The organism is Actinoplanes sp. CA-030573, from assembly GCF_050951115.1.
Lineage (GTDB): Bacteria > Actinomycetota > Actinomycetes > Mycobacteriales > Micromonosporaceae > Actinoplanes.
Genome location: NZ_CP192038.1, coordinates 2,351,434 through 2,406,481, shown reverse-complemented (window position 1 = coordinate 2,406,481; position 55,048 = coordinate 2,351,434). Strand labels below are relative to the sequence as shown.

Annotated in this window: 55 protein-coding genes (2 of these 55 running past the window's edge); 23 read left to right on the top strand and 32 right to left on the bottom strand. The window is 73.5% G+C overall.

The features are described 5' to 3' along the window. From ACQP2F_RS11250 to ACQP2F_RS11210, 9 genes are all read right to left on the bottom strand, one after another. Positions 1 to 843 carry the 5' portion of an aldo/keto reductase gene (locus ACQP2F_RS11250; protein WP_433303162.1) on the bottom strand. The gene continues 189 nt to the left of window position 1, outside the view, so 843 of the gene's 1,032 nt are visible here — the first part of the coding sequence; it begins with the start codon at positions 841 to 843; the stop codon falls past the left edge of the window. Then, positions 840 to 2,180 (bottom strand): LLM class flavin-dependent oxidoreductase, encoded by a 1,341-nt coding sequence (locus ACQP2F_RS11245; RefSeq protein WP_433303160.1) that lies wholly within the window; start codon positions 2,178 to 2,180, stop codon positions 840 to 842. The genes ACQP2F_RS11250 and ACQP2F_RS11245 overlap by 4 nt, the downstream gene beginning before the upstream one ends. Next, positions 2,177 to 3,478: an LLM class flavin-dependent oxidoreductase gene (locus tag ACQP2F_RS11240; protein WP_433303158.1), complete on the bottom strand. Its 1,302-nt coding sequence runs from the start codon at positions 3,476 to 3,478 to the stop codon at positions 2,177 to 2,179. Before ACQP2F_RS11240 ends, ACQP2F_RS11245 begins: the two co-directional genes overlap by 4 nt. Continuing rightward, a complete protein-coding gene (locus tag ACQP2F_RS11235) occupies positions 3,475 to 4,170 on the bottom strand; it encodes an ABC transporter ATP-binding protein (RefSeq protein WP_433303156.1) in 696 nt (231 codons plus the stop codon). Before ACQP2F_RS11235 ends, ACQP2F_RS11240 begins: the two co-directional genes overlap by 4 nt. Beyond that, positions 4,146 to 4,988 (bottom strand): ABC transporter permease, encoded by an 843-nt coding sequence (locus ACQP2F_RS11230; RefSeq protein WP_433303154.1) that lies wholly within the window; start codon positions 4,986 to 4,988, stop codon positions 4,146 to 4,148. The genes ACQP2F_RS11235 and ACQP2F_RS11230 overlap by 25 nt, the downstream gene beginning before the upstream one ends. Next, positions 4,985 to 6,037, bottom strand: a complete 1,053-nt coding sequence (locus ACQP2F_RS11225) for an ABC transporter substrate-binding protein (protein ID WP_433303152.1) — start codon at positions 6,035 to 6,037, stop codon at positions 4,985 to 4,987. Before ACQP2F_RS11225 ends, ACQP2F_RS11230 begins: the two co-directional genes overlap by 4 nt. A gap of 10 nt (positions 6,038 to 6,047) precedes the next feature. Then, on the bottom strand, positions 6,048 to 6,608 hold the full coding sequence (locus tag ACQP2F_RS11220) for a flavin reductase family protein (protein WP_433303151.1): 561 nt from the start codon (positions 6,606 to 6,608) through the stop codon (positions 6,048 to 6,050). A gap of 114 nt (positions 6,609 to 6,722) precedes the next feature. Then, complete coding sequence (locus ACQP2F_RS11215; protein ID WP_433303149.1) at positions 6,723 to 8,003, bottom strand: ROK family protein; 1,281 nt, start codon at positions 8,001 to 8,003, stop codon at positions 6,723 to 6,725. 74 nt (positions 8,004 to 8,077) lie between these two features. Beyond that, on the bottom strand, positions 8,078 to 9,064 hold the full coding sequence (locus tag ACQP2F_RS11210; RefSeq protein ID WP_433303147.1) for an aldo/keto reductase: 987 nt from the start codon (positions 9,062 to 9,064) through the stop codon (positions 8,078 to 8,080). 102 nt (positions 9,065 to 9,166) lie between these two features. Here ACQP2F_RS11210 and ACQP2F_RS11205 point away from each other — a divergent pair, with 102 nt between their 5' ends. Continuing rightward, positions 9,167 to 10,012 (top strand): helix-turn-helix transcriptional regulator, encoded by an 846-nt coding sequence (locus ACQP2F_RS11205; RefSeq protein ID WP_433303145.1) that lies wholly within the window; start codon positions 9,167 to 9,169, stop codon positions 10,010 to 10,012. Between the two features lie 35 nt (positions 10,013 to 10,047). Here ACQP2F_RS11205 and ACQP2F_RS11200 read toward each other — a convergent pair whose 3' ends face one another. Genes ACQP2F_RS11200 through ACQP2F_RS11190 form a run of 3 tightly spaced genes read right to left on the bottom strand, consistent with a single transcriptional unit; the run spans position 10,048 to position 13,584 of the window. Next, on the bottom strand, positions 10,048 to 10,917 hold the full coding sequence (locus ACQP2F_RS11200; protein WP_433303144.1) for a tetratricopeptide repeat protein: 870 nt from the start codon (positions 10,915 to 10,917) through the stop codon (positions 10,048 to 10,050). A gap of 58 nt (positions 10,918 to 10,975) precedes the next feature. After that, on the bottom strand, positions 10,976 to 11,407 hold the full coding sequence (locus ACQP2F_RS11195; RefSeq protein WP_433303142.1) for a hypothetical protein: 432 nt from the start codon (positions 11,405 to 11,407) through the stop codon (positions 10,976 to 10,978). Continuing rightward, complete coding sequence (locus ACQP2F_RS11190) at positions 11,407 to 13,584, bottom strand: ATP-binding protein (RefSeq protein WP_433303140.1); 2,178 nt, start codon at positions 13,582 to 13,584, stop codon at positions 11,407 to 11,409. Before ACQP2F_RS11190 ends, ACQP2F_RS11195 begins: the two co-directional genes overlap by 1 nt. Before the next feature lie 161 nt (positions 13,585 to 13,745). Here ACQP2F_RS11190 and ACQP2F_RS11185 point away from each other — a divergent pair, with 161 nt between their 5' ends. The 3 genes from ACQP2F_RS11185 to ACQP2F_RS11175 all read left to right on the top strand — a co-directional run bounded on the left by ACQP2F_RS11185 (position 13,746) and on the right by ACQP2F_RS11175 (position 16,149). Then, the gene (locus ACQP2F_RS11185) at positions 13,746 to 14,180 is read left to right on the top strand and encodes a carboxymuconolactone decarboxylase family protein (protein WP_433303138.1); all 435 of its coding nucleotides are present in this window, start codon (positions 13,746 to 13,748) and stop codon (positions 14,178 to 14,180) included. Between the two features lie 14 nt (positions 14,181 to 14,194). Then, positions 14,195 to 14,620, top strand: coding sequence for an iron chaperone (locus ACQP2F_RS11180; protein WP_433303136.1), 426 nt, complete (start codon positions 14,195 to 14,197; stop codon positions 14,618 to 14,620). A gap of 68 nt (positions 14,621 to 14,688) precedes the next feature. Then, positions 14,689 to 16,149, top strand: a complete 1,461-nt coding sequence (locus ACQP2F_RS11175) for a diguanylate cyclase domain-containing protein (RefSeq protein ID WP_433303134.1) — start codon at positions 14,689 to 14,691, stop codon at positions 16,147 to 16,149. Here the strand turns inward: ACQP2F_RS11175 and ACQP2F_RS11170 are convergent. Both ACQP2F_RS11170 and ACQP2F_RS11165 read right to left on the bottom strand, forming a co-directional pair. Then, entirely contained in the window at positions 16,146 to 16,988 is an 843-nt protein-coding gene (locus tag ACQP2F_RS11170; protein WP_433303132.1) for a sensor histidine kinase, read from the bottom strand. The genes ACQP2F_RS11175 and ACQP2F_RS11170 overlap by 4 nt on opposite strands. Before the next feature lie 15 nt (positions 16,989 to 17,003). Then, positions 17,004 to 17,378, bottom strand: a complete 375-nt coding sequence (locus ACQP2F_RS11165) for a response regulator (RefSeq protein ID WP_433303130.1) — start codon at positions 17,376 to 17,378, stop codon at positions 17,004 to 17,006. Positions 17,379 to 17,526: 148 nt separating this feature from the next. Here ACQP2F_RS11165 and ACQP2F_RS11160 point away from each other — a divergent pair, with 148 nt between their 5' ends. From ACQP2F_RS11160 to ACQP2F_RS11150, 3 genes are all read left to right on the top strand, one after another. Then, a complete protein-coding gene (locus tag ACQP2F_RS11160) occupies positions 17,527 to 17,808 on the top strand; it encodes a hypothetical protein (RefSeq protein ID WP_433303128.1) in 282 nt (93 codons plus the stop codon). Between the two features lie 163 nt (positions 17,809 to 17,971). Further along, on the top strand, positions 17,972 to 19,789 hold the full coding sequence (locus tag ACQP2F_RS11155) for an anthranilate synthase family protein (RefSeq protein ID WP_433303126.1): 1,818 nt from the start codon (positions 17,972 to 17,974) through the stop codon (positions 19,787 to 19,789). 92 nt (positions 19,790 to 19,881) lie between these two features. Next, positions 19,882 to 21,027: a MalY/PatB family protein gene (locus ACQP2F_RS11150; RefSeq protein WP_433303125.1), complete on the top strand. Its 1,146-nt coding sequence runs from the start codon at positions 19,882 to 19,884 to the stop codon at positions 21,025 to 21,027. Between the two features lie 5 nt (positions 21,028 to 21,032). On the opposite strand, the gene ACQP2F_RS11145 is transcribed toward ACQP2F_RS11150, so the two are convergent. Together ACQP2F_RS11145 and ACQP2F_RS11140 are read right to left on the bottom strand one after the other, a co-directional pair. Beyond that, positions 21,033 to 21,329: a hypothetical protein gene (locus ACQP2F_RS11145; protein WP_433303124.1), complete on the bottom strand. Its 297-nt coding sequence runs from the start codon at positions 21,327 to 21,329 to the stop codon at positions 21,033 to 21,035. Between the two features lie 188 nt (positions 21,330 to 21,517). Then, positions 21,518 to 22,543, bottom strand: coding sequence for a DMT family transporter (locus ACQP2F_RS11140; protein WP_433303122.1), 1,026 nt, complete (start codon positions 22,541 to 22,543; stop codon positions 21,518 to 21,520). Here ACQP2F_RS11140 and ACQP2F_RS11135 point away from each other — a divergent pair. Beyond that, positions 22,542 to 23,930 (top strand): PLP-dependent aminotransferase family protein, encoded by a 1,389-nt coding sequence (locus ACQP2F_RS11135; protein ID WP_433303120.1) that lies wholly within the window; start codon positions 22,542 to 22,544, stop codon positions 23,928 to 23,930. The two genes, ACQP2F_RS11140 and ACQP2F_RS11135, sit on opposite strands and share 2 nt — an antisense overlap. Before the next feature lie 223 nt (positions 23,931 to 24,153). On the opposite strand, the gene ACQP2F_RS11130 is transcribed toward ACQP2F_RS11135, so the two are convergent. After that, positions 24,154 to 24,444, bottom strand: a complete 291-nt coding sequence (locus ACQP2F_RS11130) for a hypothetical protein (protein WP_433303119.1) — start codon at positions 24,442 to 24,444, stop codon at positions 24,154 to 24,156. Next, a complete protein-coding gene (locus ACQP2F_RS11125; RefSeq protein WP_433303117.1) occupies positions 24,441 to 24,944 on the bottom strand; it encodes a GNAT family N-acetyltransferase in 504 nt (167 codons plus the stop codon). The genes ACQP2F_RS11130 and ACQP2F_RS11125 overlap by 4 nt, the downstream gene beginning before the upstream one ends. Positions 24,945 to 25,012: 68 nt before the next feature. On the opposite strand from ACQP2F_RS11125, the gene ACQP2F_RS11120 reads away from it, so the two are divergent. After that, complete coding sequence (locus ACQP2F_RS11120; RefSeq protein WP_433303115.1) at positions 25,013 to 25,324, top strand: hypothetical protein; 312 nt, start codon at positions 25,013 to 25,015, stop codon at positions 25,322 to 25,324. A 26-nt stretch (positions 25,325 to 25,350) separates the two neighbouring features. After that, complete coding sequence (locus ACQP2F_RS11115; protein WP_433303113.1) at positions 25,351 to 25,767, top strand: MarR family winged helix-turn-helix transcriptional regulator; 417 nt, start codon at positions 25,351 to 25,353, stop codon at positions 25,765 to 25,767. A 113-nt stretch (positions 25,768 to 25,880) separates the two neighbouring features. Here the strand turns inward: ACQP2F_RS11115 and ACQP2F_RS11110 are convergent, their stop codons facing one another. The 3 genes from ACQP2F_RS11110 to ACQP2F_RS11100 are packed head-to-tail and all read right to left on the bottom strand — an operon-like array spanning position 25,881 to position 28,453. After that, positions 25,881 to 26,492 (bottom strand): MBL fold metallo-hydrolase, encoded by a 612-nt coding sequence (locus ACQP2F_RS11110; RefSeq protein ID WP_433303111.1) that lies wholly within the window; start codon positions 26,490 to 26,492, stop codon positions 25,881 to 25,883. Between the two features lie 48 nt (positions 26,493 to 26,540). Beyond that, positions 26,541 to 27,347 (bottom strand): maleylpyruvate isomerase N-terminal domain-containing protein, encoded by an 807-nt coding sequence (locus tag ACQP2F_RS11105; protein WP_433303110.1) that lies wholly within the window; start codon positions 27,345 to 27,347, stop codon positions 26,541 to 26,543. Positions 27,348 to 27,364: 17 nt separating this feature from the next. Continuing rightward, positions 27,365 to 28,453: a glycoside hydrolase family 19 protein gene (locus tag ACQP2F_RS11100; protein WP_433303108.1), complete on the bottom strand. Its 1,089-nt coding sequence runs from the start codon at positions 28,451 to 28,453 to the stop codon at positions 27,365 to 27,367. A 130-nt stretch (positions 28,454 to 28,583) separates the two neighbouring features. Here ACQP2F_RS11100 and ACQP2F_RS11095 point away from each other — a divergent pair, with 130 nt between their 5' ends. From ACQP2F_RS11095 to ACQP2F_RS11080, 4 genes are all read left to right on the top strand, one after another. Then, positions 28,584 to 30,854: a putative bifunctional diguanylate cyclase/phosphodiesterase gene (locus tag ACQP2F_RS11095; RefSeq protein WP_433303106.1), complete on the top strand. Its 2,271-nt coding sequence runs from the start codon at positions 28,584 to 28,586 to the stop codon at positions 30,852 to 30,854. A 62-nt stretch (positions 30,855 to 30,916) separates the two neighbouring features. Continuing rightward, positions 30,917 to 31,441 (top strand): PadR family transcriptional regulator, encoded by a 525-nt coding sequence (locus tag ACQP2F_RS11090; RefSeq protein WP_433303104.1) that lies wholly within the window; start codon positions 30,917 to 30,919, stop codon positions 31,439 to 31,441. Continuing rightward, positions 31,434 to 32,120: an ABC transporter ATP-binding protein gene (locus ACQP2F_RS11085; RefSeq protein WP_433303102.1), complete on the top strand. Its 687-nt coding sequence runs from the start codon at positions 31,434 to 31,436 to the stop codon at positions 32,118 to 32,120. The genes ACQP2F_RS11090 and ACQP2F_RS11085 overlap by 8 nt, the downstream gene beginning before the upstream one ends. A 4-nt stretch (positions 32,121 to 32,124) precedes the next feature. Beyond that, positions 32,125 to 33,915, top strand: coding sequence for an FtsX-like permease family protein (locus ACQP2F_RS11080; RefSeq protein ID WP_433303101.1), 1,791 nt, complete (start codon positions 32,125 to 32,127; stop codon positions 33,913 to 33,915). Between the two features lie 141 nt (positions 33,916 to 34,056). Here the strand turns inward: ACQP2F_RS11080 and ACQP2F_RS11075 are convergent, their stop codons facing one another. Continuing rightward, a complete protein-coding gene (locus tag ACQP2F_RS11075) occupies positions 34,057 to 34,848 on the bottom strand; it encodes a thioesterase family protein (RefSeq protein ID WP_433303099.1) in 792 nt (263 codons plus the stop codon). A 161-nt stretch (positions 34,849 to 35,009) separates the two neighbouring features. Here ACQP2F_RS11075 and ACQP2F_RS11070 point away from each other — a divergent pair, with 161 nt between their 5' ends. The 7 genes from ACQP2F_RS11070 to ACQP2F_RS11040 all read left to right on the top strand — a co-directional run bounded on the left by ACQP2F_RS11070 (position 35,010) and on the right by ACQP2F_RS11040 (position 41,129). Beyond that, positions 35,010 to 36,080 carry a maleylpyruvate isomerase family mycothiol-dependent enzyme gene (locus ACQP2F_RS11070; RefSeq protein WP_433303097.1) on the top strand — a complete coding sequence of 357 codons (1,071 nt, stop codon included), beginning with the start codon at positions 35,010 to 35,012 and terminating at the stop codon, positions 36,078 to 36,080. Next, entirely contained in the window at positions 36,073 to 36,648 is a 576-nt protein-coding gene (locus tag ACQP2F_RS11065) for an RNA polymerase sigma factor (protein WP_433303095.1), read from the top strand. Before ACQP2F_RS11070 ends, ACQP2F_RS11065 begins: the two co-directional genes overlap by 8 nt. An 81-nt stretch (positions 36,649 to 36,729) precedes the next feature. Then, on the top strand, positions 36,730 to 37,770 hold the full coding sequence (locus tag ACQP2F_RS11060) for a hypothetical protein (protein WP_433303093.1): 1,041 nt from the start codon (positions 36,730 to 36,732) through the stop codon (positions 37,768 to 37,770). Further along, positions 37,767 to 38,303, top strand: coding sequence for a SigE family RNA polymerase sigma factor (locus ACQP2F_RS11055; RefSeq protein ID WP_433303091.1), 537 nt, complete (start codon positions 37,767 to 37,769; stop codon positions 38,301 to 38,303). The genes ACQP2F_RS11060 and ACQP2F_RS11055 overlap by 4 nt, the downstream gene beginning before the upstream one ends. Continuing rightward, positions 38,300 to 39,325, top strand: a complete 1,026-nt coding sequence (locus tag ACQP2F_RS11050) for an acyltransferase family protein (RefSeq protein WP_433303089.1) — start codon at positions 38,300 to 38,302, stop codon at positions 39,323 to 39,325. Before ACQP2F_RS11055 ends, ACQP2F_RS11050 begins: the two co-directional genes overlap by 4 nt. Positions 39,326 to 39,446: 121 nt before the next feature. After that, entirely contained in the window at positions 39,447 to 40,337 is an 891-nt protein-coding gene (locus ACQP2F_RS11045) for a hypothetical protein (protein ID WP_433303087.1), read from the top strand. 156 nt (positions 40,338 to 40,493) lie between these two features. Then, complete coding sequence (locus ACQP2F_RS11040; protein ID WP_433303085.1) at positions 40,494 to 41,129, top strand: O-methyltransferase; 636 nt, start codon at positions 40,494 to 40,496, stop codon at positions 41,127 to 41,129. A gap of 71 nt (positions 41,130 to 41,200) precedes the next feature. On the opposite strand, the gene ACQP2F_RS11035 is transcribed toward ACQP2F_RS11040, so the two are convergent. From ACQP2F_RS11035 to ACQP2F_RS11005, 7 genes are all read right to left on the bottom strand, one after another. Further along, positions 41,201 to 42,049 (bottom strand): inositol monophosphatase family protein, encoded by an 849-nt coding sequence (locus ACQP2F_RS11035; protein ID WP_433303083.1) that lies wholly within the window; start codon positions 42,047 to 42,049, stop codon positions 41,201 to 41,203. A 4-nt stretch (positions 42,050 to 42,053) separates the two neighbouring features. Beyond that, positions 42,054 to 42,440, bottom strand: coding sequence for a YybH family protein (locus ACQP2F_RS11030; protein WP_433303081.1), 387 nt, complete (start codon positions 42,438 to 42,440; stop codon positions 42,054 to 42,056). After that, positions 42,437 to 43,825, bottom strand: coding sequence for an MFS transporter (locus tag ACQP2F_RS11025; protein WP_433303079.1), 1,389 nt, complete (start codon positions 43,823 to 43,825; stop codon positions 42,437 to 42,439). The genes ACQP2F_RS11030 and ACQP2F_RS11025 overlap by 4 nt, the downstream gene beginning before the upstream one ends. After that, positions 43,819 to 45,078: an aminotransferase class I/II-fold pyridoxal phosphate-dependent enzyme gene (locus ACQP2F_RS11020; RefSeq protein WP_433303077.1), complete on the bottom strand. Its 1,260-nt coding sequence runs from the start codon at positions 45,076 to 45,078 to the stop codon at positions 43,819 to 43,821. The genes ACQP2F_RS11025 and ACQP2F_RS11020 overlap by 7 nt, the downstream gene beginning before the upstream one ends. Positions 45,079 to 45,110: 32 nt before the next feature. After that, on the bottom strand, positions 45,111 to 48,161 hold the full coding sequence (locus tag ACQP2F_RS11015) for a putative bifunctional diguanylate cyclase/phosphodiesterase (protein WP_433303075.1): 3,051 nt from the start codon (positions 48,159 to 48,161) through the stop codon (positions 45,111 to 45,113). Between the two features lie 201 nt (positions 48,162 to 48,362). Beyond that, a complete protein-coding gene (locus ACQP2F_RS11010) occupies positions 48,363 to 48,755 on the bottom strand; it encodes a TIGR03668 family PPOX class F420-dependent oxidoreductase (protein WP_433303073.1) in 393 nt (130 codons plus the stop codon). After that, on the bottom strand, positions 48,752 to 49,582 hold the full coding sequence (locus ACQP2F_RS11005) for an LLM class F420-dependent oxidoreductase (RefSeq protein ID WP_433303071.1): 831 nt from the start codon (positions 49,580 to 49,582) through the stop codon (positions 48,752 to 48,754). The genes ACQP2F_RS11010 and ACQP2F_RS11005 overlap by 4 nt, the downstream gene beginning before the upstream one ends. Before the next feature lie 35 nt (positions 49,583 to 49,617). Between ACQP2F_RS11005 and ACQP2F_RS11000 the strand changes: the two genes are divergently transcribed. Continuing rightward, positions 49,618 to 50,457, top strand: coding sequence for an alpha/beta fold hydrolase (locus tag ACQP2F_RS11000; RefSeq protein WP_433303069.1), 840 nt, complete (start codon positions 49,618 to 49,620; stop codon positions 50,455 to 50,457). An 18-nt stretch (positions 50,458 to 50,475) separates the two neighbouring features. Here the strand turns inward: ACQP2F_RS11000 and ACQP2F_RS10995 are convergent, their stop codons facing one another. Both ACQP2F_RS10995 and ACQP2F_RS10990 read right to left on the bottom strand, forming a co-directional pair. Beyond that, complete coding sequence (locus ACQP2F_RS10995) at positions 50,476 to 50,967, bottom strand: hypothetical protein (protein WP_433303067.1); 492 nt, start codon at positions 50,965 to 50,967, stop codon at positions 50,476 to 50,478. Between the two features lie 106 nt (positions 50,968 to 51,073). Then, positions 51,074 to 51,835, bottom strand: coding sequence for an STAS domain-containing protein (locus ACQP2F_RS10990; protein WP_433303066.1), 762 nt, complete (start codon positions 51,833 to 51,835; stop codon positions 51,074 to 51,076). 233 nt (positions 51,836 to 52,068) lie between these two features. Between ACQP2F_RS10990 and ACQP2F_RS10985 the strand changes: the two genes are divergently transcribed. Continuing rightward, complete coding sequence (locus ACQP2F_RS10985; protein ID WP_433303064.1) at positions 52,069 to 54,675, top strand: PAS domain S-box protein; 2,607 nt, start codon at positions 52,069 to 52,071, stop codon at positions 54,673 to 54,675. Here ACQP2F_RS10985 and ACQP2F_RS10980 read toward each other — a convergent pair. After that, positions 54,648 to 55,048, bottom strand: the end of a protein-coding gene (locus ACQP2F_RS10980; RefSeq protein WP_433303062.1) for a hypothetical protein. It continues 439 nt past the right edge of the window; only the last 401 of its 840 coding nucleotides appear in the window; its start codon lies off the right edge, out of view; it ends in the stop codon at positions 54,648 to 54,650. The two genes, ACQP2F_RS10985 and ACQP2F_RS10980, sit on opposite strands and share 28 nt — an antisense overlap.

Genomic DNA, 55,048 nt, shown 5'->3' with positions numbered 1-55,048 from the left:
GGTGACCGCCGGGTGCTCGAGCACGAAGGCCAGCGCCAGGTGGATCAGCGGCAGGCCAGCCTGCTCGGCCAGCTGGGCGAGCGCCTCGACGGCCTCGAGCTTGGCGGCGTTCTCCGGCGCGTCGATCTCGAAACGGCCGGGCTGGTTGCCGCCGCGGCTGGTCGGGGGCTGCCCGCGGCCCTTGCGGAACTTGCCGCTCAGCCAGCCGCCGGCGAGCGGGCTCCACGGGATGACGGCGAGGCCGTACCGCTCGGCGACCGGCAGCACCTCGCGCTCGATGCCGCGGGCCAGGATCGAGTACGGCGGCTGTTCACTCACCACCCGTTCCCGGCCGCGCCTCTCCGCGATCCACTGGCCCTCGACGATCGCCGACGGCTCGAACGTCGAGGTGCCGATGTAACGGATCTTCCCCTGGCGTACGAGATCGGAAAGCGCACCCAGCGTCTCGTCGAAGTCCGTGTCCTCCTCCGGCCGGTGCACCTGATAGAGGTCGATGTGATCGGTGCGCAACCGGCGCAGGCTGTTCTCGACCTCGCGCAGGATCCACCGCCGCGAGTTGCCGAAGTGGTTCGGATTGTCGCCGATCTGGCCGTGGAACTTGGTGGCCAGGAAGACGTCGTCGCGCCGGCCCTCGAGCGCCTTGCCGACGATCGTCTCGGACTCGCCCTGGCTGTAGACGTCGGCGGTGTCGACCAGGTTGATGCCCGCGTCGAGCGCCCGGCGGATGATGCGGATGCTGTCGTCGTGGTCGGGATTGCCGCGGGGGCCGAACATCATGGTGCCGAGCGCGAGGGCGCTGACCTTGACGCCGGTGCGGCCGAACGGGCGGAGGGGGAAGGTCATCGGGCGGCTCCCTCGAGTACGGAGTGGACGGTGGAGGCGGGCCGGGGCAGGCCGTAGTGCTCGCGCAGGGTGGCGCCCTCGTAGTCGGCACGGAACAGGCCGCGCTCCTGGAGGATCGGGACGACCCGCTCGGCGAACGCGTGCAGGCCCGAGGGCAGCACCGCCGGCATGATGTTGAAGCCGTCGGCGGCGCCGTGGGAGAAGTAGTGCTGGATCGTGTCGGCGACCTGCACCGGCGTGCCGGTGAAGGTGCGGTGGCCGCGGCCGCCCCCGAGCCGGCCGATCAGCTGCCGCACGGTCAGGTTGTCCCGGCGGGCCCAGTCCACGATGAGCGTGCGCCGGCTCTTGGCGCCCTCGATCTCCTCCTCGGGCGGCAGGTCGTCGGGCAGCGGCTCGTCGAGCGCGAGCCGCTCGGGGTCGACCCGCAGCGTGTGCGCCAGCGTGGCGACCGCGTACTGCGGGGCGATCAGGCGTTCCAGCTCGGCGTCGAGCTCCCGCGCCTCGGCCTCGGTGTCGCCGATGACCGGCACGATGCCGGGCAGGATGACCACGTGGTCGGGGTCGCGCCCGGCCGCCGCCGCCCGGCGCTTGAGATCGGCGTAGAAGGCCTGGCTCTCGGCCAGCGTCGGCTGGGCGGTGAAGACCGCCTCGGCCCACTTGGCGGCGAACTCCTTGCCGTCCTCCGACGAGCCGGCCTGCACCAGCAGCGGATGGGCCTGGGGCGAGCGCGGCAGGTTGAGCGGCCCGTCGACCCGGAAGAAGGCGCCGCGGTGGTCGATCGTGCGCACCCGGTCGCCCCGGGCGTGGATGCCCGACTCCTTGTCGGCGACGACGGCGTCGTCGGCCCAGCTGTCCCAGAGCTTCGTGGCCACCTCGAGGAACTCGTCGGCCCGCTCGTACCGGGTCCGGTGCAGCGGTTGGTCGTCCAGCCCGAAGTTGCGGGCCGCGTCGGCGCCGGCCGTGGTGACGATGTTCCAGCCGGCCCGGCCGCCGGAGAGATGGTCGAGCGACGCGAACCGGCGGGCCAGGTTGTAGGGCTCGTTGTACGAGGTCGAGGCGGTCGCGATCAGGCCGATCCGGCTGGTTCCGGCCGCCAGCGCCGCCAGCAGCAGCGTCGGCTCCAGCTTCCCGGACGGTCGCCGGCCCGGGTCGCTCCACAGCACCGGGCTGTCGGCCAGGAACACCGAGTCGAACTTGGCGTCCTCGGCCACCCGGGCCAGGTGCTGGTGGGCGGCGAGCGAGAGGTTGGCGTGCGGGTCCGACTCGGGCAGCCGCCAGGACGCCTCGTGGTGGCCGGTGTCGTGCAGGAACAGGTTGAGGTGCAGTTGCCGGCTCATCGGGCCACCCCCGGCCGCGGCAGGCCGTAGTGCTCGCGCAGGGTGGCGCCCTCGTACTCGGTGCGGAACAGGCCGCGCTCCTGCAGGATCGGCACCACCTTGCCGACGAACGCCTCCAGCCCCGAGGGCAGCACCGCCGGCATGATGTTGAAGCCGTCGGCGGCCCCGTTCTTGGACCAGTCCTCGATGGCGTCGGCGACCTGGACCGGAGTGCCGGCGAAGGTGCGGTGACCGCGGCCGCCGCCGAGCCGGCCGATCAGCTGCCGCACGGTCAGGTTCTCCCGGCGGGCCAGGTCGACGATCAGGGTGTACCGGCTCTTGGCGCCCTCGATCTCGTCCTCGCTCGGCAGGTTCGCCGGCAGCGGCTCGTCGAGCTCGAGCGTCAGCCCGAACCGCTCCTCGAGCTGCCGCTTGGCGTACTCCGGGCTGATCAGCCGGTCCAGCTCGGCGTCGAGCTCGCGGGCCTCGGCCTCGGTGTCGCCGATGACCGGCACGATGCCCGGCAGGATCTTGACGGCGGCCGGGTCGCGGCCGAGATCGGCGGCACGCTTCTTGAGGTCCTGGTAGAAGGCCTGGGCCTCGGCCAGCGTCTGCTGGGCGGTGAAGACGGCCTCGGCGTAGCGGGCGGCGAACTGCCGGCCGTCCTCCGACGAGCCGGCCTGCACCAGCAGCGGGTGGCCCTGCGGCGAGCGCGGCACGTTGAGCGGACCGTCGACCCGGAAGAACCGGCCGCGGTGGTCGATCGGCCGCACCTTGGCCGCGTCCGCGTGCACGCCGGCCTGTTTGTCGGCCCGGATCGCGTCGTCGGCCCAGCTGTCCCACAGCCGGATGGAGACCTCGACGAACTCGGCCGCCCGCTCGTAGCGCTCCCGGTGCAGGGGCACGTCGTCGAGGCCGAAGTTGCGGGCCGCGTCGGCGCCCGCGGTGGTGACGATGTTCCAGCCGGCCCGGCCGTGCGACACGTGGTCGAGCGAGGCGAACCGGCGGGCGAGGTTGTAGGGCTCGTTGTACGACGTCGACGCGGTCGCGATCAGTCCGATGTGCTCGGTGACGCCGGCCAGCGCGGTCAGCAGGATCGTCGGCTCGAGCTTGCCGCCCGGCCGGCGCCCGGGATCGCCCATCAGCACCGGGCTGTCGGCGAGGAAGACCGAGTCGAGCTTGCCGCGCTCGGCGATCCGGGCCAGGTTCTGGAAGTGCTCGACGTCCCAGCTCGCGTACGGGTCCGACTCCGGCAGCCGCCACGACGCCTCGTGGTGGCCGACGCCCATGAGGAACGCGTTGAGATGCAGCTTCGTCACTGGTGGACCCCCAGGCCGTCGAGGAGGAAGGCGCGCAGCTCGGCCGGGGACCGGTCGACGCGTACGTCCGCATGGATGACGCCGTGGTCGAGCAGGATCACGCGGTCGGCGAGCGCGATCGCCTCGTCGACGTCGTGGGTGACCAGCAGGACCGCCGGCTTGTGCGCCTCGCAGAGCTTGCGCAGCAGGGCGTGCATCTTGATCCGGGTCAGCGCGTCGAGCGCGCCGAACGGCTCGTCGGCCAGCAGCAGCTGCGGCTCGCGGACCAGCGACCGGGCCAGCGCCGCCCGCTGCTGCTCGCCGCCGGAGAGCTGGTAGGGCCAGGCCCGCTCGCGGCCGGCCAGCCCGACCTCGGCCAGCGCCTGCCGGCCGCGCTCGCCGGCGTCGCTGCCGCGCAGGCCGAACGTCACGTTGTCGAGCACCCGCTTCCAGGGCAGCAGACGGGAGTCCTGGAAGACCACCGACACCGCGTCCGGAACCTCGATCCGGCCGTAGCCGTCGACGTCCCGGTCGAGGCCGGCCAGCGCCCGCAGCAGGGTGCTCTTGCCGGTGCCGGAGCGGCCGATCAGCGCCACGAACTCGCCGGCCGGTATGTCGAGGTCGAGCCCGTTGAGGACGCCGCCGTTGCGGCTGAACGAGCGGTGCAGATCGCGGACGTGGACCGCGGTCAGCTCTCGAGTGTCCGTCGCCATGCCAGCGCCCTCCTCTCGGTGAGACGGACGGCGGCGTCGGCGAGGAAGCCGAACAGGCCGTAGATGACCAGGCCGACCACGATGACGTCGGTCTGCCCGTACTCGCCGGCCAGCGTCATCATGTGGCCGATCCCGGCGGTCGCGTTGTACTGCTCGACGACGACCAGGCCGAGCAGGGACGAGGTGACCGCGAAGCGCAGGCCGAGCAGGAAGCCGGGCAGCGCGCCCGGCAGCACCACGTGCCGGATGAACTCGCCGCGCGAGATGCCGATGGTCTCGGCCAGCTCGGCGTAGCGGCCGTCGATGCCGCGCAGGCCGTTGTGGGTGTTGATGTAGATCGGGATCAGCGTGATGAGGGCGATCGTCACGATCTTCATCTCCTGGCCGATGCCGAACCAGGCGATGAACAGCGGGATGAGCGCGAGCGTGGGGATCGACCGCTTGATCTGGATCGGCCCGTCCACCAGCGACTCACCGAACCGGGAGAGACCGGAGACCACGGCGAGCACGGTTCCGCCGAGTACGCCGAAGGCCAGCCCCAGAGCGGCGCGGTGCAGCGACGAGAGGATGTCGCCGAGCAGGTCGTGCTCGGTCCACTGGGTCTTGAACGCCGCGACCACGTCCCACGGCGCGGTCAGGATCGCCGGGCTGACGAGGCCGGTGGCGGAGCCGATCGCCCACACCGCGAGCAGGACGATCGGGCCGACCCAGAAGGCGAGCCGGATCCGGGGCCCCGGGCCGAGCCGGCGGCGGACGACCCGCCGGTCTTCGTGAGTCTCGGCGACCGCCGCGGCGGGCTCGCTCACCGTGGTGGTCATGCGGCATCACCGGTGACGACCCGGTCCCCGGCCGCGGCCGCCTCGACCTTCTCGAAGCGGCGGTCGACGAGCTTGCTCACGTCGAGCTTGTCGTGCTTCTGCTCGGTGGCCAGCAGATCGGCGGTCGCCTGCAGCCGGGCCTGGGCGTTGTCCCAGGTGGCCGGGATGCCCTTGTCGCCGCCGACGGCGAGGTAGGCCTTGGCGTCGGCGGCGCTGAGCCCCTGAACGGCCTGGAGGTAGGCCTTCGAGTACTCCTCGGGGTGGTCGTTCTGCCAGAGCAGCGCCTTGGCCCGCACGCCGACGTAGGCCTTGAGGGCGGCCGCCTTTCCGGCATCCTGCACCGACTTGGTGAGGCAGTAGAGCGTGGAGGCGTCGTCCCGGATGCCGGTCTTGATCGAGGTCGAGCCCGGGTACTTGCCCTTGTAGCGGGCCAGGACCGAGGTGCCGAGCGGGGCGACGTCGACGGCCTTGCTGCCCAGCGCGGTCGGATAGGAGTCGCCGTTGCTGGTCAGGTCGACCAGGGTCACGTCGGACTGCTTGAGCCCCGCCTTCTGCAGCACGCGCAGGACCAGCGCGCCCTGCGCCTGGCCGGCGCTGTAGGCGATCTTCTTCCCGCGGAGATCGGCCAGGGAGGTGACGCTCACGCCGGGTGCGATTCCCAGCTCGTACGTCGGGTGCTGCAACGGGTCGACCGTGACCGACTGGAATACGATCTTGGTCGAGGTGCCGGTCCAGGCGGCGAACAGCGACGGGATGTCGGCGACCGAGCTGCAGTCCAGCTTGTCGCCGCGGAAGGCCTGGATGCTCTGCGGGCCGCCGCTGATGTTCGCCCAGGCGACCTTGACGCCCGCGTCGGACAGCTCCTTGTCGAGGCCGGAGGCGGTGAGGCTGGCCTGGATCGCCGGATCGCCGATCCGGATCTCGGTGCCACTGGGTACCTTCTCCGGCAGCGCTGCCGTCAGTTCCAGGGTCGCGGCGGAGTCCTTGCCGCAGGCGTACAGGGTGGAGAGCGCGACTAGCACGGACAAGGCCGCGGCGGCTTTCTTCATGACCGTCCTTTCACAGAGCGTGGTAGCTGCCGTCGTGGTAGAGCAGCGGGGGGTGATGGTCGGAGAGCTCGGCCTCCTCGACACGGCCGATGATCAGGTGCGAGCCGCCGGCCGGGTGGCGGTGCTCGATCGCGATGCGCAACCAGGCCGCGGCGTCGGCGAGCAGCGGCTCACCGGTGGGCAGCCGGCGCCAGCGGGTGGGCGCCGCGAACCGGTCGATGCCGCTGGTGGCGAACGTGCGGGCGGTCGACGTGTGTGCGGCGCCGAGCAGGTGCACGACGGCGCTGCGGGCGTCCCGCAGGTGGGGCCAGATCGACGCGGCCGCGTTGATGCTGAAGGTCAGCAGCGCCGGCTCGGCCGAGAGGGAGGCGAGCGACGTGACGGTGACGCCGGCGGGGCCGCGGCCGGCGTCGGTGGTCACGACGGCGACCCCGGCCGCGTGGCGGCGGAAGACCTGCCGGAACAGCGCGGCGTCAACCGGCGCGCCGGTCGGCGCGCCGACCGGCGCATCGACCGGTGCGTCAACCGGCGCATCGACCGGCGAGGAAGTCCAAGAGGCGGTGGCGGTCATCTCTGCTCCGTTCGGAAGGCGAGATGGGAGGGCTCTTGGAATTCATACTAGGGCTATGGGATTAGTAGGCAACTTTGCGCCGGACTGAATTAATGCCCATCCATGTGACCCGGGTCACCGCGCGGCGAGCGGCTCCGCGTAGACCCGGTCGAGCGCCACCGCGCCGCCCGCCACCGCGAGCACGTCGGCGGGGAAACTGCTGCGCCGCACGACGCGGGCCACGTCGGCGCCGGCGGCCGACCGGTCGGCGATCTCGGCCCGCAGGACCGCGAGGCAGGGGTCGAGCCGGTTCACGCCGGCCTCGGCCACGACCAGCACCTCGGGGTCGAAGAGATCGAGCAGCAACGCGGCAGCGCGGCCCACGAGACGGGCGCGCTCCTCGAACAGCGCGAGCGCCGCGGCACGGGCACTCCCGGCGCGGCCTTCGCCCCCGGCGCGGCCTTCGCCCCCGGCCGGGCCCCCGCTCCCGGCGCGGCCTTCGCTTCCGGCCGGCCCTCTCCCCTGCGCGACGTCGATCAGCGCGCGGAGCTCGAGGCGGTCGATCAGGCCGGCGGCCCGGGCCCGGCGCACCAGGGTGCGCTCGGAGACGGCGGCCTGCAGGCAGCCGGTGCGGCCGCAGGCGCAGAGCTCGGCGCAGCCCTCGACCGGCAGGTGCGCGACGGCGCCGGCGGCGGAGCGGGGTCCCTGGTGGACGGCGCCGTCGGTGGCGAAGGCGACGTCGACCACGTTGCCGACGAAGAGGTGGACGGCGCTGCCGCGTACCTGCCGGGTGGCGCCGCCGAAGAGCTGCTCGGCCCGCATCAGGGCGCGCGAGTTGCTGTCCGCGTACACCGGCAGCCCGGTCGCCCGGCTCAGCACGGCGGCGACCGGCACGTGCTGCCAGCCGAGGATGTTGTGGTCGACGACCGTGCCGTTCGCGGCGTCCACCCAGCCGCCGGTGGCCAGGCCGAGACCGAGGATCGCGCGGCCGGCGGCGTGCTCTCGGCGGAGGTCGTCGACCCGGGCCGCGAGGGCGGTCAGCACGCTGCGCGGATCGCGGGCGCCGTGCGGGTCCTGGCGCTGGGCGAGGACCCGGCCGCGCAGGTCGAGCAGCGCCACGGTGGTGCGCGGAACGGCGATGTGCGCGCCGATGACCGCGACCGTCTCGAGCTCGATGTCGAGCGGGACGTGCGGGCGGCCGTTGCCGGGTGGGCCGGCCGCCTCCGGAACCTCGCGCACCAGGCCCGCCTCGAGCAGGGACGACACGATGCCGGTCACCGACGCGGCCGAGAGCCGGGACGCCCGCGCCACGGAGCTGCGGGCGATCGGACCGTGGTCGAGGATCGCCCGCAACACCGCCGCGGCCGAGTCCCGCGTCCGCCGGGACTCGGCCACCGGGAGGTCGCGCCGCATCATGCGACGAGGCTAGCGTCGATTCCCCCGCGCTACCGCGTCCTGTTACGACACGTTTTACGGTCGGTAACGTCCGCTCAGTTGCCGACGCCGAGGCTCGCCATGAATCCCGCCGGGTAGCGGTCGCCGCGGGCCGACCCGGCCGGGACCGCCTCCTCGATCGCGGCTAGGTCGGCGGCGGTGAGCGTCACGTCGAGCGCGGGCAGCGCCTCGGCCAGCCGGGTCCGGGTGCGGGCGCCGATCAGCGGCACGATGTCGTCGCCGCGCGCGGCCACCCAGGCGATGGCCAGCTGGGCGACGGTATGGCCGGTGGCCTCGGCGACCCGGCGCAGCGCGGCGACCAGGGCGAGGTTGTGCTCGACGTTCCCGGCCGCGAAGCGGGGGCTGCGGTTGCGCGGGTCGTCCGGGCGGCCCGGAGCCCAGGAGCCGGAGAGCAGGCCACGGCCCAGAACCCCGTACGCGGTCAGCCCGATGCCCAGCTCCCGCAGGGTGGGCAGCACCTCGGCCTCGACCGCCCGGGAGAGCAGGGAGTACTCGATCTGCAGGTCGGCGATCGGGTGCACGGCATGCGCCCGCCGGATGGTCTCCGCGCCGACCTCGGAGAGACCGGCGTAGCGCACGTACCCGGCGTCGATCATCTCCTTGATCGCTCCGATGGTGTCCTCGATCGGCACCGTGGGGTCGAGCCGGGCCGGGCGGTAGATGTCGATGTGGTCGACGCCGAGCCGGGTCAGCGAGTACGCGAGGTAGTTCCGCACCGAGTCCGGCCGGCTGTCCTGCCCGGCGAACCGCATGCCCGGCCCCACCTGCTGGCCGAACTTGACGCTCAGCAGGTAGCTGTCCCGGTCCCGCCCGCGCAACGCCTCGGCCAGCAGCAGCTCGTTGTGGCCCATGCCGTAGAAGTCACCGGTGTCGATGAGGGTGACGCCGGCGTCGAGCGCGGCGTGCACGGTGGCGATGCTCTCGCCGCGGTCGGCCGGGCCGTACGCGCCCGACATGCTCATCGCGCCGAGCCCGAGGGCGGAGACGGCCGGGCCGGCGGTTCCCAGAGTTCGTGTCTGCATGTTACCACCGTGGCCCGCGCCCGGGCCGGGCGGGAGCGGAGCGGTCATCGTGGGAGAGCCGCTCCCTGGCTGGGCGACCAGGACCCGAGGGAGCATGGGGACATGCAACGTGACCAGCTCGCGGACTTCCTGCGCCGCCGCCGCGAGGCGATCCGCCCGGCCGAGGTGGGCCTGCCGGACGGGCCGCGCCGCCGCACCGCGGGCCTGCGCCGGGAAGAGGTGGCGATGCTGGCCGGCATGTCGGTCGACTACGTGGTCCGGCTCGAGCAGGGCCGCAGCAGCCAGCCGTCGACCCAGCTGCTCGGGGCGCTGGCCCGGGCGCTACGGCTCTCCGACGACGAGCGTGACCATCTCTTCCACCTGGCCGGGCATCAGCCGGCGCCCGGGGAGGGCGTGGCCCGCCTGGCCCGGGCCGGCCTGCTGCGCCTGCTCGACCTGCTCGGCGGCACGCCCGCGATGGTGATCTCCGACCTCGGCGAGGTGCTCGCCCAGAACCGGGCGTCGGTCCTGCTCAGCGGCGACCACACGGGCTTCTCCGGCGACCGGCGCTATCTGGCGTACCGGTTCTTCACCGAGGCTTCGGTACGCGAGGCGCACCCGCCCGGGCAGCGCGAGCACCAGGCCCGGCAGCTCGTGGCCGACCTGCGCGCGGTCGCCGGCCGGCGCTCCGGCGACCCGGTGGTGGCCGGGCTGGTCGAACGGCTGCGCGCGGCCAGCGCCGACTTCCGGCGGCTGTGGGCCGAGCACGAGGTGGCCGTGCGGCGCGCGGACCGCAAGACGTTCATGCATCCCCGGGTCGGCGCGGTGACCATGGACTGCGAGACGCTCATGACGCCCGACCAGGGCCAGCAGCTGCTGGTGCTCACTCCGGCCGACGAGGAGTCCCGCGAGCGGCTGGAGCTGCTTCGGGTGCTCGGCCTGGAGGAGTTCTCCGGCGACCGCCGCTGACACCGCCGCCGGGCCGCGCGGCGCTCGGACAGACCCTAGCGCCAGCGGCGACGCATCCACCACCTCAGCAGGGGCGGGACCACCCACGAGTAGACGCAGTAGGCGAACCAGGCGGCGGCCACCGGGAAGGCCAGCCACGGCAGGCCGAGCAGGCGCAGGCCGGAGATCGTGGCCACGGCGACCAGCCAGACCTTGAGCGGGCCGAAACGCAGGATCGGGCGCAGCGGCAACATCAGCGGATGGCCGGCGATCCGCATCTCGAGCGCGGATTCCGCGTACGCCTGATCGGCCGGCGCCTCGGCGACGGCCCGGCGGAAACCGGCGTAGGCCGCACCCACCTGGCCGCGCGCGGCGCTGGTGCCGCCGAGCATGGCGTTGGCGACCGGATCGGCCGGGTGCGCGCCGACGAACTCGCGGCTGATGCGCTGGGCCTCGCGGTCGTCCCCGCGGGCGTAGGCGACCTTGACCCGGGTCGCGTAGACCATCGGCGCCTCCGGGTCCTGCGCGGCGGCCAGGGCGACCAGGCGGGCGGCCTTGTCGACCTGGCCCTCGGCGGCGCAGAGGTCGGCGTACGCGCAGAGGAGGTCGACGTCCTCGGGGGCGATGGCCAGCCCGTCGAGCAGGACCCGCTCGGCCGTCCCCGGGTGTCCGGCCTGCTGCTCGGCGCGGCCCAGCCAGTACAGCAGGTCGGGATCGGGACCGTTCTCGGCCAGTCCGGCGCGGGCCGCGTCGCCCGCCTCGGCCCAGCGGTCGAGCTGGGCGAGGGCGGCGCAGCGCAGCTTGGCGGCGACCGGCTCCATCACCTCGGCGGCGGGCAGCGTGGCCAGCGCGGCGAGCGCGTCCTGCGGCCGGCCGGCCTCGAGCATCGCGTAGGCGCGGGCGAGCACCGGCGACGGCGCGGTCATCGGCGCACCCCGACATGCCCGGCGGCCGCCGTCAACGGAACGGCCCGCGACGGCGCCCTCACCGGATCGCCACGATGATGACGACGGCCTCGAGCAGGCCGCAGCCGATGGCGGCCAGCAGGCCGGGCCACACCATGCGGGCCGGCTCGCCGCCGCGGTAGAGGAACGCGCGGAACGACCGGCGCTCGACCGCACCGACCACCAGCGCGACCAGCACGCCGGAGACCGAGCCGGCCAGCCGCAGGCCCGAGCCGCCGCCGACGGCCGCGCTGACCACCACCCGCGCGGCGAAGCAGAGCAGCCCGGCCGCGGCGATCGCCAGCATCGGGCCGCGGGCCACGCCGAGCCGGCGGCCGTTGAGCAGGCCGAGGGTGGTGGCGGTGAGCGGGCCGCCGAAGAACGCCGGATAGAAGATGGAGTCGGGCCGCCAGGGCCGCGGGCCGCCGGCGGCCCGCTCCTGGATGGTCGGCCGGAACAGGTCGTCCTGCATTACGTCCCGTCTCCTCGAAGAGCCAGCGTCGCGGCGTACTCCCGCCGGCAGTCGGCCTCCAGCTGCGCCTCGGCCAGCGGTTCCAGCAACTCGAGGGCGAGCCGGTGCTGCTCCAGCGCCTCCTCGATGCGGCCGCCGGTGCGTAAAGCTACGCCAAGGCTGTTGTGGCACCACGCCCGGTTGTGCCGCAGGTCGTGCCGCTCGGCCACGCTCAGCGCCTCGTGCAGCACGCGCAGCGCCTCGTCCAGGTCATCCAGCGCCGGCGCCTCGTCCAGGTCGTCCGGCGCCGGCGCCGGCGCCTCGTCGAGGTCGTTCAGCGCCGACGCGTCGTTCGAGTCGGCCGGCGACGGCGCGGTCGCCAGCGCGAGGCCGAGCGTCACCAGGCCCGTGACCCGGGCCGGGCCCTCCGCCAGCGCGAGCGACGCCCGGGCCAGCGCCACCGCCTCCGCGCGGTCGCCCAGCCGCAGCGTCACCCAGCCGTCGAAGGCCAGCGCCTGCGATCGGCCGCCGTCCTGGCCGAGCCGCTCGAACAGCCCGGCCGCGCGGCGGAAATGCGCCCGGGCCGCCGGCAGGTCGCCGAGGTCGCGGCAGACCCATCCGGTGCGCAGCGCCAGACCGGCCGCGACCTCGTCGCCCGGATCGAGCCCGGCCGCCTCCGAGTAGGCGGCCCGCGCCTCGTCGAGCCGGCCGGCGGCGGCGTGCGCGAAGCCGAGGTCGGCCAGCAGCGCGGCACGGTCCCGGCCCAGGCGCCCGGCGGCCTCCGCGGCGGCGGCGAGCATGCGTACCTGATCGTCGGTGCCGCGATGCCGGAAGAACCAGACCCGCATGGCCGGCGGCAGCCCGGCCACCACCTCGTCGGCGCCCAGGCGGACGGCGGTGTCGAAGGCGGCGACCAGGTTGCCGTACTCGAGGTCGAACCAGGCCGGGTCGCCGGTGGCGGCGGCCCGCTCGAGGTAGTGGGCGAGCACCCGGCGGACCGCGTCGCCGGGGCGCGGCTCCTCGTCGGCCGCGAGCTCCGACGCGTACCGGCGAAGGAGGTCGTGCAGTCGATAGCGGCCCGGTGACGTCTCGCGAACCAGGTGCGCGTCGACCAGTTCCTCGAGGGCCGCCTCGGCCCGGCCCGGCGTCAGACCGGCGAGCGCGGCCGCCACCCCCGCGTCGAAGTCGTCGCCCGGCAGCAGGCCGAGCAGCCGGAACAGGCGGCGATGACCGGCGTCGAGCTGTTGCAGCGACATCCCGAAGACGGCGTCGAACCGGCCGGCGTTGTCGCGCAGGCGCTCGGCCAGCACCGCGACCGTCCAACCCGGACGATGCCGGAGGCGGGCGCCGGCCATCCGCAGGGCCAGCGGGAGGCCGCCGCACTCGCGCAGCACCCGGCCGACCGCGTCATCGGCATCGAGGGCGAGCCCGGCGGCCCGGCCGAACAGGAGCGCGGCGTCACCGTCGGTCAACGGCTCGAGCGACACCGGCGGCACGCTCTCCAGGCCGACCAGGCGGTTGCGGCTGGTCACCAGCACGGCGGACGTCCCGGCGCCGGGCAGCAGCGGGCGCACCTGCCCGGCGTCGGCCGCGTTGTCGAGCACGACCAGCACGCGGCGGCGGGACAGCTCCGAGCGCCACCGGGCGGCACGCTCCACCTCCCCGGCCGGCGGCCGCTCGACGTCGAGCCCGGTGAGCAGCTGGGCGAGCGCGGCCGCCGGCGTCAGCGGCACGTGGCCGGGCGTGAAGCCGTGCAGATCAAGATAAAGACCACCGTCGGGGTACGCGTCGGCCAGCCGATGGGCCACATGCAGGGCGAGGCTGGTCTTGCCCACCCCGGCCATCCCGTCGACCGTGGCGGCGCCGGCGCTCCGCAGCAGCTGCTCGACCCGGGCCGCCTCCGCCTCGCGGCCGGTGAAGTCGATCAGGTCGGCGGGCAGGTCGTTGCGCCGGGGCGGGGCGGCCGGCCCGGCCCTGGACGCCTCGGCCCACACCGCGCGCAGCGGCCGGGGATCGCGCCGGACCGCCCGGCACAGCGCGACGACCGCCTCCCACGGCGGCACCAACCGGCCGGTCAGGTAGCGCGAGAGCGAGGAGCTGCTGAGGCCGGCCTCCTTGGCCAGAGCGCGCAGGCTCAGGCCGCTCAGCTCCTTGATCTGGGCGAGCTGAGCCACCAGTCGCTCGCCGGGGCCGGACACGTGCAACACCGTATCGTCCCGGCCCACGCGACCGGATCGGAGAGGCGTTCGCGCTGGTCACGGCCGTTGCCGGTGTCCCACGGTGTCCCACGCCGGGCGCGCCCGGCCGGGCTTCGATGCTCCGATGAACCCCGTCAGCACGACGCATGAAGGAGGACCCGATGCCGACCGAACGGATGCCGAGCCCGACGGCTCTGGTCGCCGGGGCGGCCGCGGCGCTGGACGCGCTCGGCGCGGCGATCGCCGGCGCGGGGGTGGACGAGCGGCTGCTGGCGCTCGCACAGCTGCGGGCCGGCCAGATCAACGGGTGCGCGCCGGGCGTGGCCGCCGGCGTGGACCGGGCCCGGCGGGCCGGCGCGAGCGACGACCAGCTGCACGCGCTCGTGGCCTGGCGGGAGACCTCCTGGTTCAGCGCCGAGGAACGGGCCGCGCTGGCTCTCACCGAGGCGGTGACCCGGCTCGGCGACGGCGTGCCGGACCGGGTGTGGGACGTGGCCGCCACCCACTTCGACCACCGGGAGCTGGCCGGGCTGCTGCTCGCCATCGCGCTGGCCAACGCCGTCAACCGTCTCGACGTATCGACACACGCCCGCTAGAAGGAGATCAGATCATGGCCGTCACCAAGAAGAACACCACCGGTTTCAGCGACGCCGAGCGCGGCGCGATGAAGGAGCGCAACCGCGAGCTCAAGGCGGGCAAGGGCGACACCGAGGCCGAGGTTCTCGCCAAGATCGAGGGGATGCCGGACGCCGACCGCGCGATCGCCGGACGCCTCCACGAGGTGATCAAGGCGGCGGCGCCCGAGCTCACGCCCAAGACCTGGTACGGCATGCCGGCGTACTACCGCGACGGCAAGATGATCTGCTTCGTCCAGGCCGCGTCGAAGTTCAAGGCCCGCTTCGGGATGCTGGGTTTCAGCGACCAGGCAAACCTCGACGACGGCGACATGTGGCCGGCCTACTACGCGGTGGCCGCGCTGTCCCCCGAGGTCGAGGCCCGGGTGACCGCGCTGGTGCGGCAGGCGGTCAGCGGCTAGCTTCCCCGGCGGGTGAACCGGATCCGGAAACCTCAAGCCCGTCCGCCGGTCGCCGATGAGCGGGCATCATGACAGCGCACGGCATCACCAGACGACGATCGGCGTGGCCGCTGCATGCCGGCGTGCTGGCCGTCTCGGCCATGGCCGCCGCCGCGTACCTGACGGCCGGCCCGCACCCGCGCGTGGTGATCTTCGCGCTGGTCACGCTGGCGCCGGTCGCCACCTTCGCGGGCGCGCTCGCCACCGGGCGCCTGCCCGACCGCCGGCCCTGGCTCACCGCCGCAGTCGGACTCGTGCTGCTGTCGGTGAGCATGGCGTTCTGGTCGGACTGGGTGACCGCGCACCACCTCGGGCGGGCCGAGGGCCGCCCGGCCGACCTCGCGATCGCCTCCGCCCACCTGGTCTTCCTGGCCGGCACCGCGGGCGTGCTGCGCAAGCACGGCGCCAACGACCACGCCGGCCTGCTGGACGCCGCCCTCTTCGGGGTGTGCGTGGCCGGGCCGATCTGGGTGTGGCTGATCGCGCCCCGGCTCACGCCGGCCGCGACCCCGCTCGGCGAGATGCTGGTGCTGGCCGACCTGGCGGTGCTGGCGGCCGTGCTCGGCTGCCTGGTCCGGATCGGCCGGCGGGCGACGCGGGCCCGCGGGCCGATCGCCTATCTGGTGCTGACCGCGTCCTGCACGCTCGCCGCCCACCTGACGTCGGTGGCGACGGCCGCGCACGGGAGCACCGACGCGACCACGGTGCTGCTCATGCTCGCGTACCTGACGATCGCGGCCGCACCCCTGCACCCGGCCGCGTCGCTGGTCACCAACCCGGACCGGCCGGGCAAGGAGGCGACCGGCGAGCCGCCGCTGCTCTGGATGGGCGCGGCGTTGTGCGCGAACCCGCTGATCGCCGCGATCCAGCTGGCCCGCGGAGACGAGACCGCGAACGTGCTGCTGCCGGTCGGTTCGATGCTGGCGGTGCCGCTGGTGCTGCTGCGGCTGCGGCAGATGTCGGCGCTGCGCGGTGAGGCCGAGCGGACCCTGGCTCATCACGCCCATCATGACGAGCTGACCGGCCTGCATAACCGCCGGCACGTGGTCGCCGAGATCGACCGGGCGCTGGCCGACCTCGAGCGTGGCGACCTCGCCGAGGTGACGCTGCTGCTGCTCGATCTCGACGGGTTCAAGCCGGTCAACGACCACTACGGTCACCAGGCGGGCGACGTGGTCCTGCGGGAGGTGGCGTCGCGGCTGGCGGCGATCGCGGGCGCACAGGACGTCGTCGGGCGGATCGGCGGCGACGAGTTCGTGGTGCTGCGCCGCGGTGGCGGGCGGGAGGAGCTGGCCGGGCGGGTGGCGAGCGAGGTGGGCCGGCCCATCCCGGTGGGTTCGGCGACCGTACGGGTGGGAGCGTCGGCGGGCACGGCGACGGCCGGCCGGGGCGAGGCGGTCGACCGCGACACCCTGATCGGGCGGGCGGACGCGGCCATGTACGCCGAGAAGGCCACCCACCGCCGCGACCGGGCGCGCGCCGCGGCCTAGCGCACAGGCAGGCGCACGGTCACGGTGGTGCCGACGTTCTCGGTCGAGTCGACGTCGATCGAGCCGCCGTGGTTGTCGACGATCTTGCGGCAGATGGCGAGGCCGAGGCCGGTGCCGGGCACCGCCTGGCGGATCGCGTTGGTGGCCCGGAAGAAGCGCACGAACAGCGCCTGCTGCTCGTCGGCCGGGATGCCCATGCCGGTGTCGGCGACCACCACGACCGCCTCGTCGCGATCCTGCTCGGCGCGGACGGTCACCGTGCCCTCGGCCGGCGTGAACTTGACCGCGTTGCCGAGCAGGTTGGCGAGCACGCGGTCGAGCTGGACGCTGTCACCCCGCAACGGCAGAGGTCCCCGTACGTCGGCATGAAGCCCCACCGAGGCCTTCGCGGCCGCCGGCGACACCGCCGTGAGCGCGCGCTCGACGACCTGGGCGAGGTCCACGTCGCCCGGCTCGCTCCGGAACCCGCCGGACTCGATCCGGGAGAGCGTGAGGATGTCCTCGATCAGCTCGCGCAGCCGGCGGGTGTTGCGGGCGATCACCTCGACCATCCGCAGCTGGGCGTCGCTCAGCTCCGGCGGCTCGGCGTCGCGCAACAGCTCGACGTAGCCGGAGATGCTGGTCAGCGGCGTGCGCAGCTCGTGCGACACGGTGGCCATGAAGTCGGTCTTGGCGGCGTCCAGCGCGAACAGCTGGGCCTCGAGCTCGCCCTCCCGGTGGCGGCGCCGGAGGATCTCGGCCCGCATCCGCGCCACCGACCGCCCGAGCGCGACGGTCGCGACCGCGCCACCCGCGATCAAGCCGGCCGCGAAGCAGGCGCCGGGCACCGTGCGCCGCATCGCCAGCGCCGCGTCTCAGGCCCGGGTCCGGCTCAGCAGCGCCTGGATCCGGGAGACGAGTTCGCGCGGGCTGAACGGCTTGGTCACGTAGTCGTCGGCCCCGGCGCTGAACCCGCCCTCGACATCCTGCTCCTGCACCCGGGCGGTGAGCATGATGATCAGCATGCCCGCGGTGGCGGCGTCGGCGCGGAGCATCCGGCACACGTCGATGCCGGAGAGGCCGGGCATCGAGACGTCGAGGACGGCGAGCGTGGGCAGCCGGCTGCGGGCCTGGTCGAGGGCGGTCTGTCCGTCCTCGACCGCGATCACCTCGAAACCCGCCTGTTCGAGCTTGAACGCGACCAGGTCACGGATGTCGGCGTCGTCGTCGGCGACCAGAACGACCGTCACAGCATCTCCTCGGTTGGTACCACTAAACGGCACCATATCCCGATATCAGGGGTTGTGACGTGTGCTCAGGGGAAAGGAGCTCTCAGCGACCCGCAACTCAAGCGCAACCGTGGCGCATCGAACCTGCAGCCCAGGACGGGTGTTCTGGTTGGCACGACGCCCGAACTACCGCCGGCAGGAGGACCCGATGACCGTGACCATGGACGACGTCCGTACCGAAGCGCTCTTCGTCTCGGACGTTCAGCGTTCTCAGCAGCCGACGGCCGAGCTGATCCGAGCCGCGGTGACGGCCACGGTCGACCGCCTGGGCGAGGCCCGCTGCGCCGAGCTGGTCGCCCAGGAGTTCGGCGAGCACCCCGACTGCGCCCCGTCCCGCATGCGCTGGGCCCGCAACGCCGTGCGTCTCGCCTTCTCCGGGCCGATGCCCTAAGCTTCCGAACCATGCACGCGCGATTGAGGATGTGGTGGCCCGCCCGACCGGCGGCCACACCCACCCGCGCGTAACCCACCACGCGGCCGCCTCCCCGAGGCGGCCGTTTTCTTGTGGCCTCGACCTCGGCCGGCGCACCGCCCAGCGAGGAAGAGGACCAGCCATGCAGCCCTTCGCCCTGCTCCACCGCGACGGCGCCGACCACGTCGAGGTGCTCACCGGCGACGTGATCACGGTCGCCACGCTCGACGACATCCCGCTCAAGCGCGGCCGCCGCACGCTCGCGGTCATCCCCTACCGGCAGATCGCCGAGCGCGGCTTCGCCTGCGTCGACGACGGCGCTCCCCTGGAGTGCCTGCTGGTCACCGAGAGCCGCACCGAGCCGCTCGGCAGCTTCCCGCCGGGCCGGCTGCGGATCACCGACGGCGCCTTCGACCTCTCCGACGACGAGTACGGCGAGATCGTCGAGACCGTCCTGCGCGACGAGATCGGCCGCGGCGAGGGCGCCAACTTCGTCATCCACCGCGTCTTCGAGGCCGATGTCGAGGGCGACCCGGTCGAGGCGGCCCGCGCCGCGTTCGGTCGCCTGCTGCACGGCGAGCGGGGCACGTACTGGACCTTCCTCGTGCACACCGGCCGCCGCACGCTGGTCGGCGCCACCCCCGAGCGGCACGTCAGCGTCCTCGACGGGATCACCATGATGAACCCGATCAGCGGCACCTTCCGCCACGGCGACCGGGAGCTGCTCGACTTCCTCGCCGATCCCAAGGAGATCGAGGAGCTCTACATGGTGCTCGACGAGGAGCTCAAGATGATGGCCACGGTCGCCGAGCACGGCGGGCAGGTGGCCGGGCCGTACCTCAAGCAGATGTCCCAGCTCACCCACACCGAGTACCTGCTGGCCGGGCGCGGGTCGCTGGACGTGCGCGAGGTGCTGCGCGAGACCATGTTCGCGCCGACGGTGACCGGCAGCCCGATCGAGAACGCGTGCCGGGTGATTGCCCGGCACGAGCGACGGGGCCGCGGCTACTACGCCGGCGTGCTGGCCCTGCTCGACCACGATGAGCAGGGGCGGCAGACGCTGGACGCGCCGATCCTGATCCGCACGGCCGAGATCTCCCCGGCCGGCCGGCTACGGGTGCCGGTCGGCGCCACGCTGGTGCGGCATTCGACCGCGGCGGGCGAGGTGGCGGAGACGTACACCAAAGCGGCGGGGATATTGGGCGCGCTGGGTGCCGAGGGTTCCGCGGCCCCTCCCGTACGCCCGGAAGCCGAGTCCCCGGAGATCCGCGCCGCGCTCGCCGCCCGCAACGATCAGCTCGCGCGCTTCTGGCTCGACTCCCGCGCCCCCGGCGCCCTCACCGTGCCCGCGCTCGCCGGCCGCACCGCGCTGATCGTCGACGGCGAGGACACGTTCACGGCGATGCTCGCCCACCAGCTCAAGGCGCTCGGGCTGAAGGTCGAGGTGAAGCCGTGGCAGTCGGCGGTCGGCCGCACCCCGCTCGAGCCCGACCTCGTCGTGGTCGGCCCCGGCCCCGGCGACCCCGGCGACCTGACCGACCCGAAGATGGCCGCCATGCGTGACCTGGTCGCCGACCTGCTCGCGGCCCGCCGGCCGCTGCTCGGGGTGTGCCTCGGCCACGAGATCCTGGCCGTGCTGCTCGGGCTGCGCCTGCACCGGCGCGACTCGCCCTACCAGGGGCTGGCCCGCGACGTCGAGCTCTTCGGCGCGGTACGGCGGGTCGGCTTCTACTCCAGCTTCGCGGCCCTTTCCGCGTCGGACCACCTGGACTCGCCGCTCGGCCCGGTGGAGATCGCCCGCGACGAGACCGACGACGCCGTGCACGCGCTGCGCGGGCCGGGCTTCGCCGGCGTGCAGTTCCACCCGGAGTCGGTGCTGAGCCGGGACGGGGTGGCGGTGCTCGCCGAGCTTCTTCCCACATTGATGTCCGGCGTGGTTAGCCCGGCCGCGAACGGGTAGCAGAACTGGCACCGGTGGTTCAAGGGGATCGAGAGCCTCCGCTTGGACCACCGGCCACCTTGCTCAGGTTTCCGTCGCTTAGGGTTTCCGTCGTGACCGGCCCGCTGCACCGCCTGACGCTCGATCAGCTCCGCGAGCGCACCAGCGAGAAGTGGCGCGTGCACCCCGCCGATGTCCTTCCCCTGTTCGTCGCCGAGCTGGACGTCCCGCCGGCCGAGCCGATCGTGCGGGCCGTCACGGGCGCGATGAGCCGCGGGGACACCGGTTACCCGGCCGGGACCGGCTACGCCGAGGCGCTGGCCGCGTTCGCCCGCGAGCGCTGGGCGTGGGACGGCATCGCGGTCGAGCGCACCACGATGGTCCCGGACGTGATGAACGGCATCGCCGAGATCCTGCGCGTGGTGGCCGATCCCGGCGGCGACGTGGTGGTCAACTCGCCGGTCTACCCGCCGTTCTACGACTTCGTGCGGCACGGCGGGCGGCGGATCGTGGAGGCGCCGCTCGGCCCCGGCGGCCGGATCGACCTCGCGGTGCTCGACGCGACGTTCGCCCGGGTCGCGACGCCCGGCGCCCGGCCGGCCTACCTGCTGTGCAGCCCGCACAACCCGACCGGCGCCGTGCACACGGCGGACGAGCTCGAGGCGGTGGCGGCGCTGGCCGGCCGGCATGGCGTACGGGTGGTAGCGGACGAGATCCACGCGCCGCTCGTGTTCGCGGGGGCGGGGTTCGTGCCGTACCTGAGCGTGCCCGGCGCCGGGACCGGATTCTCGGTGATGTCCGCCTCGAAGGCGTGGAACCTGGCCGGCCTCAAGGCCGCGGTGGCCATCGCCGGGCCGGGGGCCGCCGACGACCTCGCCCGGCTGCCGTGGTGGCTCCGGTCGGGGCCGAGCCACGTCGGCGTCCTGGCCCACGTGGCGGCGCTGCGCGACGGCGGCGAGTGGCTCGACGCCCTGCTGGACGGCCTGGCCGCGAACCGCGACCTGCTCGCCGGGCTGCTGGCCGAGCACCTGCCCGGGGTCCGCTACCAACCGGGCGACGGCACCTATCTGGCCTGGCTGGACTGCCGGGAGCTCGGGCTCGGCGACGACCCGGCGGCGGTCTTCCTCGAGCGCGGCCGGGTCGCGCTGAACTCGGGGCCGACGTTCGGCACCGGCGGGGCGGGCCACGTGCGGCTCAACTTCGGGACCTCGCCCGAGATCGTCACGGAGGCGGTCCGGCGGATGGTTCGCGCGCTCTGACTGACCTAGCGCGGCCGGGGCAGGTCGCGTGTGTCGGCCTCGGCCACGATGGACTCGGCCACGTGCCGCAACTGGGACGGGTCGGGGCGGAAACCGTCGGCGATGTCGTGGTGCAGGCCCGACTTGGTCCGCCGCAGCAGGGTGTCGGTCACCTCGTCGACGGACTCCCCGGCGTACGTGTGCCTGGTCTTCTCCGTCGCCGCCCGCAGCGCCGACGTCAGCTGGTCCTGCAGGGGCCCGCGCAGCTTGTCCTCGACCGGGTTGAGGCTCTTCGGATCCAGCGTGACCTGCGGCTCGGCCATCATCATCCCCCATAGTCGTCACGGCGCTCGGGCCAAAAGGCGCGACGCTGATACCCCACCACGCCGCACCGGAAACGTCCGGCCGGCGAAGGTCACGGCGACCGCGAAGGCCGCCGACCCGGCCGGGCAACCGATCCCGCTGCCGCTCATGGGCCTGGACGGCGGTCTGGGGTTCGGGGCTGAGCCACTCACCGTTCGTCAGCGAGGCGTCCCGCACCGTCGTCTATCTGAGCTGGACAGTGCTCCGGGTGGCGGCGGCGCTCGGGCCGGCCGCCGCCTTCCAGCGCCGCGACCCGTGACGGCAGGGTCCGCGCCGGCCGGGCGCGGCTGTGCTGGGTGAGGAGGACGCAGGAGAGCACGAGCAGGGCGGCGCCGATCGAGGCGGGGGTGACGGTCTCGCCGAGCAGCGACGCCGACCAGAGCAGGGTGAGCACCGGCTGGCCGAGCTGGATCTGGCCGACCCGCGCGATGCCGCCCCGGGCCAGGCCCGCGTACCAGGCGAAGAAGCCGAGGAACATGGAGATCACGGTGAGGTAGCCGAACGCCGCCCAGGCCGCGGCGTTCGCCCGCGGCGGGTGGAGGGTGGCCGCGCCGAGCGCGATGGTCACGGTGGCGGGCAACGACAAGATCAAGGCCCAGCAGATGGTACGGGCGCCGCCCAGCTCCCGGGCGAGCCGCCCGCCCTCGGCATAGCCCAGTCCGCACAGCGTCACCGCCGCCAGCAGGTAGACGTCCACCGTGGAGAGCGAGCCGTGGACGGTGCCGGTGGTGGCCAGGAAGACGAGGACCGCGGCGAGGCCGCCGGCGACCGCGAGCCAGAACCGGGGCGGCGGCCGTTCCCCGGCCCGCAGCACGGCGAAGACGGCGGTCATCGCCGGCAGCACGGTGACGACCACCGCGCCGTGGGCCGAGGTCTGCGAGGTCAGGGCCAGCGAGGTGAACAGCGGAAAGCCGACCACCACGCCGAGCGCTACGATGGCGAGCCGGCGCCATTGGTCGCGGGTGGGCCGCGGCGCTCCGGTGGCGAGCAGATAGATCGAGGCCAGCAGGCCGGCCCCGACCGCGCGGCCGAACGCCACGAACCACGGGTCCAGGTGCTGCACGGCGACCCGGGTCATCGGCAGCGACATGCTGAACGCCAGCACGCCCAGCGCGCCGAGCGCGAGGCCGGCCGTTACCGTCTTCGGCTCGGTAGCGCTACTCTTTGTCTTCATGAATGACGGTAACGCAGCCGAGCGCGTTATCCAAGGCCTCCGCCTGCTGGCTGCCGCCGCTCCGCCCGGGGCGCGGCTCCCCTCCGTGCGCGTGCTGAGCGATCGTCACCGCGCATCCCCGGTAACAGTCACGGCCGCGATCCGGCAGTTGGTGGCGGCGGGCGTGATCGAGACACGGCCGGGGAAGGGCACGTTTGTCGCCCGGCAGGCGACACCTTTGGGCGACATTTCCGATTTATCGTGGCAAACCGTGGCGCTGGGTCCAGGACCGGCGGGTAACGCGGACATGCAGGCGTTACTGGCGTTGCCGCCCGAGGGCGCGATCCCGCTCTCCGGCGGCTACCTGGACGCCGACCTTCAGCCGACCGCCGCGCTGGGCGCCGCCCTGGCCCGGGTGGCCCGGCAACCGGCGGCCTGGCAGCGGGGACCGGTCGAGGGACGGGCCGACCTGCGTGCCTGGTTCGCCCGCGAGGTCGGCCTGCACGCCGACGACATGGTGATCTGCCCCGGCGGCCAGGCCGCGCTCTCCTCGGCGCTGCGCTCGCTGGTGACGCCCGGCGACACGCTCCTCGTGGAGTCGCCGACCTATCTCGGCGCGCTCGCCTCGGCCCGCGCCACCGGTCTGCGGGTGGTACCGGTGCCGGCCGACGCCGAGGGGGTGCTCCCGGATCAGCTCGGGGCGGCTTTCGCGCGTACGGGCGCAAGGTTGTTCTATTGCCAGCCGCTGCACGCCAACCCCACCGGCGCCACCCTCGCGACGCACCGCCGGGCCGCGGTCGCCGCGGCCGTACGCGAGGCCGGCGCCTTCCTCATCGAGGACGACTACGCGCGGGACCTCACGATCGACGGTGACGCCCCCGCCCCGCTCGCCGCCGACGACCCCGACGGCCACGTCATCTACCTGCGCTCACTCACCAAGCCGGCGGCGCCGGGCCTGCGCGTGGCCGCGATCGGCGCCCGTGGCCCGGCCCGCGAACGCCTGCGCGCGGCCCGCCTGCTCGACGACTTCTTCGTGGCCGGCCCGCTCCAGCAGGCCACCCTCGAGCTGGTCACCGCCCCCGGCTGGCTCCGCCACCGGCGCGCGTTGCGATCGGCCCTGCGCGACCGGCGCGAGGCTCTGCTGGCCGCCCTGCGCCGTCATCTGCCGTCGCTGGTCCCGCCCGTCATCCCGCGTGGCGGCCTGCACCTGTGGGCCCCGCTGCCCCCGGCCACCGACGACGTAGCCCTGGCCGCGGCGGCCGCGGCCGCGGGCGTGGTGGTCTTCCCCGGCCGGCCGTGGTTCCCGGCCGAGCCCCCGGCGCCCTACCTGCGCCTGACCTACGCCGCGGCCGCCCCGGACCGGATGGACGAGGCCGTCCGCCGCCTCGCCCGATGCCTCACCGGCTGAGCCCACCGGCGGCGCGGCCCGAGTGCGACGCCCTCGACAAGGCGGCCCGAGAGCGACGCCCTCGACAAGGCGGCCCGAGAGCGACGCCCTCGACAAGGCGGCCCGAGAGCGACGCCCTCGACAAGGCGGCCCGAGAGCGACGCCCTCGACGAGATGGCCGGGGAGCGGCGCCCCTCGACGAGACGGCCGAAAGCGGCGGTCTTGCCAAGTGCCCGGGCAGCGGCTATCTGGCCGCGTAGGAGGCGGTCAGCGCCAGGCCGCCGGCGGCCAGGATCGGCAGCCCGATGGTCAGGATCCCGGCCAGCCCGAGCCCGACCAGCAGCACTCCCGACGCGGTCAACGCCGGCCGGCCCGGCCGGATGGCGCCGACGACGGCCAGCAGCACGGCCGCGGCCAGCCCGGCCACGAACCACATCGCCGGCTCGTCGCCCTCGCCGCGGATCAGTCCGACGTAGACGATCAGCATCACGACGGCGATCGCGGCCGCCGCCAGCGCGCACAGACGCGAGGTCATGGCTCATCGTGGCAAATCTCGTAGACGAGCTCCAGGCCGTCCTCGTCGTCCCACTGCTCGCCGACCTTGACGAACCCGTACTGCATCGCCAGATCGTGCGAGGCGACGTTGTCCGGCCGGATGCTCACCCGTACCCGCCGCACCCGGGAATCGCTCCTCGCCCGCGCGAGCAAAAGCTCCAGCGCCGCCCGCGCGTAGCCGCGGCGCCGATATGCCGGATCCACCGCGTAGCCGATCTCGACCATGCCGCCGGCGTCCGGCGGCGCGTGGAAACCGGCGCGCCCGACCGCCACGCCCGCCGCCGCGTCCCAGATGACGCCGGTCACCCAGGCGGCGGCCTCCGGGTCCCGCGCACACTGCTCACTCCGGCGGCGCCACACCCCGCGGCACTCCGGCCCGGTCAGGTACGGCGAGAGCGGCACCGGGGCCGGCGCCGGCTCGCCCGCGGCCAGGGCGTCGAAGACCGGCCCGCTCAGATGCACGATGCGCACGTCAGTCACGCGGCAAAGGTTAGGCCGGGACCGCGCGGCCGGCGGCCCGGGTTGCGCCGCTGCGGTGCAATGCTCGCATGATGATCCGGCGTGGCGTCGTCACCTACTGGCTGATCGTGGCGGTGACCGTGGGCATCGTCGCCGCCGTGAAGGTGTGGCCGCGGCCGCTGGAGGCGCGCCGGGACGAAGCCGTGGATCTCTGCAAGGCGGCCGTGGACGACCAGGCGCCGACCGACCGGCGGAAGGTGTGGCACGAGGCGTCCCTACGGGTCGGCGGGGACCGGCTGATCACGGTGTCGGGCGCGTTCTCGACCGGGGACGCCGGCCTCCGGAGGTTTGCCTGCGAGATCGAGGACGGGCGGGTCACCAGCTCCGAAGTCGGCACCTGACTACAGCAGTGCTGTATTCTTGCTCGATGGAGGACATCGCCGAGGAGCTGCGGCAAGCGGTGGGGCGGTTCGTGCGGGCCACCCGCGCGCATGCGGACACGCTGCCGCCGACGCGGGCCGCCACGATGGGGCATCTGAGCCGCGAGGGGCCGCTCACCATCGCGCAGCTGGCGGCTCGGCGCGGGGTGCGGCATCAGAGCATGAGCCGCACGGTGGCCGAGCTCGAGGCGCTGGGCTTCGTGCGCCGGGCGGTCAATCCCGGCGACGCGCGCGGCTTCGTGCTCACGCTCACCGCGGCCGGCGCAGCCGCGCTCGACGCCGACCGCGCGGCGCGCCGGGACTGGGTCGCGGGGGCGATCGCGTCCCGGCTCACCCCGGCCGAGCGGGCGATGCTGGCGGCCGTTCCGCCGCTGCTCGACCGCCTGGCCGAGGGGCCTGCTTAGACCACCCGGCCGGCACGCCTCGAGCAACGGCCGAACCGGCCGGCGCGCCTCGGAGCGCGACCGCCGCCGGCCGGCGCGCCTCGGAGCGCGACCGCCGAACCCGCCGGCACGCCTTACAGCGTGACGGACGAACCGGGCGGCAGGACCTCGACCGGCACCCCGGCGAGCCCCTCGACCAGCGTCGCGAACGACTTCTGCCCCAGCTCGCTCAGCATCAGCTCGTGAATCTGCACGACCCGTTCCGGCCCCACCGCCCGCACGAAGTCGGCCGCCTCGCCGAACCTCGTCCACGGCCCGCTGCTCGGCAGCAGCAGCGTCCCGATCGGCACCCCGGGCACGAAATAGGCGTCGCCGGGGTGATAGACGGCACCGTCGATCACGTACCCCAGGTTCTCGATCCGCGGAATGCCGGCATGAATCTCCGCATGCTCACCACCCACCACCCGCACGTCGAACCCCGCGATCTCGAGCCGATCACCGGGCGCTGCCGCGGTCACCCTCTCCCCCACCTTCTCCCGTACGCCGGGAGGCCCCACCACCGGCACCGCAGCCGACCGCAACAGCTCCTCGTCGAGGTGGTCGAAGTGCTCATGGGTGACGAGAACCGCGTCGGCGCCGGCCACCGCCTCCCGGGCCCCGGGCGTGAACACGCCGGGGTCGATGACGAGAGTGCGGCCGGCCTTGGTCAGCGCCACGCAGGCGTGAGCGTGTTTGGTGAGTTCCACGAATACAGCCTAGCTGTATATTTCGCGAGCGGCGACGCGCCGGCGTGGTCAGCCGAAGGCGAGCTTCCGCCGGCCGGCCCGGGCCAGCGCTTCGGCCTCGGCCGGCGTGACGGGCGCGCGGCCGGTGGTCTTGCGCAGCACGGTCACCGGGTCCCAGCCCAGCCCGGCCACCACCGGCGGCGCGGTGAAGAGCAGACCGAGCACGCAGTCGGTGGCGGCGGGAGTCAACCAGGGCGGCCGGCCCGCGGCGTCGCTCACGTCGAGGCCGTGCAGGGCCAGCTCGACCACGCGGGTGACCAGGAACTCCGACAACAGCATCGCGTCGCCGTGGCGGGTGCGGATCAGGCGGCCGTCGGGCTCGCGGGCGCAGGCGTCGAGCACGGCGGTAACGGTGGCCGCGGCGGCATCGACGGCAGTAGCGGCGGCAAGCGCGCCGGCAACGCCGGCATCCGCGCCGGTAACGGCAGCATTCGCGCCGGTAACGCCGGGACCCGCGCCAGCAACGGCGGCATGCGCGCCGGTAACGCCGGGACCCGCGCCGGTAACGGAAGTAGCGGCGCCGGTAACGGTGGTAGCGGCGCGAGCCTGGGCGGTCCGGATGCGCTCGGCGTTGGCGGCCGCGCTGAAGCGGGCATCCGCTCGGTAATAGGTCACCGCTGTGGTGTCCGGCCGGTCCGGCGCGGGCCGGGCGAGATTCTCCGGTACGCGGTCGAGCGCCGTCACCACGTGTCCGACCAGCTCGCGTACGTCCCACGGAGTGCAGCGGGTGGGCCGGTCCCAGTCGTCCGGCTCCAGCCCGCGCACCCCGTCGAGGAACGCCCTGGCCTCATCGCTGAGCGCGCGTGACACCTTCACGGCGCGATGATGTCACGTCAGCAGCTCAGGTTTCCGCCCGTGGGGACGCCGAGCAGGCCGGCGAACCGGGTGTAGAGGTCGACCCGGCTCTGCACCTGGGCCGGGTTGCCGCCGTTGCACTCGATGCTGTTGATGGCCCGGATGGTGGTGCCGAAGCCCTGGCCGTTGACCATCGCGTTGTGCGACGTGGTCCCGGCCGCGCCGGTGCCGGTCATCCAGTACCACAGGCCGGTCTGCCACGAGACCGATGCGTTGGTGCCGACCAGGCCCGGGTTGTTGAGCAGGTCGATCCCGAGCGCGTTGCCCGCCGCGTAGTAGTTGAAGTTCCAGCTCAGCTGGATCGGACCACGGCCGTGGTACGCGGACTGGCCGGCCGGGCACCCGTACGGCTGGGAGTAGTCGCAGTAGTGCGGCCAGTTGGCCGTGTTGATCTCGTCGATGTAGACCAGCCCACCGGTCTCGTGGCTCACGTTGGCCAGGAACGCGGCGGCCTCCTGCTTCTTGACCGTGTCGCTGCCCGAGGTGGCGAAGGCGGGATATTTCTTCATCGCGTCGGTCAGTCCGGCGTACGTGTAGAAGCTGTTCCGCCCCGGGAACATCTGGTTGAAGACAGCCTCGCTCACGACGAAGCCGGAGTTCCCGCCGCCACCGCCTCCCCCGCCGCCGCCGGTCCCGGTGCAGGAGTAGGGCGACCAGAACCAGGTGCTGATCGTCGGGTCGTAGCCCGGGTTCTCGTGGGTGGCCTGGTAGAACTGGCCGTTGGTGTAGCGGACGATCGCGCCGACCGCGTAGTACTGCCCGGCGACCCAGTTCGGGTAGTTGCAGGTGGTACCGCCACCGCCGCCGCCGCTACCGCCGTCGCCGCACCCACCGCCGTCCTGCCAGACGCCCGAGCCGCCGGTGCTCGGCGCCTCGCCCTGCGTCCACCACTTCGCGGTCCAGTTGTGGCCGTTGTAGGAGGCCGTCATGCCGCCGGTGTACACGGTCGAGCTGCTGTAGGGGGTCACGCAGGCCGTGGCCGCGTCGGACGCGGTCATCGGCAGAATCGCCGCGGCGGCGGCGACCAGCGCCGCGGCCACGGCCGCGAACACGCCTCGTTTCGTCATGCATAGACGAAACCAAATGTCTTCATCACTGTAAAGAAGCTTAAGACATTCGGGCAACGGCAATTGTTCAGATCGCTACCGGGGACGCCGATGACTACGGAGTCACACGCCTCACCGACTGGAGCCCGCCATGCCCGAACCACCTGGAGGCCATGCCCCCAGGCCGCTTCGTGCCCTGGCCTGGCTCTGGTTCCTGCTGGCCGGAACGATCGCCGCGACGGCGTACATCGTGCTGCCGCAGAACCAGCTCACCAACTGGATCTTCCCGGCGGTGAACAGCAGCGGCGCGATCGCCGCGATCATCGGCCTCTCCCGCAACCGGCCCCGCAACCGGTCGGCCTGGACCATGCTGGCGGCCGCGCTGACGATGTCGGCGCTGGGCGACATCATCTTCGCCGGCTATGACCTGTTCCGCACCGAGCCGCCGTTCCCGTCGGTCGCCGATGTCCTCTACATCGCCGCGCACCTGGTCGCGGCGGCCGCGGTGGTACGCCTGAGCCACCACGCCGGCCGGGACAGCATGCTCGAGGCCGGGGTCCTGACCGTCCCGCTCGCGCTGCAGTACTGGATCCACATCATCGGCCCGACCCTGCACGACGGCGGCACCGGCCTCGCCGTGCTGGTCGCCGTCGGCACCCCGGTCGGCACGCTGATCGTGCTGTTCGGCGCCCTGCGGGCCGGCCTCAGCATGGAGATGCGCAAGGTGCCCGCCCGGCTGCTGGTCGCCGGCATGGTGGCCTGGTTCGTGCCGGACGCCTACTACGCCACCGCCAGCCTCAACGGCACCTACGTCGGCGGCGGCTGGATGGACTTCGGCTGGATGCTGTTCCCGCTGCTGCTCGGCGCGGCCGCCCTGCACCCGCAGATGCCGCAGCTCAACGTGCCGCTGCACGTCTCGACGAACATCCTGAGCGTGCGCCGCTACCTGGTGGTCATCGCCGGGGTGCTGACGCTCGACGGGTACGCCGTGGTCACCGCCGACGGCCAGACCCGCCTGGTCGCGATCGCCGTGCTGGTCTCGGCCGCGCTCGCCGCCATCCGCATCCGCCGCCCGCTGCGCGACATGGGCCGGCGCGCGACCCAGGACGCCCTGACCGGGCTGCCCAACCGCACCGAGCTGCTGCGCCGGCTGACGTTCGCGCTGGCCGAGCTGCCGGCCGACGGCAGCAGCAAGGTCGCCCTGCTCTTCTGTGACCTGGACCGGTTCAAGGACGTCAACGACAGCCTCGGTCACGAGGCCGGCGACCGGATGCTGGTCACCATCGCCGACCGCATCGTCGCCTCGGTGCGCGACGATCGCGACATCGTGGCCCGGCTCGGCGGCGACGAGTTCGTGATCCTCATGCCCGGGGCGACCGAGGCCGACACCGAGGTCGTCGCCGAGCGGCTGGTCACCACGTTCACCGAGCCGATCGTCATCAACGGCACCGAGCTCTACCCCTCGGTCTCGGTCGGCGTGCGCACCACCGACGACTACCAGGCCGACCCGGCCGAGCTGCTGCGCGACGCGGACGCCGCGATGTACCGGGCCAAGAGCGGGGGACGCGGCCGGGCCGAGCGCTTCGACGACGCGTACGCCGCGGAGGCCAGCGCCCGCCTGCGGCTGGACACCGAGCTGCGGCACGCGCTGGCCAACGGCGAGCTGCTGTGCGTCTACCACCCCGAGATCGACATCGTGACCGGCCGGCTCTACGCGCTGGAGGCTCTCGTCCGCTGGCAGCACCCCGAGCGCGGCCTGCTCGGGCCGGACGAGTTCGTGCCGCACGCCGAGACCCACGGCATCGTCGGGCAGCTCTTCGAGCAGGTGCTCGACCAGGTGCTGGCCGCACAGGACGAGTGGCTGGACCGCTTCGGCTGGCGCCCGCCGGTGGCCGTCAACGTGTCGCCGCGCCAGCTCAGTGACCAGCGCCTGGTCCCGATCGTGCTGGCCGCCCTCGAGGCGCACGACGCCCCGGCCTCGGCCCTGATCCTCGAGGTCACCGAGACCGCGCTGGTCGACGACGCGATCATGACCGGCACCCTGGCCGACCTGCGCCGGCACGGCGTGGCGGTGGCCGTCGACGACTTCGGCACCGGCTACTCGTCGGTGTCCCGCCTGGCCGACCGGCACTGGGACGCCCTGAAGATCGACCGCAGCTTCGTCGCCGGCATCACCGAGGACGCGGCCCGCGAGGGCGTCGTGAACGCGATGATCGCGCTGGCCCACGCGCTGCGCCTGCGGGCCATCGCCGAGGGCGTCGAGGACGAGGCGACGCTGGCCAAGCTGCGCGAGCTCGGCTGCGACGCGGCGCAGGGCTACCTGTTCACCCGCCCGGTCGGCGCGGCCGAGATCAGCCGCATGATCGAGATGTCGCCGGAGTGGAACGCCGACCCGGCCGCCGAGATCGCCGTGGTCGCCTAGCACCCTTGACACGCTCACGGATAACCGTTATCTCTTAGATAACCGTTATCGGTGGAGGCGTGATGCAAGATGTCGTGCTGGCTTTGCTGGCCAAGGAACCGTCCTACGGCTATGAACTCCGTTCCCGGCTGCGCTCCGCGCTCGGCCCGCTCGGTGAGGCGCACAACGACGGCCAGATCTACGTGACCCTCGGCCGCCTGGAGAAGGCCGGCCTGATCACGGCCGAGCTGACCGGCGAGGGCGACGGCCGCGACAAGAAGGTCTACGCCCTGACCGCCGACGGGCAACGGCGCGTCGCCGACTGGCTGGCCGAGGTGTCCTGGCCGCGCCCGGCGCCGTCCGACTTCCATCTCAAGCTGGTCGCGGCCGCCGCCGCGAACCTGGCCGACCCGCTCGCCCTGGTCGACGCCCAGCGCCGCGAGCTGCTGCGCCGCTTGCGGGAGGCGCAGCGGGCGGTGCTCGCCGAGCCGGACGGCTCGCTGGCCGGGCTGCTGCTGGAAGGACAGGTACTGCGGCTGGAGGCCGACCTGACCTGGCTGGACGCGTGCGAGCGCACCTGGGCGAATCGGGGGAACGGACATGAGTGACGTGGTGCTGCGCACCCGCGGTGTGCGCAAGGAGTTCGGCCGCGGCCCGGCGCGCGTGGTCGCCGTCGACGGCGTGGACGTCGAGATCGAGCGGGGCGAGACCGTCGCGGTGATGGGCCCGAGCGGCTGCGGCAAGTCGACGCTGCTGCACCTGCTCGGCGGCCTGCAGCGGGCCTCGGCCGGCGAGATCGAGGTGGACGGGCGGCGCATCGACGGGCTGAGCGAGCGTGGTCTCGCCCGGCTGCGCCGCGACCGCATCGGCTTCGTCTTCCAGGCCTTCCACCTGATGGACGAACTGACCGCCGTGGAGAACGTGGAGCTCCCCGCGCTGCTCGCCGGCGCCCCGGCCGCCCGGCGGCGGGCGCTCGACCTCCTCGACCGGGTCGGGCTCGCCGACCGGGCCGGCCACCTGCCGTCCGCGCTCTCGGGCGGCCAGCGGCAGCGGGTCGCGATCGCCCGGGCGCTGGCCAACGAGCCGCTGATCGTGCTCGCCGACGAGCCGACCGGCAACCTCGACAGCGCCGCCACGAACGAGGTGCTGCGGCTGTTCGACCGCTTGCACGAGGCCGGTCAGACCCTGGTCATCGTCACGCACGACCCGCGGATCGCGGCGACCGCCGGCCGGCTGCTGTCGATGCGCGACGGCGCGCTGGTCGACCAGACCATGCTGGTGGGCTGACGACATGGGCCGACTTCGACTGATCCTGCGCCTGGCCGGCCGTGATCTGCGCCGCCGTCCGGTCGAGGCGGTGCTGGTCCTGCTGGTGGTGGCCGCCGCCACGACGACACTGACCATCGGGCTGGCCCTGCACGGGGTCACCGACCACCCCTACGAGCAGACGCGAGCGGCGACCGCCGGTCCCGACGTGATCGCCACGCTGGTGCAGGAGAACGGCGGTCCGGCCGACCCGGCCGCCGTCGCCGCGCTGACCGGCGCGCCCGGGGTGACCGGGCACGCCGGCCCCTATCCCCTGCGCTACACCTCGCTGACCACCGGCGGCCGGCCGATGACGGTGGCCGCCCTCGGCCGCGACACCGGCCCCGGTCCGATCGACCGACCCAAGGTGATCCACGGACATTGGGTACGCCCGGGGCAGCTCGTTCTCGAGCGGGCGTTCGCCGACGCGATCGGCGCGCACATCGGCGACACCGTCACGCTCGGCGGCCACCCCTTCGTCGTCGGCGGAACCGCGGTCAGCGCCGCCCTGCCCGCGTACCCGAGCAGCCTGTGCCACATCGTCTGCTTCGCCGACGTGCGCCCGGGCATGGGCGCGTTCGACATCGGGCTCGTCTGGCTCACCACCGCCGACAGCGCACGGCTGACCGGCGCGACGCCGATGACCGCGTACCTCGTCGACCTGCGCCTGGCCGACCCGGCCTCGGCCCCGGCCTTCGCGGCGGCGCACGACCGGCGGCCATCGCTGTTCGTCCTGTCCTGGACGGACATCCAGGGCGCGGACGCCGGCGTCACCCGCACCGAGCAGGCGGCGCTGCAGGTCGGCGGCGTGCTGCTGGCGCTGCTCGCGCTCGCCGCGCTGACCGTGCTGGCCGGCCGGCGGCTGACCGACCAGACCCGCCGCGTCGGGCTGCTCAAGGCCGTCGGGGGCGGGCCCGTCCTGATCACGGCCGTGCTGCTGGTCGAGCACCTCACGCTCGCGGTGCTCGCGGCCACCGGCGGTCTGGTCCTCGGCCACGCCCTGGCCGGCCGGTTCACGGACCCCGGCGACGGGCTCCTCGGCGCCGCCGGGACGCCTATGCTCACCGGCGCCTCGGCCCTCGTCGTCCTGGGGACCGCGGTGCTGGTCGCGCTCATCGCCACCGCCGGGCCGGCCCTGCGCGCGGGACGCACCACCACCATCACGGCGCTGCACGGGCCGAGCCGTACCCCACGCCGCAGCACCCGGCTGATCGCGGTCTCCGCGCGGCTTCCCGGGCCGCTGCTGCTCGGCCTGCGCCTGATCGGCCGCCGCCCCTCCCGGGCGCTGCTCAGCGTTCTCAGCGTCACCGTCACCGCGGCCGGCCTGGTCACGCTGCTGATCAGCGACACGGTGACCCGCGTCTACACCGCCGGCCTGCACAACCCGCGGGCCGAACGGCTCACCCAGGTCACCGTCGTCATCACCGTCATGCTGCTGATCATGGCCGCGGTCACCACCGTCTTCACGACCTGGGCCACGGTCGCCGACGCCCGCCACCACGCCGCCCTGGCCCGGGCCTTCGGCTCGACACCGGCCCAGGTCGGCGCCGGCCTGGCCGCGGCGCAGGTGGTTCCGGCCGTCGGCGGCGTCCTGCTCGGCACGCCGCTCGGCATCCTGCTCTACCGGACCGTCACCCAGACCCCGCTCACCCTGCCCCCGGCCGGCCGGCTCCTGGCGCTGCTGGCGGCCATCGTGCTCGCCGTCGCCGCCTGCACCGCCCTGCCCGCCCGCCTCGGCGCGCGGCGCCCGATCGCCGACATCCTCGCCGCCGAGTGAGCCGGCGCGCGCACCTGGGGATGACGAGCGAAACTTGTCGTACGCCGGCCGTATTCTCACCCCACCCAGTGAACGGGGTGGGGTGGGCTGGGGTGGGCTGGGCTGGGCTTTGGTGGGCTGGGGTGGTGTGGCGGGGTCGGTCTAGACGCGGATGGCGGCCAGCTGCGTCGCCTGCGCGACGAGATTGCCCTTGGCGTCCCAGGCCAGCGCCGTCTCGTCCATCCGGCCCGAGGTGATCTCGGCGGCGTTCATCAGGATCCGGAGCGGTCCGGGTGCGGGCAGGCGCCGGTTGTACGCGGTGAAGGTGATCGTCGGCGCCCAGCCAGTCACGCCCAGGGTCAGCGAGATCGGCGGCGCCAGGTCCAGCGCCACCAGCATGCTCAGCGGGTCCCAGTCGGCGCCGTCGGCCAGCCGCAGCCAGGCGCCGACCCGGCCCGCCGGCGACGGCCGCCCGACGGCGAAGCCGAGCGAGGCCGGGTCGAGGCGGTGCTCCACCACGTCGAGCAGGTGCACCCGGAACGCGGCGCCGGGCGCGTCGGCCGGCAGCAGGAAACAGTCGTCCTCGGGCGGCAGCTCCGGCGGTGGCGCGGCCGACCAGTACGGCTCGGCGTCGTCGAGCACACCCTGGGTGACCAGCGCCTCGGCGCAGACCGTCCGGTCCTGCTCGAGCGTGGCCCGGAACTGGGCGGTCGAGCGGCCCTCGCGCAGCGGCACGACGGTGACGACGGCCGGGCCGGGTGCGGGCGGCAGCAGGAACGACGTACTGACCGCGACCGTGTGCGGGTGGCTCGCGGCCGCCGTCACCGCCCGGGCCAGCACCGCCATCAAATAGCCGCCGTGCAGCTTGTCGCCGACCGCCCAGTGCGCGTCGAGCTCGGCCCGGAAGGCGCCGCCCTCGGGCCGGACCGCCGTGGCCTCCGCGAACGTCCTCATGATGATCAAGCTGCCACGACGCCGGGACGGCGGTCAAATCCCGCGGCCGCCGGGTTTCGCACGCCACGCCCGAACGGATCGGCGCTGTCGCGGTTCCGTCTCAAACGAGCTGAATCGCGCACGGTCGTCGATCCTGGGGACCCGGAAGGGGGTGGGCGCGCATGCATCCGGACGATCTGGAGGCGTACGCCTTCGGTGATCTCCTCTCGCCCTCGGTGGCCACGCACGTCTCCGGGTGCGAGCGGTGCGCGGCGATCGTGCGGCGGGCGCGCAACGCCGCGGGCTGGCTCGCCGGCACCCACGCCGAGACGCCACCGCCCGGCCTGCGCTCCCGCGTTCTCGGCAAAGCCCTGAGTCAACGGCCTTCTTCCCCGTACGCGTCCCAGGCCGCCGCCCTGGCCGACCTGCTCGACTCCCTGCTGCCGTCGCAGTGGCAGGCCCGCACGGCCGGCGGGCGCACGGTCCGGGAGCTCATCCGGCACCTCGCCGGCAACGACGGCCTGGTCCTCGCCGACCTCGGCCTCGACGCCGCACCCTCCGCCGCCGCACCCCCCGGCCGCGGCGCCGCACCCCCCGCCGCCGCACCCCCCGGCCTCGCCGCCGCACCCTCCGCCGCCGCACCCCCGGGCCTCGGCGCCGCACCCCCCGCCGCCGCCTCCCCCGGCCTCGGCGTCGCACCCTCCTGGCGCGCGCAGTCCGACCGGCTGCTCGCGGTGACCGGCGACCTCGACCGTCCGGTGCGCCTGGCCGGCCGGGCGCCGATGCGGCGGCCGCTGCGCGAGGCGCTCACCCAGCGGGCGTTCGAGACCTGGATCCACCACGACGACATCCGGGCCGCGGTCGCCCTGCCGCCGGCGCCGCCCCCGCCCGCCCACCTGACCCGGATCCTCGAGTTCGGCCTCGCCCTGCTGCCCGGCGCGATCGACGCCACCGGGCGCGGCCGGCCCGGCTGCTCGGTGCGCCTCGCGCTGACCGGCCCCGGCGGCTTCGAACGCGTCGTGCCGCTCTCGGCCCGCGGTCCGGCCACCGGGCCGCCGGCCGCCTCGATGCCGCTGTCGGCCCACCGCCCGGCCACCGGGCCGCCGGCCGCCTCGGTGACGATGCCGGCCGAGCGGTTCGCCCGCCTGATGGCCGGCCGGGTCCCGGTCACGCCCGCGGTCGCCACCGTCCGCGGCGAACCGGGGGCCGCCCGGCTGCTGCTCACCGTCGCCGCGACGCTGGGATGTGAGTGACGTGCGGACCCAGGCCGACGACTCGCGGCTGCACGGCATGCTCACCGTCGCCGACGAGATCGCGCTGGCCGAGGCGTACGACCGGCACGCGCCGTCCGCGTACGCCCTCGCCCTGCGCATCACCGGCGACCAGGGCTCGGCCGAGGACGCCGTGCAGGAGGCGTTCGTCGAGCTGTGGCGGCACCCGGAGCGGTTCGACCCGCACAGCGGCTCGCTTCGGGCCTGGCTCTGCATGCTGACCCGCCGCCGCGCGATCGACCTGTTGCGCCGGCAGACGGTCCAGCGCACGCACCTCACCCGGCTCGCCGGCCAGGCCCCGGTCGAGGGCGGCGTCGAGGAGGACGTGGTCGGCGCCGCCCAGGCCAAGGCGGTGCGCGAATGCGTACGGGACCTGCCGGCCCTCTATCGCGACCCGATCGCCCTGGCCTACTACTACGGGTTGTCCTACCGCCAGGTCGCGGCCGAGCTCGGCGTTCCCGAGGGCACCGCCAAGTCGCGTCTGCGCTCGGGCCTGCGGCTGCTGGCCGAGCGCATGTCGGCGGCCGGCTACCCCGGATCGGCCTCGTAGCCTACGTTTTCCCGGATCCGTGGAACCCTTTGCCGCACCGATGTCTTTCGGAAGGGGGACGGGAGCCGACGGGAGGACACGGTGACACAGCGGATCAGGGAGTTGCTCGACGGCGCCGTGGCCGACCTCGAGCCCGGCGTCAGCGACCCGGTCGCGGCCGTGGTCCGGCGCGGCCGGGCGGCGCGCCGGCGGTCGGTGCTGGCCGCGGCGCTGGTGGTCGCGCTGCTCGGGGGCGGCCTGGCGGCCGGCCGGCAGCTGGTCACCACCGCTCGCGAGCCGGCGCCGGCCGGCCCGGCCGAGCTCGGCCGCCCGCCGGTGCCGCGGGTGGTCGGCCGCACCGTGGTGGCGGGCGCGATGCGGCTGCCGATCCCGGACGGGTGGACGGCGGTCGAGAACGACCCGTCCCGCCCGTGCGGCGACCTGCACAGGACGATCCTGCTGGTGGTCACCGGCAATCGGGGCTGCCAGAACGCGTCGGTCGAGGTCTACGGCTCGGAGCGCACCTATCCCGGCGGGACGCTCGTCGGCGACGACCTGCTGGACGAGGACCACCGGATCGTGACCCCGCCGGTGGCGATGACGCTGCGCGGCGGCGAGCCGGCCTGGATGTCGGAGAGCCTCGAGGCCGCGGACCTGGCGCCGGACCGGTACCCCGAGTTCGCCTTCTGGAACGTGGTCACGCTGCCCTGGTCGATGGTGATGCTCCAGCTGCGCGACGACGGGCCGGCCGAGCGGAAGATCCTCGACTCGATCGTCACCACGCCGACCGAGGCCGGCGTCCTGGCCCTGCCCGACTCGGCCCGATCGGTCTCGCTGACCACGCCGGACGCCAAGGGACGCAACCTGCCGGCCGGGGCGGCGCGGACGAAGGACCAGCGGACGGTCGCGGCGGTCATCGCGCTGCTGCGCGCGCAGTCGGACGTGGTGGACGACTCGGCGGCGTGCGCGGACCCGGGCCGGCCGCGGGCGGCGGTGTCGCTCGAATCGGCGACCCCGACCATGGTGGTGATCACGCTGGGCGGCGGGTGCCAGGAGGCGGTTTCCTCGGCCGGCGGGCGCGTACGCCTGAGCGACGCGACCCTGGCCCAGCTGAAGACGCTGCTCGGGATCGGGGCGCGGTGACCGCGGCGGGATTCGCCGGCTTCGTGACGGCCCGCTATCCGGCCCTCGTGCGCTACGGCACGCTGCTGACCGGCGACCGCGGCAAGGGCGAGGACCTCACCCAGGAGGCGCTGGTCAAGACGTACCGGGCGTGGCGGCGGCTGCACGAGCAGGGCGACCCCGAGGCGTACACCCGGCAGGTCATGGCCCGCGCGGCGTGGCGGGCCGGCCGGCGGATGTGGCGACGGGAGATTCCGGCGGAGGCGCTGCCCGACCGGGCCGCGGCCGGCGACGCGTACGACCGGCACGACACCGCCCAGATCGTGCTCGCCGCCCTGCGCGAGTTGCCCGCCGCCCAGCGTGTGGTCCTGGTGCTGCGTTATTGGGCCGGCCTCTCCGAGCAGGAGATCGCCGCTCAGCTCGGCTGCTCGGCCGGCACCGTTAAGAGCCGGGCGAGCCGGGCCATCGCGGCGCTGCGCCGCGCCGACGGACCGCTCGCCGACGCGTTCGCGCTGACCGGGAGCGCGGTGTCCGAGACCGGGCCGATGTCATGACCGCGGCGGCCGCCGCACCGCGGGCGGCCGCCCCCGCACCCACCACCCGCATCGCCGGCCTCGACGGCCTGCGTGGCCTCGCCGCGCTCTACGTCGTGGCGCATCACTGCTGGCTGTTGTGCTTCCCGGGCTATCCGCGGAACACCGGCCCGGCGTGGACGGGCTGGCTGCTGCACGGGCGCCTCGCGGTCGTCTTCTTCATCACGCTCTCCGGCTTCTCGCTCGCCGTCTCCCCCGCCCGGGACGGCTGGCGCGGCTACTTCCGGCGGCGGGCCCGGCGGATCCTGCCGCCGTACTGGGCGGCGCTGGCGCTGAGCCTGGTGGTGGCGTCGCTGGTCGTCCCGCTGCCGCTGGCCCATCCGCCGACGGGCCGCTCGGTGGTCGTGTACGGCCTGCTGCTGCAGGACTTCGTGGCCGCGCCCGCCCCGAACGGCGCGTTCTGGTCGATCGCGGTCGAGGCCGGGCTGTACGTGGCGTTCCCGCTGCTGGTGCTTCTCCGGCGGCGGTGCGGCGTGGCGGCCCTGATCGTGGTGGCCGTTCTGCCGGTGACGGTGCTCGGGGCGTACCGGCAAATGCCTTTCACCGCCCAGCTCGCGCCGCTGTTCGCGATGGGGATCGCCGCCGCCGGCCTGCGGGTCAACCGGTCGATCGCCGTTGTCGCCGCGCTCCCGCCGCTCGCGCTCATCACGGTTCGCGGTCCGGAGTGGACGGTGGAGCACTATTTCTGGGTCGATCTGGCGGTCGGCCCTGCCATCGCCCTGTTCCTGGCGTCGCTCGCGGCCGGACGCCCACCTCGCCTGCTGGTCAGCCGGACGGCCCGCCGCCTCGGCGACTGCTCGTACAGCCTCTATCTCATCCACATGCCGGTCATGGCGCTGATCAGCCGCCGCCTGGTCGCGCCGCACGTCGCACCCGGCGTGTCGGCATTCGCCCTCACCGTCGCGGTCGCGATCCCGGCGTCGGTCGCGGCGGCCACGGTGTTCGCCAGGATCTTCGAGCGACGCCGCCCGGTGGCGGCATGACGATGTCGGATTTGGGCAGTTGGTGGCCATACTGCGCAGGAGGCAACCTGTCTCTTGACTACTAGTCATGCCGTAGAGGAAGCTGGTCTCCGCGTTGTAGGTGGGCGCGGAGGGAGGAACCATGACCGGCAGCTTGTCGGCCGATGTCGCGTCTGCGCGGCCGGCGCCGACACGTGACTTCGACGGCCTGTACAAGGCGCTGTTGGAGGCCCATCCTCGTGAGGCGTTGCACCTGCTGTGCGGTGCACGACTCGACGGGCTCGCGGTGGTCCTCGACGGGCCGACCGAGCAGCCACGACAACGCAGCCGCCAGCGCGACAAGGTGTTCTTGGTCCAGCGTGACGACGGGATACCCGCCGACATCTATCACGTCGAGGTCCAGGTCCAGCGGACCGAGGACTTCCAGGAGCGGATGGTGGCGTACTGGGCGGCCCTGGCACTCAAGTATCGCCGGGCAGAGCATCGAATCCATCAGGTCGTGCTCTGGCCACTGGGCGGAGGGTTCCCGGGCCGTTTCCGACGCGATCAGGCGCGGCTCGACTACCGGTCGGTCAACGTGCCCGACGACCTGGATCCCGGGACGCTGCTGGCCAGCCCGCTGGCGCCGCTCGCATTGTGGTCCCAGAAACCACCACCCGACCTTGCCGAACGAGTCGCCGATCGCATCGCCGCAACCGGCGCGCTCGAGGAACAGCTGGTCCAGATCGAGCTGGGTATGCTCGTGGGAGGTTCCCTGGCTGCCCAGGTTCTCGACGCACTGCGAAGGAGAGGCATGAACGACGTTCTCGAGCAAACGGAGTCGGGCCGCGAGATCGCGCGCAAGAACCGGGAGCAAGGCCTCGAGCAAGGCCTCGAGCAAGGCCGGGTCGACGGGATGCGGGCGCTGCTACGCGCGACGTACGGCGAGCTTGCCGACCTTGACGACCTCGCCCGGCGACTGGCCGACCGCGACCACGACGGAAACATCGCACGCATCGTCGCCGGTGCCACCTTGGCGGAGTTGCGTTCCTGAGCATGCGAGTCTCGCGACCAGCCGCCGGCTCGTCGCGCCGCGCATGGCCGCGGGTCTGCCCACGTTCGCGCTGACCGTGGCCGTCGCGATCCCGGCGTCGATCGGCGCGGCCGCGGTGTTCGCCAGAATCTTCGAGCGACGCCCTACTGTGGCGGCATGACGACACTCACCGATGCGCCGCTGCGCGATGTTCTCGCCCGTCTGCACGCCGCTGCCGAGGGCGACGACGCGCTCGACATCGGACCGCTGCCGCCGTCCGCCACCGACCAGGAGCGCGCCGACGCCCTGGCGCCGGTCTACATGCCGATCTCCGCCGAGGGCGGCCGGCTGCTCTACAGCCTGGTCCGCGCGGCGCGGCCGGAGGTGGTGGTGGAGTTCGGCACGTCACACGGCATCTCGGCGCTCTACCTGGCGGCGGCGCTGCGCGACAACGGGTCCGGCCGGGTGATCACCACCGAGCTGAGTGCGGCCAAAGTGGACGCGGCCCGGGCGAACTTCGCCGAGGCCGGGGTGGCCGACCTGATCGAGGTACGTCCGGGCGACGCGCGCGAAACCCTGCGCGACGTGGGCGGTCCGGTGGGGTTGGTGCTGCTGGACGGGTGGAAAGGGCTGTATCTGCCGGTGTTGCGGTTGCTGGAGCCGGCGCTGGGCTCCGGTGCGCTGGTGATCGGGGATGACGCGAGCTTTGACAGCGTGAAGCCGTACCTGGATTACGTGCGGGATCCGGCCAACGGGTATGTGACGGTGGACTTTCCGGTTGAGGACGGGATGGCTATCAGCTGCCGGGTTTGAGGTGGACGCTGCGAGGGCGGGCTACTCCTCCCCCACCCCGTTCACTGGGTGGGGTGGACTATACGGCCGACCTACGACAACTTTTGCGCGTCATCCACAGGTGGTTGCGCGGCTTTCTCGCGAGTGAGCATCGCCAGCAGGGCGGCGTGCGCCTCCTCGTCGGCGGCGGCCAGCACGCCGTCGCCGGAATGCAGCGGCGAACCGTCGAGTGCGGTCACTACGCAGCCGGCCGCCTCGCACACGGCCAGTCCGGCCGCGAAATGCACGCTGTCGCGTAAGTCGCCGCCGGTCACGTAGGCGGCCCGACGGCCGGTCGCTACCCAGGTCAGCGCCAGCGTCGTGGAGAGCACGCGGGGCCGGAACCGGCCGGCGAACGACGGTGCGGCGAGCAGGGCAAGCGCCTGATCGATCGGATAGGGCGGGTCGAGGTTGACGTCGACAAGCCCGGTGGCGGCCGACGGGATGAGCGGAAGGTCGGCGGGCGTCGGCGGCGGCGGCGTGAGGGAGGGGCCGGCGCCGGCGGGACGGACGAAAGCGCCGTCGCCGGCGGTCCAGAAGATCTCGCCGGTGAACGGGTCGGCTACGGCGGCCGTGGTGGTGCGGCCGCCGTCTCGCAACGCCACGTTGACGGCCACCGCCATCGTGCCGGCGGCGAAGTTGAGCGTGCCGCACAGGGGGTCGACCAGCCAGCGGCGGGGACCCGAGCCGGAGGCGCCGCTCTCCTCGCCCACTATCGCGTCGGCGGGGCGGGCCTCGTGGAGCACGGCCAGGATCGCTCTTTCGGCGTCCAGGTCGGCGGCGGTGGCGAAGTCGCCGGCGCCCTTGTCGTGACGGGTCAGCGGGGCGCCGAACGCGGCCCGGACCACGGCGGCCCCGGCCGCGGCCGCGGCGATGGCCAGTTCTCGATCAGGTGGGTGCACCCCGTCAGTCAACCGTGGGCTCGCCACCCTGGCAGTGCCGCCACCGCCAGCGCTCGCCGGCCACCTCCACCAAACCGGAGACCCGGTAGGGGAACGAGTCGGTCTCGCCGGCGTCGGTTCGCACGTGGCCGTCGGCCTCGGCGAAGACGTACGCCCGGTCGCCGAACCGGTGCACCACCGTGCCGGTGACGGTCCAGGCGTACGCCTCGTCGCGCAGGAAGACCTTGCCCAGCAATGCCGCCAGGGCATCCCGGCCGGTCGCCTTCTCGTCGCGCTCCGAGCCGGCGTAACCGATGTCGTCGCCGGGCACGAAGCAGGCCAGGGCGGCGCCGAGGTCGCGCGCCGCGAACGCGTCGCTGAGGTCGCGGACCGCGTCGATCGGTTCGCTCATACCGTCACCCGCTCCTCGAGCTGCCCATGCGAAACCGGAAGTGCAACTGGAACCGAAGCCGGAACCTGAGGGGCGCGCCGGGCCAGAACGAACCGCTCGGCCAGCACGAACCGCGCCTGCCGGTCGGCCGCGTGCCGGGCCTCGTAGTACGCGTCCTTCTCCGGCTTGCGCATCCCGGGCAGGAACAGGAACCCGAACGTCACGGCCGCGCCGAGCAGCCCGGCCCCGAGCAGGGTCTCCCGCACGCCGATCCAGCCGGCCACGGGCGCCGCCAGCGCGTACGACAGAGGCAGCAGCGCCGTAGAGACGAACCAGTCCACACTCGACACCCGGCCGAGCATGCCGTCGGGAACGAAGCGCTGCTTGGCCGTGGCCCAGGCGATCGTGCCGGCCGCCTCGAGCCCGTTCACCACCACGCACGCCAGGGCCAGCTGCCACGCATGGGTGGCGGCCCCGTACCCGGCCACCGCCAGGGTGGCGACGGCCCAGGTCCCGTACATGTAGCTGATGAACTTTCGCGGGATGCCGATCCAGCCGACCGTCAGCGCCGCCACGATCGCGCCGAGTCCGCCCGAGGTGAGCACCAGGCTCAGAGCGGTGGCGCTGCCGTGCAGCTCGGTCTTGACCATGTAGGGCAGCAAAACCTCGGTCGGGCCGATGAACAGCAGATACGTGAACGTCGCCGAGAGGAACGTGCCCCACAGCCAGATGTGCCGCCGGACGTACCCGATACCCGCGCGCATCTCCTGCCACAGCGACTCCGGCATGCCGGACTCGTCGGGAGAGGACGACACCGAGCGCATCGCGAGCAGGCAGACCACCGAGACCAGGAAGGTGAACGCGTCGAAGGCGAAGGCCCACGGCGCCCCGACCAGCGCGATCACCGCGCCGCCCAGCATCGGCCCGAAGATCTGCAGGCAGGCCGGCCGGACGAACTGGTCGAGCGCGTTGGCCGTGACCAGCTCGTCCTCCGGCACCACCTGCGGCACCAGCGCGTCGAACGACGGCCCGAAGAAGCCGGCCGCCGCGCCGTACACCACGATCAGCCCGAGCAGCATCCAGAGCGACGTCATCGCCCCGGTCAGCGCGAGCGCCGCCACGCCGGCCATGACCAGTCCCCGGATCAGATCCGAGACCAGCATGACCCGGCGCGGGTCGAAGCGATCGCTGATCACCCCGCCCATCAGCAGCGTGACGACCTGCGGGAGGGAGAGCGCGACGCCCACGGCGGACATCGCGCTCGGTACCCCGAACCGGTCGTACACGTACCAGGCGAGAGCGACCAGCAGCATCCCGTCGCCGATCAGCGAGGCGCTCATGCCCGTCCACAGCAGCCGGAACTGTTTGTGGCGCAGGGGCGCCAGCGGACCGGCGACGGTCAGCACGTGCGGAGCTTGCCGGCGTTGTGGAGCTCGGTGATGACGGCGTTGAGCTCGTCGATCTCCTCGTCCGTGTTGGCCGCGGTGACCTGGGCGCGGAAGCCGACCTGGTCGCGCGGGACCAGCGGGTACGCGGCCAGCGTCACGTAGATGCCGCGGTCCCACAGCAGCTTGCCGACGGCGTCGATGTCCTCGCCCGGGGCCAGCGGCAGCTCGATCACCGGGGTGTTGCCGGTGTTCGGGGTGAAGACGCCGAGGCCGCGGACGTGGTCGAGCACCTTCATGCTCTTGCGGTACAGGTCGGCACGGATGTCGTCGCCGCGCTTGTCGTTGAGCTCCATGCCGGCCATGACCGTGGCGAGCGAGGCGGTCGGCGCCGGGCCCGAGTACAGGTACGGCGGGGCCGAGACCTTGAGGTGGTTCTTGACCCAGGTCGGCAGGGCGAGGAAGGCGAGCAGCGACGAGTACGACTTGGAGAAGCCGCCCACGAGCACGATGTTGTCGTAGGTCTCGCCGCAGTACTTGACGATCGCGTTGCCCTTGACGCCGTACGGGGACTTCTCGTTGGCGGCCCGCTCGCCGATGACGCCGAAGCCGTGCGCGTCGTCGACGTAGAGCAGGGCGCCGTACTCGCGGGCGACGGCGGCGAACGCCTTGATGTCGGGCGCGTTGCCGGTCATCGAGTTGACGCCGTCCATGGCCACGATCTTCTGCACGCCGGCCGGGGCCGCCTTGAGCAGCTCGCGCAGGTGCTCGTGGTCGTTGGCACGGAAGCGCTGCACGGTGGCGCCGAGACCCTTGGCGTACATGCTGCCGTCGTAGATGGTCTTGTGGGCCTGCGAGTCGAGGAAGACGTAGCCGTCCTTGCCGGCCAGGATCGGCAGCACCGACATGTGGATGTGGGTGATGGTCGGGAAGACCAGGGTGTCGGGCGCGTCGAGCAGGGCGGTGAGCTTCTCCTCGATCTGCGGGTAGATCGCCGGGTTGCCGAGCAGGCGGGACCAGCTCGGGTGGGTGCCCCAGCGGGCCACCTCGGGGGCGATGGCGTCCATGATCTCGGGCTCGAGGTCGAAGCCGAGGTAGTTGCAGGAGGCGAAGTCGGCCAGCCAGTGGTCGCCGACCCGGATCCGGCGACCCTTGATCTCCTCGATCGTGGCGTCGTACATCGGGTTGCCGGCTCGCAGTCGCTCGAGGTCCGCCCAGCGGCCTTCGCGCTGCACGAACTCGAGGCCGTCACCGGAGATGGGAGCGAGGGACATGTGGTTCCTTCCGAAGGGTGGGACTTGCGGATCTAGCGGGTTGCGGTGGTGGTCAGCCAGTCGCCGATCTCATCGGCAGTTACCGGCTTGGAGAAGAGATATCCCTGGCCAAAAGGACAGCCCATGGTGATGAGCGCCTGGCGGTGCCCGTCGAGCTCGATGCCCTCGGCCACGACCGCGAGGTCGAGCGTGCGGGCGAGGCTGACGATGGTCTCGACCAGCGCCATCTGCTGGGTGCTGTGCAGAATGTCGTCGATGAAGGACTTGTCGATCTTCAGGACGTCGACCGGCATCTGGCTCAGGTAGCTGAGCGACGAGTAGCCGGTGCCGAAGTCGTCGATGGCGATCCGGACACCCATGGCGCGCAGCTCACGCAGGTCGGCCCAGACCTGGTCGGCGTCGTGCAGCACGAGGCTCTCGGTGATCTCCAGGAGCAGCCACTCCGGCCGCGAGCTGGTCTCCACGAGCACCGAGCGCACCTGGTCGACGAACCCGGGCGTACGGAACTGGCGGGCCGAGACGTTCACCGACACGTACCGCAGCAGGTTGCCCTCGGGCCGGCGCCGCCAGGCGGCGAAGTGCTCGAGCGCCTCCCGCAGCACCCACCCGCCGATCGCGACCACCGAGCCGTTCTCCTCGGAGAGCTCGATGAACTCGTTCGGGCCGAGCAGGCCACGGGCCGGGTGCTGCCAGCGCACCAGGGCCTCCATGCCGATGACCATGCCGGTGGGCAGGTCGACGATCGGCTGGAAGCGCAGCCGCATCTGGTCGCCGGGCACCGCCTCGATCAGCGCCGTGCGCATCTCGAGCCGGCGCATCATCGCCTCGTGCAGCTCGTCCTGGTAGCCGCGCCAGGTGCTCTTGCCGTCGGTCTTGGCCACGTACATGGCCACGTCGGCGCGGCGCAGCAGCTCGGTGATGCCGCCGGCGTCGGCACTGGTCGCGACGCCCACGCTGGCGGCGCCGCTGACCAGGTGCAGGCCACCGTTGCCGTCGGAGACCTCGATCGGCACGGCCAGCGCCGCCACGATGCGGGCCGCGATGCCCTCGATCTCCTCGACCTCGGACACGTGCTCGACCAGTACGGCGAACTCGTCGCCGCCGGTGCGGGCGGCCGTGTTCAGCGGGCCGGCCACCTCGGTGATCCGCCGGCCGACCGCGACCAGCAGCTGGTCGCCGGCCGCGTGCCCGAGCGAGTCGTTGACCTCCTTGAAGTCGTCGAGGTCGACGAAGAGGACGCCCACGGTGCCGCGGGTGCTCTCGGCGGCCACGGCCGCCTGCTCGAGCCGGTTCTGGAACAGCGCCCGGTTGGCGAGCCCGGTCAGGGTGTCGTGGAACGCCTGGTGGGCCAGGTCGCTCTCGAGCCGCCGGCGCTCGGTGACGTCGCGGATGGTGACCACGAGGCCGCCCACGGCCGGGTCGTGGCGCAGGTCCCGGCAGGTGCACTCGACCTGCAGCAGCAGGTCGTCACCGGAGATCGCGGTGAGGTCGACGCCGTCGCGCGGGCCGCGGCCGTGCCGCACCTCGTCGAGCAGCAGGCGCAGGTCGTCGTGGTCGGTGCCGGCGATGAGCCGGGACAGCCGGGTGCCGACCAGGTCGGTGCGGCCGAAGACGGGCAGGGCGGACGGGCTCGCGTACCGGATCACCTCGTCGTCGCCGACGATGAGGATCACGTCGGAGGCGCTCTGGATCAGTGCGCGGAAGTAGTCCTCGCTGCTGCGCCGGTTGATCTCCTGGGTCAGGGTGATCCGCTCGACGGCCATCGTGCCCTGCGCCATCAGCGCGTCGAACGACGACTGGAGCGCGGTCAGCACGGCGTCGTCGGCGGCCAGGTAGGCGTAGTTGCGATGCGGCCGGCCGCCGCTCACCGAGCCGGAGACGGCCTCGGCGAACAGCGCCGACTCGAAGCCGCCGAGCTGGGCCGCGATCTCGGCCGGCAGGTCGGCCACCTGCACCCAGCCGGTGCCCATCAGGCCGGTCGGCACGCCGTGCTCGGCGTCCTCGCGGGTGTAGAAGAACCGGTGCGGCTCACCATCGGGCACGATCGCCGCGACGGCCTGGCTCAGCGCCTCCCCGGCCTCGGCCTCGCTGCTGGCCGCGACCAGGTCGGCCGCCGACATGCGCAGGGTGCGCTCGCGAGCGGTGTTGTCCCGCTGGGCCTGCAGCAGACCGGCCACCCGGGCCATGACCAGCAGGAACATCGTGCCGGAGGCGGTCGAGATCATGATGGCGTCCTCGACGCCGCCGGTGAGGTCCTCGATGACCAGCGTGGCCGGGGCGATCAGCGAGGCGACGGCCATGGCCACGATCCGCCGGCCGCCGGCGACGGCGTGCTTGGTCACCGGCCCGCCCGAGGTCATCCGGCGCATCGACGGGTGCAGGGCGGCCAGCGCGGTGGCGGTGTAGAAGAAGATCCAGCCGGAGTCGGTGGGCCCGCCCACGTGCCAGGTGCCGTCGAGCTGGCGGAGGCCGTAGATGACGTCGGTGACCAGCAGGCCGGTGACGCCGCACAGCAGCGTGGTCAGCGCGAGCGGCTTGCGGCCGCCCGCGGTGATCAGGCGCAGCAGCATGGCCAGCGCGAGCACGTCGCCGAGCGGGTAGCCGACCGAGGTCAGCTTCTCGAAGAACCCCATGCTCTCGTCCCGCACGTACGGCGAGATCAGGAAGACGTACGAGAGCAGGCCGAGCCCGGCCGTCGGCACCAGCGCGTCGAGCAGCGCCGCCCGGTTGTCCTGCCCCGACCGGGCCCGGATGAAGATCATCAGGGCGCTCGCCAGCATCGGGTAGACCAGCAGGTAGAACGCGTCGGCGACGGAGGGGAAGGGGTTGGCCTGCCCGAGGAAGTCGGTGAGCACGTTGTACGTGGTGTCGCCGAGCGTGAAGCTCACCAGCACCGCGGCCAGCAGGTACCAGGGCAGTGGCTTCGACGGGCGGTAGGTCCGGACGCCGACGACGACGGCGACCGCGGCCGAGAGGCCGATCGCCGCCCAGGAGTACATGCTGTAGGCCGGCAACGTGTAGAACACGACCGCGAGCACGACGACCAAGGCGGCGAAGCACGACTGCAGGCGCGTCGGCGACATCCGTGCTCCGATCCAAAGGTAGAGGGCTCTTGCTGAGGCCTCCTGGATCGGCACCGCGGCCACGCCGTCTTACTCTCCGTGACTAAAGTCATCCGAACGGATGAGCCCCTTTGGGTCATCCGGCCGAGCGCGTGCCGCACCCACGCGACGTCCCGCCGGCGTCGCTCGAGCGTGGCGGCCGGGCCGGGCCGGGCCGCTGACTCAGGCTGCGCGCCAGACCGACCATCGTTCGACGGTGATCTCCAGGAACGGGCCGGGCGGCGGCGTCTCGCGGTACTGCGGGTAGCGCTCGGTCAGCGCGCTCAGCCCGGCCGGCGACGTGTCGAGCACGCGGGCCACGCCGTCGGCCCGGACCCACCACAGCCGCGACCAGTCGTCCTCGTAGTGGTCGGCCAGCACGCTGACCCGCGGATCGGCGGCGATGTTGGCGAGCCGCCGCAGCTGCCGGGTGCGCTTGGGCTTGGCGTCGACCGCGGTGTGGATCACGTCCCCGGCGAGGGCGAAGACGATCGGGACCAGGTGCGGGCGGCCGTCCGGGGCGACCGTGGCGAGGCGGGCGACCCGGACGGTGCCGAACAGCTCGGCCGGCGTCACCGGCCGACCAGCTCGGCGATCGCCTTCTCCCACCTCTCCAGGGCCGGCTCGACCACGCTCCACGGGCCGGACGGCAGCCAGACCGAGGCCCGGTCGACGCCCGCCTTCTCGAGCTGCTCCAGGGCCTTGGGGTCGGGCGGGACGCTCAGCACCTGGACCTGCAGGTAGCGGTCGGCCGCCGCCCGCAGCGCGCCGATCCGGGCCAGGACGTCGGGGTCGTGCCACTGCGGGAACCAGCCGTCCCCGTACTCGAGCACCCGCTTCTCGGCCGTCGGGCCGCCCCCGCCGACCAGGATCGGCGGCCACGGCTTCTGTGCCGGCTTGGGCCACGACCAGATCCGGTCGAAGTTCACGAACCGGCCGTGGAAGGTGGCCTCGTCGTGCGTCCAGATCTCGCGCATCGCCCGCACCCGCTCGCCGAGCAGGCTGAGCCGGGTGCGCGGGTCGGTGCCGTGGTTGGCCATCTCCTCCCGGTTCCACCCCGAGCCGATGCCGAACTCGAACCGGCCCCCGCTCAGGTGGTCGACGCTCGCCACCTCCTTGGCCGTGGTGATCGGGTCACGCTCGACGACCAGGCACACGCCGCTGCCGATGCGGAGCCGGCTGGTCGCCTCGGCGGCGGCGGTCAGGGCGACGAACAGGTCGTACGTGTGCCAGTACTTCTGTGGCAGCTGCTTGCCCCCGCCCCACGGCGTCTCGCGGCTCGCCGGGATGTGCGTGTGCTCGGCGAAGTAGAGCGCCGAGTGGCCGCGCTCCTCGACCCGCCGGGCGATCTCGCCGGGTCGCACGCCGTCGTGCGTAGGGAAATATCCGACACCGAAGTCCATGGGGTCGAGCTTGGCACGATCGATAGTCTTCGACCATGAAAAGGGCGGAGCTGGCGGCCGGGACCGTGGAGTACGACGACAGCGGCGGCGAGGGGCCGGTCCTGGTCTTCCTCACCGGCATCCTGGTCGGCGCGAGCCTGTGGCGCGAAGTGATCGCCGGCCTCGGGCCCGGTCACCGCTGCGTCGTGCTCGAGCTGCCGCTCGGCGCCCACCGCCTGCCCCTCGGGCCCGATGCCGACCTCAGCTCGATCGGCCTCGCCCGGCTGGTGGCCGAGTTCCTCGAGACGCTCGACCTGCGCGAGGTCACCCTGGTCGGCTGCGACTGGGGCGGCGCCCAGCTGGTGGCGGCCCACCGGCTCTCCGACCGGGTGACCCGCCTGGTGCTGCTGCCCCAGGAGTCCTTCGACAACTTCCCGCCGGGCCTGCCCGGTCGCGCCCTCTACCTGTCGTCCAAGATCCCGGGCGCGACGGCGGCGGCTTTACAGACCTTGCGCGTACGCCCGATGCGCCGCTCCCCGATGAACTTCGGCCTGATGTCGAAGCGCCCCATCCCGCACGACGTCCTCGACGCCTGGCTGGCCCCCGCGCTCGGCTCGTCCGAGATCCGCCGCGACCTGTTGCGATACCTGCGCACCACCCGCCGCGACGAGTACACCGAGGCCGCCCGCCGCCTCGCCGCCTTCACCGGCCCGGCGCTGGTCCTGTGGGCGCCGGAGTGCCGCATGATGGTCCCGGCGAACGGCGCCCGCCTGGCCGAGGCCCTGCCGCGGGGCCGCCTGATCCAGGTCGCCGGCAGCTACACGCTCATGCCGCACGACCAGCCCGAGGCCTGCGCCCGCGAGATCCGCGCCTTCGTCGCCGCGCCGCCGCTCTGACCCCGCGCCGCCCCGCCGCTACCCGGACGCGAAGAACCGGCGAGCGGGCCGGCTCGCCAGCAGCGCCACCGCCAGCACGGCCAGCACCGTCGCCGCCGCCGAGGCCGCCGCGGTCACGGTGGCCGAGAGCGCGATCCAGGCGATCAGGTCGTTCGCGTCGCCGTAAGCCACCACGCCGAACGAGGACTCGTAGGTCACACCCACGCCGAGCACGCCCGCCGCGAGCACGGCCACCGGCAGTGTCAGACCGGCCAGACTCAGCCGATACGCGATCCGGTTGCCCCGCCGCAGCCCGGCCGCGGCGGCCGCCAGTCCGGCCGCCCCGGCGAGCAGCACCCCGGCGCCCAGCGGATATCCGGGCCTTTCACCGGAGACGTCCGGATACCGCAGCGCGCCGATCACGCCCGTCGCCGCCATCACCACGAGCAGCGCCGCGACCGTGGCCTGCGCCCAGAAGGCGACCGCGACCGGCCGTGGGCGCCGGTCCGGGACGGATATGCCGGGAAACACCCGGGCATCCTAGGGAGGCGGTCGCGCCCACCGGAACCACTGAACGGCCGACCGCGGCGCGCCATCCGAGCGACACCGCCGAGCGCCGGCCAGGCGGCGCCGGCCGTCAGCGGACGACGGCCCAGACGACCTTGCCGTCGTGGGTGGGTGCGGCGCCCCAGACGAAGCTGCGCGTCGTGACGACCAGCAGGCGGGCGTCGACCGGGTGGCGCGGCGGCAGCGTCTGCTCGCGGTCGCGCAGCGCGAGGTAGAGGCTGGACTGCCGCCGGCAGATGGTGAACAGCATGGCGCTGCCCGCGTGCGCCATGGAGTCGCCGACCAGGTCGAGCGCCACGTCCCGGGCGTCGAGGGCGAGGGCCGGCATCGTCCACACGCGACACGCCAGGGCGACCACATCGCGTACGGTCGCAAGGGTGTCGGGATGCGCGGGAAGCCAGCGCAGCTGGAGCCGGTCGGTCAGGGGCAGGGCGCTCGCCACGGCGGCCCGCGCCTGATCCACGGTGCCGAACAGCGACAGGAAGCGGGTGCAGCCGAGCTGCCGTAACCGGGTGACGATCTGCCGGGTCGGCGGCGCGCACAGGGCCACCTGCGCGGGCGGCTGCAGCATGGTGGCGGCCTGGCTGGCGGCGATCCAGGTGGCCGCGCTGCTCGCGTCGCAGTCGTTCATCTCGTGGAGGTCGATGATGATCGCCGACGGATGCTCGGCCAGGCTCTTGCGCAGCACGTCGTAGACGTCGATCGCGGTGCGCCGGTCCCACCGGCCGCTGACGACCAGCTCGACCACCGAGTCGTCCCGATGGTGGGTCAGCGCGACGCTACCGGGGTGCTCGGCGTCGCCGGCGCGCCTGCCGGCATTGTTCGCCCTCACGGTGACCTCCGATGCGGCCGTCTCCAGCAGCCAGTGTCCGAACGATGGATGCCAGGGGTCAACGATCGGGTCGCTTCTGCCGGATTCATCACGCGAATGGGGGATCGCGAATGCATCCGCCATCCTGCATACAGATCCGCTACTACCCTAAAGCGGCAAAAACCGTTTCATACGGATATGTACGGGTACTCGCCGCGCCGTCGTTCAGTGGCCGGACGGAGGGGCGGGGGCCCATGCCAGTCGTGGATCAGGCGGTGCTGGCCGACGCGGGACGGCTGGCCGCGATGGATCGAGCCCGGCGGATCGCGCCGGCGCTGCCGATACCGCTCGACGGGATCGCCCGGCTCGCGGCCCGGATCGTGCGCACGCCGATGAGCGCCATCACCTTCGTGGGAATTCGGCACGAGTATTTCGCCGGCGCCAGCGACCTCCCGCCCCGGCTGGCGGCGGGCGGCCGGGCGCCGATGGCCTACTCGCTCTGCAAGTACGCGATCGGCCAGGACGCGCCGGTGTGGAGCGGGGACATGGCGGGCGACGACGCCGACCTGCGCGAGCATCCGATGCACGTGGAGTACGGCGTGCGGTCGTTCATCGCGGTGCCGGTGCGCGACGCCGCCGACCGTGCCGTCGGGGCGATCTCGGTGATGGACACCGTGCCCCGCCGGTGGCGCGACGAGGACATCACCGTCCTGCTCGAGATCGCGCAGCTGCTCGACCCGTTGCCGGTCCCGGAGGCGCGGCCGGTCCCGGCCGCGGTAACCGCCCTCGACCCGTCCGCGTTGATCGAGGGCGTGCAGGAGGCGTTTGTCGCGGTCGATCCGCAGGGCATCGTGGCCGGCTTCAACCGGGCGGCACAGGAGCTGCTGGGCTGGCCGGTGGCCGAGGTCGCGGGCCGGCACATCACCGAGACGATCCTGCCCGACTACGGCGTCCGGTCGATCGGGGAGGCGCTGGAGCGGCTGTTCACCCGGCCCGGCCTCCGCCGGATCCCGAGCACGATCGGCCTGCGCCATCGCGACGGCCACCGGGTGCCCACCCGGATCGTGCTCTCCGTCGTGCGTGGCGCGGCCGGATCCCTCGCCTGCGCCTTCATCACCGACCGTACGCGGGAGGCCGCGGCCGAGGGCGACGCCGAGAGGCAACGCCGCTTCCTCGCCGCCCTGCTCGAGAGCCTCGACGTCGGCGTCGTGGCCGCGGACGCGGACGGCCACGTCATCGTGATCAACCGGGCGCTGCGCCGGGTGCACGGCCTCGCCGACGCCTGGACCGGGGCCCAGGTGGAGCGGATCGCCGCCGAGTCCCTGCGCGATCGGGACGGCGCGCTCCTGTCGCGGCCGGAGACGCCGCTCGGGCGGGCCCTGAACGGCGAGCACGTGCGCGGGGCCGACCTGCTGATCCGCGCGGCCGACGGCCGCGAGCGGATCTTCCGGGCGCACGCGCAGCCGATCACCGCCGGCGACGGCCGGCGGCTGGGCGCGGTGGCGGCGCTGCACGACGTCACCGCGATGCGCCGGGCCGAGGGATTCCGGGCCCGGGAACAGGAGATCCGCCACATCCTCGGCACCGCGCCGACCGTCGCCGAGGCGGTCACGGCCGTACTGCGTACGGTCGCCGCCGCCCTCGACTGGCCGCACGCCGAGCTGTGGTTGGTCGACGCCGTCACCGACTCGCTGGAATGGGCCGGGTGCTGGAGCTCGCTCGCCGGGCGCCCGAACCTGCACGGCGGCCCGATCCGCAAGGGCGCCTGCCTCCTCGGCACCGCCTGGGCCACCGGCCAGCCGATCTGGGTGCCCGACGCGACGCGGCCGGTGGACGGGTCGCCCGAGGCGGCGGCCGGGGCGCGGGCCCGCGCCGAACTCGGCCTGCGGACCGCGCTCGCGGTCCCGGTGCGCGACGGGAGGACGCTGCTCGGCGTCCTGGTCGGCTTCGCCGCCGCCGAGGAGCGCAACCGGGACCTGCTGATCGTGCTGCTCGGCGGGGTGGCGGCTCAGCTCGGCCTGTTCATCGCCCTGCGCCGGGCCGCCAACCTGGCCGAGCAGCTGACCCGCACCCGCAACGACTTCCTGACCCTGGTCGGCCATCAGCTGCGCACGCCGCTGACGGTCATCACCGGGTACGCCGGCCTGCTCGCCGAGGAGATCACCGCTTCGGCCGCTTCGGCCGCTCCGGCCGCTTCGGCCGCTCCGGCGGCTTCGGCGGCTTCGGCCGCTCCGGCGGCTTCGGCCGGTGACGCGGCCGAGATGGCGCGGGCGATCGAGCGCAACGCCCGCGCCCTCGGCAGTGTGGTCGGCGACCTGCTCGAGATTGCCGGCCTGCAGAGCGGCCACATCCCGCTCACCATCGCCGAGATCGACCTGGCGACCGTGGTGGCGGAGGCGATCGCCGACGCGGAACCGGCCGCCGCCCGGTCCGGGGTCCGGCTGCACACCGAGAGCGTGCCGCGGCTGAGCCTGCGGGGCGACGGCGGCCGGTTGCGCAAGGCGGTCACCTGCCTGCTGGCCAACGCGATCGCCTACACACCAAGCGGCGGCGACGTGCACGTACGACTCGGGGGTGGTCCGGAGGTCGCCGAGCTGCGGGTCAGCGACACCGGCATCGGCATCCCCGACGGCGAGCACGACCGCCTCTTCGAGCGTTTCTACCGCGCCAGCAACGTCGCCCATCAGGGCTTTCCGGGCGAGGGGCTGGGTCTCGCGTACGTCCAGACGGTCGCCGCCCGGCACCACGGCAGCATCACCGTCGACACCACCCACCGCCCCGGCGCCAGCCTGCTGCTCCGCCTCCCGCGCCGGGGCCCGGACCGCCCGTGCGCCTACGGCAGTCCCAGCACCGAGTCGTAGTCCATCGTGCTCACCAGCCGCAGCGGCGCCGCCACCAGCAGAAGAACAACCAACACCCCGAGCGCGATCCGGTACGCCCGGAGCCCGCGCCACCACGGCAAGGCCCACACGAGAGCCCAGCCGACCACAAACGCCACCGCGTGCTGCCCGGCCATCCGGAGCACGACTTCCTCGCACCGGTTGTCGGCCGCCGCCGACCGGCACAGCGCCGGATAGCCGGTCTCGCTCGTCGCGACCAGGACCGCGACGGCCCCCGCCAGAAGCGGCCCGAGCACGAGCACCAACACCGGCGTCAGCACCCACGACAGAACGTCCGGCCGCCGATCGATCCCCGCGGCCGGCGCCTCCTCGGCCTCTTCGGGCTCCTCGGCTT

Bases quoted from the DNA above. Each gene is read 5' to 3' on its own strand.
- ACQP2F_RS11120 (WP_433303115.1), top strand. From the start codon at position 25,013: ATGATGATCCGGCGTGGCGTCGTCACCTACTGGCTGATCGTGGCGGTG.
- ACQP2F_RS11015 (WP_433303075.1), bottom strand. From the start codon at position 48,161: ATGTCGCCGACGCGCCTGCAGTCGTGCTTCGCCGCCTTGGTCGTCGTG.
- ACQP2F_RS11235 (WP_433303156.1), bottom strand. From the start codon at position 4,170: ATGGCGACGGACACTCGAGAGCTGACCGCGGTCCACGTCCGCGATCTG.
- ACQP2F_RS11205 (WP_433303145.1), top strand. From the start codon at position 9,167: ATGCAACGTGACCAGCTCGCGGACTTCCTGCGCCGCCGCCGCGAGGCG.
- ACQP2F_RS11155 (WP_433303126.1), top strand. From the start codon at position 17,972: ATGCAGCCCTTCGCCCTGCTCCACCGCGACGGCGCCGACCACGTCGAG.
- ACQP2F_RS11175 (WP_433303134.1), top strand. From the start codon at position 14,689: ATGACAGCGCACGGCATCACCAGACGACGATCGGCGTGGCCGCTGCAT.
- ACQP2F_RS11070 (WP_433303097.1), top strand. From the start codon at position 35,010: ATGCATCCGGACGATCTGGAGGCGTACGCCTTCGGTGATCTCCTCTCG.
- ACQP2F_RS11100 (WP_433303108.1), bottom strand. From the start codon at position 28,453: ATGACGAAACGAGGCGTGTTCGCGGCCGTGGCCGCGGCGCTGGTCGCC.
- ACQP2F_RS11245 (WP_433303160.1), bottom strand. From the start codon at position 2,180: ATGAGCCGGCAACTGCACCTCAACCTGTTCCTGCACGACACCGGCCAC.
- ACQP2F_RS11230 (WP_433303154.1), bottom strand. From the start codon at position 4,988: ATGACCACCACGGTGAGCGAGCCCGCCGCGGCGGTCGCCGAGACTCAC.
- ACQP2F_RS11185 (WP_433303138.1), top strand. From the start codon at position 13,746: ATGCCGACCGAACGGATGCCGAGCCCGACGGCTCTGGTCGCCGGGGCG.
- ACQP2F_RS11180 (WP_433303136.1), top strand. From the start codon at position 14,195: ATGGCCGTCACCAAGAAGAACACCACCGGTTTCAGCGACGCCGAGCGC.
- ACQP2F_RS11130 (WP_433303119.1), bottom strand. From the start codon at position 24,444: ATGACCTCGCGTCTGTGCGCGCTGGCGGCGGCCGCGATCGCCGTCGTG.
- ACQP2F_RS11045 (WP_433303087.1), top strand. From the start codon at position 39,447: ATGACCGGCAGCTTGTCGGCCGATGTCGCGTCTGCGCGGCCGGCGCCG.
- ACQP2F_RS11195 (WP_433303142.1), bottom strand. From the start codon at position 11,407: ATGCAGGACGACCTGTTCCGGCCGACCATCCAGGAGCGGGCCGCCGGC.
- ACQP2F_RS11220 (WP_433303151.1), bottom strand. From the start codon at position 6,608: ATGACCGCCACCGCCTCTTGGACTTCCTCGCCGGTCGATGCGCCGGTT.
- ACQP2F_RS11145 (WP_433303124.1), bottom strand. From the start codon at position 21,329: ATGGCCGAGCCGCAGGTCACGCTGGATCCGAAGAGCCTCAACCCGGTC.
- ACQP2F_RS11170 (WP_433303132.1), bottom strand. From the start codon at position 16,988: ATGCGGCGCACGGTGCCCGGCGCCTGCTTCGCGGCCGGCTTGATCGCG.
- ACQP2F_RS11040 (WP_433303085.1), top strand. From the start codon at position 40,494: ATGACGACACTCACCGATGCGCCGCTGCGCGATGTTCTCGCCCGTCTG.
- ACQP2F_RS11225 (WP_433303152.1), bottom strand. From the start codon at position 6,037: ATGAAGAAAGCCGCCGCGGCCTTGTCCGTGCTAGTCGCGCTCTCCACC.
- ACQP2F_RS11200 (WP_433303144.1), bottom strand. From the start codon at position 10,917: ATGACCGCGCCGTCGCCGGTGCTCGCCCGCGCCTACGCGATGCTCGAG.
- ACQP2F_RS11215 (WP_433303149.1), bottom strand. From the start codon at position 8,003: ATGATGCGGCGCGACCTCCCGGTGGCCGAGTCCCGGCGGACGCGGGAC.
- ACQP2F_RS11075 (WP_433303099.1), bottom strand. From the start codon at position 34,848: ATGAGGACGTTCGCGGAGGCCACGGCGGTCCGGCCCGAGGGCGGCGCC.
- ACQP2F_RS11210 (WP_433303147.1), bottom strand. From the start codon at position 9,064: ATGCAGACACGAACTCTGGGAACCGCCGGCCCGGCCGTCTCCGCCCTC.
- ACQP2F_RS11030 (WP_433303081.1), bottom strand. From the start codon at position 42,440: ATGAGCGAACCGATCGACGCGGTCCGCGACCTCAGCGACGCGTTCGCG.
- ACQP2F_RS11115 (WP_433303113.1), top strand. From the start codon at position 25,351: ATGGAGGACATCGCCGAGGAGCTGCGGCAAGCGGTGGGGCGGTTCGTG.
- ACQP2F_RS11000 (WP_433303069.1), top strand. From the start codon at position 49,618: ATGAAAAGGGCGGAGCTGGCGGCCGGGACCGTGGAGTACGACGACAGC.
- ACQP2F_RS11080 (WP_433303101.1), top strand. From the start codon at position 32,125: ATGGGCCGACTTCGACTGATCCTGCGCCTGGCCGGCCGTGATCTGCGC.
- ACQP2F_RS11085 (WP_433303102.1), top strand. From the start codon at position 31,434: ATGAGTGACGTGGTGCTGCGCACCCGCGGTGTGCGCAAGGAGTTCGGC.
- ACQP2F_RS11140 (WP_433303122.1), bottom strand. From the start codon at position 22,543: ATGAAGACAAAGAGTAGCGCTACCGAGCCGAAGACGGTAACGGCCGGC.
- ACQP2F_RS11090 (WP_433303104.1), top strand. From the start codon at position 30,917: ATGCAAGATGTCGTGCTGGCTTTGCTGGCCAAGGAACCGTCCTACGGC.
- ACQP2F_RS11050 (WP_433303089.1), top strand. From the start codon at position 38,300: ATGACCGCGGCGGCCGCCGCACCGCGGGCGGCCGCCCCCGCACCCACC.
- ACQP2F_RS11095 (WP_433303106.1), top strand. From the start codon at position 28,584: ATGCCCGAACCACCTGGAGGCCATGCCCCCAGGCCGCTTCGTGCCCTG.
- ACQP2F_RS11005 (WP_433303071.1), bottom strand. From the start codon at position 49,582: ATGGACTTCGGTGTCGGATATTTCCCTACGCACGACGGCGTGCGACCC.
- ACQP2F_RS11020 (WP_433303077.1), bottom strand. From the start codon at position 45,078: ATGTCCCTCGCTCCCATCTCCGGTGACGGCCTCGAGTTCGTGCAGCGC.
- ACQP2F_RS11135 (WP_433303120.1), top strand. From the start codon at position 22,542: ATGAATGACGGTAACGCAGCCGAGCGCGTTATCCAAGGCCTCCGCCTG.
- ACQP2F_RS10985 (WP_433303064.1), top strand. From the start codon at position 52,069: ATGCCAGTCGTGGATCAGGCGGTGCTGGCCGACGCGGGACGGCTGGCC.